We start from the raw sequence: 56247 nt of genomic DNA on the forward strand, positions 1-56247 counted from the left end.
ATGAAGACGGCTTACGCCACCATCAAAGGTATTGAGGTGATGCGTGCACTACGCAAAGGCCAGGCCTCAGCATTTTATTATGGTGATCCCCTGGGCGAAATGCGCCTGGTAAGCAGAGTTTTTGAAATGTAAGGCCTTTGAATAAGACAAAAGGCTGCCTCATCGCTAACTTTGCAACAGTGCCATCGAAAGGCTGTTATTGATAATCCAGCCCCAGGGATGAATCCCCGCACGTTCAAGATCGGACTGCAGGTTTGCCGCTTCCAGTACAGGTGTGGTTTCAGGCAGAGTGACCAGCAAGACTTTGGTACGTTCCGGGTCCTGAAGCTGCATCATCGGAGTGGTAAAATGACCTTTATCCTCCATCTTCCTGGCAATCTCACGGTGATAAGCCCCGGTCGCATCAAGCAGTAATAGCGTATGCCCGGTCGGTGCCGTATCCATGACCACAAACCGTTTGCCTGCTTCACGGATGACGCGTGAGAACGCCTGGAACACCGCAATCTCTTCTGTGCAAGGAGAACGTAAATCCTCTTCGAGCAGCCGCTTCCCGGCCTCATCCAGATCCCTGCCTTTCGTCTCAAGAACATGCTGACGATAGCGTTCAGTTTCATCGTGAGGGTTGATTCGGCCGACCTGCAGATTTTTAAGGCTGCCATTGAGCGTTGTACTGAGATGTGCAGCAGGATCTGAGGTGGTGAGATGCACATCAAAACCCTTATCCGCCAGACTGACGGCGATAGCCGCAGCCATTGTGGTTTTACCCACACCACCTTTGCCCATCAGCATAATCAAACCGTGTTCACTGCGGGCGATATCATCAACCAGGACAGACAACGACATATTCTCTGGCTTGTTCTGTGTGCTTTGTTCAGGAAGCGATGTTATCTCAGCGTGTTCGTTGAGCAGGCCTTTCAATGCGGACACACCAACCATGTTCAGCGGCTGAAGGTATAAGTTGTCTGTCGGCAAATCAGATAATCTGGCAGGAAGATTTGCCAGCGCCTCTTGCTCCCGTTGCCATATTGCAGCGGCCAGTGCATCACGTTCTGTTTCGCTCGCAGGCAGGACACCGTTAATGACTAAATACTGATTTTTAAGGCCAATAGCTGATAATTCGCCATGAGTACGAGCGACTTCCTGCAGTGTTGATTTTTGCAATCGCGCGACCAGCACAAGGCGAGTTCGTTCAGGATCGGATAATGCCTCAACCGCATGAGCATATTGCTCACGCTGCTTTTCCAGCCCCGCCATCGGCCCAAGACAGGAAGCACCATCTGGGTTACTTTCGATGAAGCTGCTCCAGGCTCCGGGAAGCTGAAGAAGGCGAATAGTGTGGCCCGTTGGGGCAGTATCAAAAATGATGTGATCGAAGCGGGTCAGCAGAGAAGCGTCGGTCAGTAAGCCAGTAAACTCGTCGAACGCAGCAATCTCTGTCGTACAAGCTCCTGAAAGCTGTTCACTGATGCTGTTAACAACGTCATCAGGCAAAAGACCTTTAATAGGGTCAACGATTCTGGCGCGGTATTGCTGGGCGGCATCCTGCGGGTCAATCTCCAGAGCCGAAAGACCAGACACAGCAGTCACGGGCTGGATAGTTTTCCCGATAGTCTGATCGAATACCTGACCAACGTTAGAAGCCGGATCGGTACTGACAAGCAGGACGCGCTTGCCCTGTTCTGCCAGGCGTATAGCTGTAGCGCAGGAAATTGAGGTTTTACCTACTCCTCCTTTGCCAGTGAAAAACAGGTAAGGCGGGATATTCTGTAAAAAATGCATATGTTCTCCTGACATACTCAACAACAGGAAGTGTTACCACCACAGCAGCTTGTCGGAGCCACGCCCACTTTCTCCAGCGGAATACCTAACCAGCGAGCCAGTTCAGCACGTTTGGGATAACGCCCTGCTATCACCGTTTCGCCATCCAGCAACAGCAGCGGAAGCCCTTCGGCTCCAGAAGCTTCAAGGAATGCTTTCGCTTTAGCGTTCTCAACGAAGCTCATCGGCTGTTGCGCCAGGTTGTAACGTTCGATCTGAACCCCACGCCCTTTCAGCCATTGCACATCAGCAGAAAAATCGACCAGAACCTGATCAACATCTGAACCACAAACGCCGGTACTGCAGCACATCGCCGGATCAAACACGGTTAACGTTTTCATCTTTGATACCTCACATTCGTAAAATCATATATGTTCAGGCAAATTTTTTAGATACAAACAGCCTTACCGCTTCCAGAGCAGTTGGCTGATGCCAGCTTACGGGCGATGGTCTGCACGTCGTCCTGTTGGCTTAACCAGGCCTGCTCAATCACCTGAGCGGCCCAGGAAGGAATATGTGGGGATAAGCGGTAGTGAACCCACTTGCCCTGTTTGCGATCCAGCAACAGTCCACATTCCCGAAGCATCGCCAGATGGCGGGAGATCTTGGGTTGTGACTGTTCCAGTGCCGTGCAGAGATCGCACACGCATAGCTCTCCCATCTCTCTGAGCAGCAGTACGATACCCAGACGGGTCTCATCAGATAGGATTTTGAAAAGTTGTAGGGATGAAATTTGTGTCATTATACTCTCCTGCTTTGAATGGCGAGTTTCGCGCTTCTGAGGCTAAAAGTCAAAAAACACATATGTTTTTTCGTATCTATATGGGAGGGCTATTTCATGTAAGGATAGAAAACATGCTCTGTGGAGTGGGGGACAAATAGTCGTTGTTGGCTTCACGGCTACATTGTAGTGAAGCATAAAAAAAACGCTCCCGGGCAGGAGCGTAAGCCAGTGAATTTGGCGTCAAATGAGGGTCTTACAAGTGGAGCTGCGGGTTAATTCTGGGTGATCTGACTGCGATGCTTTTCAGCCTGCTGCTGGTGAACAACGGAAGACTGACCATTATTCGCCTTCTCATGCACTACTGCGGCCTTCTCATGCTCGCTCATTTCAGAAAATGACTTTGCTGTTTCGTTGGTAGCCCCTGGTTTAGCATTCATCATTTTTTTATGCATTTCAGCCATGTCCTGGTGAGCGGCAGAATTACTGTTTTGCATCATTTCATGGGACATTGCTGCCTTATCGTGGTCATTCATATCCATCATTTTCATGCTCTCTCCCTCAACTGTGCTTTTAACAGTTGAAGACTGCATCTGATGGGCCGGTGCCTGGGCATTATTTACCTGGTCATGCATGTTCATTGTCTCTGAAGCCATGGCAGATGAAGCGACAGCCATCATGGCAATAAAGGATACAAGAATCTTTTTCATGGTTGGGTCTCCGGTGTTTTCATACCCGAACAATCAATGCTAAAGCATTTGATTACAGGGCTGGTTAATCATCACTCCAGGAACCGGGCGATTGGGTTATCACGCTGGTCCTGATTTATGACTGATTATAAAAAACCGCCTCTGTTTATCGCGTGACTGAATGATGACAATTTTGTCACCTTTCAGGTTTCTCCTGAATAACGGGATTAATCCATTAACAGGCGCACTTTGAACACAATTTCCCGCCCCTGCTGTTCTGCTGACAGCTCGCCGCCGTGAGCATGAATGATCGACCTTGTAATTGATAATCCCAGCCCCGCGCCTTCCGTGTTGTGGACCCTTGATGAGTCTGCGCGATAGAACCGGTCAAACAAACGTTCAAGATTAGCGGGAACCGGGCCAGACATCGTATTGGTAATCATCACGTTCACACAGTCACTGTCACGCTCAAGGCGTATCGCTGTACAGGTGTTATCGGGAGAATACTTGATAGCATTGGAGAGCAGGTTACTGAAAGCACGTCGCAGCATATCGCTGTCTCCGGCAACAACGCCCTCTCCTTCAACCGTGATTGTCTTTCCTGTTTCGTCTGCCAGGGGCTCGAATAACTCACGTAATTCATTCAGTTCGGCGGCCAGATCCACATCATGTTTCTCCAGCTGCAGCAGACCATGCTCTGAACGTGCCAGAAAAAGCATGTCACTGGTCATTCGTGACAACCTTTTCAGTTCTTCCAGGTTAGCGAATAAAATTTCGCGGTAATGCGAAACCTCCCTTTCCTTAGCCAGTGCAAACTGCGTCTGCATCATCAGATTACTGACCGGTGTGCGCAATTCATGCGCGATGTCAGACGAGAAATCTGACAGTTTCCGGAATGACCCCTCCAGGCGATCGAACATGTTATTGAACTCCTGCATGGTCTCAGAGATTTCCGGCGGAGCCAGATCGGGATTAAGACGCTGATCCAGGCTATGCACCGTCATGGAGGAAGCCAGGCTGGTCATTTCCCGTAACGGTTTCAGACCAATACGTGTGGTCAGCCAGCCCAGAAAAATTGAAATAAAGACCAGACCTATATTGAACCAGAACAGCCAGGTGCTGAGTTTGTCCATAAACAGGGTGTGATACCCTGTATCCGTGGCAACCGTAATGATGAAATGTTTGCTTTTACCCTGTTCCGGAGTCACTGCAACCCGACGTGAGATGCTGCGGTAAACAGTATTATTTTCTTCAGTCTGGATCATATAGTCGAGAATATCACCTGACTTATTTAACAGGATCTCAGGGACCGCAGAATTTTTAGCATACAGCTCCACGATTTTTTCATTTTCCATGTTTTTTATAGATATGAATAATCCACTGTGCCCTATCATCGCATCATTTATTTTTTCTGATAATGATTTAATATCAGTTTTATTTTGGAACGTTTCTGCTTTCAGAAACTCTTCAGTAAGCTGAAGTTTACCTGTCAGAAAATCCCGATCCTGATTATCGAAATAGCCATTAAGGGTGCTAATCAGTAAAAAACTTGATAACCACCATACAGTCAGCATAACTGCAGAAAAAATCAGACTCAGGCGCGTGGTCAGGGAAATTTTGAATCTCACTCTTCTCTGATCTCCAGAATATATCCGGCACCGCGCACGGTATGGATCAGTTTTGGCTCATAGTCATCGTCAATTTTGCTTCTGAGCCGTCTCACGGCAACATCTATCACATTCGTATCACTGTCAAAATTTATATTCCAGACCAGTGACGAGATAAGACTTCTGGGTAACACTTCTCCGGTGCGTTGCAGCAGCAGTTCAAGCAGAACGTATTCTTTGCCGGTGAGATGGATCTTTTTACCTGAGCGTGTCACTGTCCGCCGCACCATATCGACGGTCATGTCAGCTATGGTGCAAACCGTGGCAGTCTGTGAACGGGCCCGGCGCAATAAGGTTCTTACCCGTGCAACCAGCTCTGTAAAATCGAAGGGCTTGATAAGATAGTCATCTGCGCCAAGCTCCAGCCCTTTCACTTTGTCCCGTACGTTGTCCTTTGCGGTTAAAAACAGGACCGGTTCTTCGTGCCCGGACTCCCTCAGTGCGCTGATGATTTGCCACCCGTCGAGGAAAGGCAGCATCACGTCCAGTATTATCAAATCATACTGTCCTTTCGACGCGGCCCCGAGACCATCGCGGCCATTATCAAAGAGATCGGCCTGATAGCCCTCCTCAACCAGTCCCTGCTGCAGGTAACTACCTGTTTTATGTTCGTCTTCAACGATTAAAATACGCTGCATGGTTAACTCGATGATATGATGGTAAAAATATTACGGATCACTAGCTTGCCTGAGACGGAGCAAGCGTTCCTAGCCAAGATACAGCCCCCAGAATGGCGACCGCAACGAAGAATTCTGTCAGGATGCTGTTTCGCATCATGGCAACGCTGCGAACATAATTCCCTTCCCTGACCATAACTTCAAGGCGGGGGCCAAGGTGAAACCGGTTTGCTGCAGCCAGCAGAAGCATCAGAACAAACAGAGCCGTTTTAGCAAGCAATATGCCCCCCCAGGCACTGTTGAACAAGGGGGTTAAGTTACCTTCAGCAATATACAGATAGTTGACCAGCGCACTCAGGATCAGAGCCACAACAATCACCGTTCCTGCGGTTGCAAATTTTGCCAGAGAGTCAGATATCACACTGACGCTCTGTGCATTATGCGCGTTTCTGCGCATCAGCAGGATAGCAAATGCAACCAGAGCACCTGTCCAGGCACCTGCAGCGCCGAGATGAGTTAGATCGCCCAGTAAATGGAGGTAGTAATGCAGACCGTCATGCATGACGGCGTGTCCTCCCCAGGCAAGTGTAGCCAGCGCCACGCCCCCACTCATCGTCATTAGCAGGCAGGACAATACTCTCTTATTAGTGTAAAGGAACAAAGCACCGAGTGTGGTAAACAGGGCACAGAGCCTGACAATCCAGCTAATACCTACATCAGTTTCTTCTATAACCATCTCGATAATATGGATGGATAATTCTCTGAGATCAGTTACTCCGCTCATGGCATTAGATACCAGGAGCATATTAATGCCAGTAAGAATGATGCCTGCAACAACAGCAAAGGTTATAAACGACCTGAAATTAGTCAGGTTATACGCTTCATGTCTTACACCGCTTATTCCATATATCTGAAAAAATGGCAATCCAAATATTACCATCAAATCAAGATAAAGAAGAAAACGAATAACAATCATAATCAGTTCGTTCATGATATTACTTCACTGTGAAAGTGTAATTACCGGTAATCGGGTGCGTATCTGAAGAAACCGCGCGCCAGTCAACACGATAAGTGCCAGCGGGTAAAGGTTCTCGCGGAATAATGACCATCGATTTAGGGTCAGCGCCTGGTGCCACTTTTGCCGCGACTGGCATCGGAGAATGTGATGACATGCCTTTCATACCCGTCATCGTTAATTTTGCACCTGAGAATTTCACGGTCAGATTTTCCGTGAAATTTAGCTGAATCTTTTCCGGGGCCGCTACAGCTGAATCAGCCTGTGGAACCGAGCTTTTTAATTCCGGATGGGCCATAGCAGAAAAAGCGACGCCCAGAACCAGGCCACCTGTAAGAGTGGCTTTATGTAAAATCGACATATTATTTACCTGTTTAGTTGAGTGTTTTAAGTCAATGCATTAAAACCAGATTCTGGCTCCCGCCAGGAATACTACCTGATGGTCTTTCTCACCCTCTCTTTTCGCCATATCGGATGTTTTCCCGTAAAGCTGATTCCAGGAGACGCCTACATAGGGTGCAAACTCGCGGCGTATTTCATAGCGCAACCGGAGCCCCAGCTCTGTGTCAGCTAATCCCCTGCCGCGCCCCCGCGATTCATCATCCTGACTGTAGAAATTCACCTCATAGGATGGCTGGAGTATGAGCCGGTTAGTAAGTAAAACGTCGTATTCTCCTCCCAGACGCAGAGCGGCTTTTCCACCATTACTGACAAAACCCGTAATTTCAGACTCAAAATTATAGAGCGCAAGTCCCTGAAAACCGACAGCAGCCCAGGTCTGGGCTGACTCAGGTCTGAATTCCTGCCTGACACCCGCAACCAAATCCCACCATGGGCCAACCGCATGTCCCCAGAGTAACTGGGCTTCTGCCGTCTCTGTTTTTCCCCCGCTTCGTTCACCTTCGCTCTTTAGCCAAAGCCGGTCTGTGTCGCCTCCGATCCAGCTGTTAACGCTCCAGCTGAAATTGTTGCTGTTATCCGACCGTTGCCATTCAAGCTGATCCAGCAGAACCAGATAATTAATTGCACTGTCGTGAATTGCATGCCCCTGTAAATTGCCGAATGCAGCCTTTCGGTCGGCATTGGTAACTGGCGGAATTGGCGTTCTGCTCTCTGTCACAACGGGCTCCATGGACGTCATCTCAGTGAAGTTCTCATCCGCTGACATCTGCATAGCTGACATGTCGTGCCCGGCGTGGGGGTCTGCAGACACTGAGCCCGCTGCGATCGAAACCTGTGAGGTAAACAAACCGGCGAACAAAACCGGTATGGCCTTAAAATTTCTCTTCATTCGCATCATTCCTCCACCCGAACTTCACGAAACATTCCCATTTCCATGTGATAGAGCAAATGGCAGTGATATGCCCAGCGGCCAAGCGCATCTGCTGTCACTCTGTAACTGCGTTTGGTACCAGGAGGAACATCTATTGTATGTTTACGCACCATGAAATTACCGTTTTCATCTTCCAGATCGCTCCACATACCATGCAGGTGAATGGGGTGAGTCATCATGGTATCGTTGACCAGCGTGATTCTGAGTCGCTCACCGTATTTCAGCAGCACAGGTGCGGCATCGGAAAACTTAATGCCATTAAATGACCAGGCAAACTTTTCCATGTGCCCGGTTAAATGCAGTTCTATCGTTCGTCCGGGTTCACGTCCGTCAGGATCCTCAAAGCGGCTTTTCAAATCCGCGTACGTGAGAACCTTTCTTCCGTTATTTCGAAGACCAATACCCGGATCGTTTAATTTCGGAGAGACGCTCATCGCCTGCATATCAACCAGCGGGTTATCCGTTTCTGACGCAGGATGACTTTGCATTCCCGGCATTCCGGCCATCTGGGAATGATCCATACCGGCCATGTTGCTGTGGTCCACTGGCGCGGAGGATGTCCCGCTTTCCGGCAGGTCAGCGCCATCCATAGACATCATCTGTCCGCTGTTATCCATGCCTCCCATCTGGCTGTGATCCATTCCTGCCATATCATGTCCCATTCCTCCCATACCCATATCTTCCATGGTCAGAAGAGGACGAGGATCGAGAGCGGGAACGGCAGCACTTAACCCCTCTCTTGTGGCCAGAGTCCCGCGAGCGTAACCGGTTCTGTCCATGGATTGTGCGAAGATGGTATAGGCCTCACCCTGCGGCTCCACGATGACATCATAGGTTTCGGCAACTGCAATCCTGAATTCGTCAACGGTGACCGGATTGACATACTGACCATCTGCAGCCACAACCGACATTTTGAGCCCGGGAATGCGGATATCGAAATAGGTCATTGCCGAGCCGTTGATAAACCGTAAGCGTATTTTTTCACCCGGACGGAACAGTCCGGTCCAGTTTTTCAGCGGGGCCTGTCCGTTCATGAGATAGGTGTAGGTGTAACCGCTGACATCCGCGAGGTCAGTTGGATTCATTTTCATTTCAGCCCACATTTTCCGATCGGCAATGGTGGCTGACAGCCCCCTGGTATTCACATCACGGAAAAAAGAGCCAACGGTTGGTTTATTGAAATTGTAGTAATCCGACTGTTTTTTTAATTTTTTCAGCAGATGCTGAGGATTTTCATCGGTCCAGTCAGACAACATGATCACATGCTCACGATCGTAAGCAAAAGGTTCAGGCTCCTGGGCATCGATAATAATGGCACCGTATACCCCTTCCTGTTCCTGAAGACCGGAATGGCTGTGGTACCAGTAAGTCCCGTTCTGCTTAACCTTGAAGGTGTAGACGTAGGTGTCATCAGGCTCGATGCCCATAAAACTCAGTCCCGGTACACCATCCATATTGGCCGGAAGAATAATGCCGTGCCAGTGAATGGATGTCTGCTCATTGAGCCGGTTTTTGACCTTCAGGGTAATAGTTTCACCTTCTTTCCAGCGAAGGACGGGCCCCGGCAGGCCGCCATTGATGGTTTTGGCCTGGCGCTGACTGCCGGTGATATTGACGGTCGTTTCACCAATGGTCAGGTCAAACTGAGTACCCTCCAGGGATGCTGCAGGTGGCAGGCTCAGACTGGAACGTGCATTGAAGCTCCATACGCCAAGACTTCCGGCTACACCAGAGAGGGTCAACCCCTTCAGGAAAGTTCGTCGAGACGTTTTGAGTTGCATGGCGATCCCTTAATTAAAATATGGTTAATGGCAGAGATAGAGAACCGATTTGAATTAGATTCATTCTCCTGCAATGAAATGAAGCTAGCACACCTTACAAAACAAATTCATTACAATTGTGTAATGTAACTGGCTATATTACATTTATGTCATCTTTCCCACGTGTCTGTTATTTTTATATATGATTATGTGAGCCTCTTTTTATTTGTCAGGAAAGGTATTTTATTATGAAAACATTAATTGCTGTCACTGCGTTAACCTCTTTATTATCCGGGGCGGTTTTTGCCCAGTCCAGTAACATTGCGCACGACGCACATCGTTTCGTCAATAATGCCTCTGCAATTTCCCATGTGAACGCGGCTACGCATGAACAGAATACTGATGAAAAAAATAAAGATATAGCGACTCCGTTTTCTGAAATGAATGAACATGAAAGAGCTATTATTGCTCATTCATTTATGAATAATAGCGCTTCTTATCCACATCAAAAAATGATTGAGGAACATAAAAAAATGCTGAACGAAAGTGAAGCAAACACAAAAAACTTATCCTTTAGCGAACTGAATGCCGGTGAGAAAGCTGCACTTATACATGAGAGTGTCAATAATGCAGGTGCCGAAGCTCATCAAATACAGGCAAAAAAACTTCGAGAATTGTATGAAAGCGGCAAGCAGTAAGCGACTTCTGCTCCCCCCTGGGATGAGGTGACGATTTTACTGGCAGGTCACTATGCGGGGTTACGGCATAGTGACCTGCATAATTAACGCTACTCATCACTATCGGGCCTGTCATACAGTTCCCAGAGCTTCAGGAGCAAACGGGAAACAAGATATGTTACAAAAATGATGACCATCAACGGTGCTCCCGATTAACTGACAGATGACACGCCTCCAGAAAACCCCTAGCATACGCCGCAGTGTTCATGCTAACGGCGAATTCCAGTAAATGTATTCTACCGATGTCGTAAAAGAAAATGCCTACCTTTCAGCCACCCGCTCGGGCCTGGAATCGAACGAGATCGCTACCCTTCAGCGCTCTTTGCCTTCCCGGTTTAATCTTCGGCATTTGAAAAAAAATGAATCATTAAAACTCGTACTGCAAAAGAAAGCGGGAAAATCACGTGTCGTAGCCTATAAATTTACGTCCGGTTCATTTAATTACACGGCGTATCGTATATCAGACAAAAAGTTCTATAACCTTTCCGATACTTCCGGGAAAGGCAGTCTCGATTATCCGTTACCGACCACAGCAAGACTAAGTTCGCCTTTCAATCCTGCAAGACTTAACCCGGTATCGGGAAAAGTGAGTCCCCATAATGGCATTGATTATTCCATGCCCATGAACACGAAAATAGTTAGCGTCATCGACGGAAAAATCACCCGGGCCGAATACAACAGTACTATGGGATATTTTGTTGAAGTAACGGGAAAAGCCGGTGTTAAAACTCGCTATCTCCACCTCAATAAAATACTCGTTACTAAAGGGGCCAGGGTTACCCGGGGAGGCGCTATTGCGTTATCCGGTAACAGCGGACGTTCATCCGGTCCTCATCTACATTACGAGCTGGTCATCAATAACAATCCTGTTAACTCGCTGGCGTTCCGGGCAGCGGTACCCGCTGATAACAAACTCGAACAGCATGCCTTTGCGCATGCCAGAGACTACGAACGATACCTGGACTGATAACGGGACCGCGACGCGGCCCCGTCTGCCGGATTAATTTTTTTTATCGTTTTCACTTCCGTGATGTTGATGATCTCCATGCCCTCCGTGTCCGTGGAAAAGATGCATTAGCGGGCAGACCAGCAATAACAGATATGGCCAGTAACCTGCCACATGTGACCAGTGTTCGCGCAGGAGGGCAAATGCCGCGATCGCGGCGACTGCAATAAGAGCATAAGTTGTACTTTTCATTCCGGACTCCTTCTGTTCGTAACTGGCTCTTCATTCAGGGTTATTTCCCGAGCCTGACCCTTTTCAGACGCAACGCATTTACAATGACGCTGACGGAGGAAAGAGCCATGGCCGCCGCCGCAATAACTGGCGACAGCAGTATTCCATATACCGGGTAAAGCAGACCAGCAGCCACGGGCACGCCAAGTGCGTTGTAGATAAATGCAAAAAACAGATTCTGCCGGATATTTGTCATGGTGATTTCTGACAGATGACGTGCTCTGTTCAGTATCATCAAATCGCCTTTGAGAAGGGTAACGCCGGCACTTTCTATTGCCACATCTGTACCCGTTCCCATGGCTATACCCACGTCAGCCGCCGCCAACGCCGGGGCATCATTCACACCGTCTCCGGCCATCGCAACCACATGACCAGACTCTTTCAGTCGGGTTATCACTGCTTTTTTGCCATCAGGCAGAATCCCGGCTTCAACCTCATCTATTCCCAGTTTCCGTGCGACTGCTTCAGCAGTAAGCTGGTTATCCCCGGTGAGCATAACAATGCGGATCCCCGCCTGACGTAACGCTTTTAGCGCATCCGGCGTAGTTGCTTTCACGGGATCCGAGATAGCTATCAGGCCTGCAAGGTGCCCGTCTGTAGCCACATAGATAACGGTAGCGCCTTCCATCCGCAACGTATCTGCAACGGCCTTTTGATTATCAATAACGATCCTGTTTTCCTGCATAACCAGCTCATTACCGATAACAACCCGTTGACCTTCAACATCGCCTGAGACACCTTTACCCGACGGGGCATTGAAATTAGTGACTGCGGGTATCGCGATCCCCTTTTCCTGTGCTGCTTTAACTACTGCCATACCCAGCGGATGCTGCGAGCCTTTTTCCACTGCGGCCGTTACACGTAAAAGAGATGTTTCACCACCCGGACTGAGACTGATAATCCCTGTCACCGTCGGCGCACCTTCCGTGAGCGTGCCTGTTTTATCGACAACCAGCGTGTCCACTTTTTCAAGGCGCTCCAGCGCTTCGGCATTCTTGATTAACACCCCGGCCTGGGCTCCTTTGCCTACCCCCACCATTATCGACATCGGCGTGGCCAGCCCAAGCGCACAGGGACAGGCAATAATCAGGACCGATACAGCAGCAATCAGACCGTGCGCTACCTTGGGCTCGGGCCCCCAGACAGACCAGATCACGAAAGCAACAACCGCGATAAGTATCACCAGAGGAACAAACCAGCCTGAGACGCTGTCAGCCATTCTCTGGATGGGGGCACGCGAACGCTGTGCATCAGCGACCATCTGAACAATTCGTGAGAGCATCGTTTCATCACCGACTTTCTCTGCACGGATGATAAGACTACCTGTCTGATTAATGGTCCCGCCGATGACAGGGTCACCCTCCGTTTTGGTAACCGGCATTGACTCCCCGGTTACCATCGATTCATCAATGGCCGTTTTGCCTTTGATCACGATACCGTCGACCGGAACACTCTCTCCAGGCCTGATGCGGAGCTTATCGCCAGGCAGGACATCTTCAGCATTAATGTCCGTTTCATGACCATCATCATCCAGTCGTCTGGCGGTTTTGGGAGCAAGGTTCAGAAGTGCGGTAATGGCGCCCGACGTTTGTTCCCTTGCGCGTAATTCAAGGACCTGTCCCAGCAGAACAAGCACCGTGATAACAGCGGCGGCTTCAAAATAAACGGCCACCAGGCCATCCATGTTTCTGAACGATGCAGGAAACCAGGAAGGGAAGACGGTTGCAATGACGCTGTACACCCAGGCTACACCGGTCCCCATTGCAACGAGAGTAAACATATTCAGGGAGCGGTTACGCAACGACATTCCGGCCCGGGCGAAGAATGGCCAGCCACACCACAACACGACAGGAGAGGCCAGAAGTAACTGCAGCCACGTGTTGTACTGTGGCGGTACTGTATTCCTCAAAGCGGGAAACAGATGAGAACCCATTTCGAGTATCAGAACCGGAAACGCCAGCAACAACCCCAGCCAGAAGCGTCTTGTCATGTCGCGAAGTTCATCACTCGTCCCCGTGGATGCCGTAGCTACGAGCGGCTCCAGTGCCATTCCACAGACAGGACAGCTTCCGGGACCACTACGGCGTATCTCCGGATGCATCGGACATGTCCACACACCTTCAGAAATCTCTTTCTCCGCCTGGCGGTGAGACTGTTTTATCTTATCAGGGCTGACTTCATGGTGGTCGTGGTGATGGTGATGTTCACTGGCATCTTCGGTAAAATAATGATCGGGATGGGCTTTAAATTTGCTCTCACAGCTGGCGGAGCAGAAATAAAGCTGATGGTCCTGGTATCGAATGCTGCTGTGCGCCTTGTCAGGCAGGATGACCATCCCGCACACGGGATCTCTCACCTTATGCAATGCGTGACTCTCGTCCGGGGATGATGTCTGCTCAGAAGCAGTCTGGTTGTTATGTTCCACTGCATTGTCATTTTTCACAGTAACTCTCCTTATGCATATCTGAAGCATTTTCTGTCTTCAGGATATGTCATGGATGCGATTACCACGAATGCCGCCGGCATAAGAGTGCCTGCTGCCGGCGTCCCGTTATCAGCCGTTCCGCTGACTATTCGATTCGCTGGAAGACTTTTTTACTGCCCTCCGGTGAGAATGCGATAACATCGTAAGCCTCTTTTCGGGCCCCCATCTCCATTCCCGGACTTCCTGCTGGCATACCGGGGGTGGCGAGACCGTATATACCCGAACCAGACTGCATGGCCTTATGTATCGTTGCCGCAGGCACATGGCCTTCAATGATCAAATTACCTACAACCGCGGTATGACAACTTCGTAGTCCAGCAGGAACAGCATGCTTTTCTTTCAGGGCTGACAGCGCCTGATCATTCATGACGTGAGTTCGCACTTCGAACCCGTCTTTTTCCATCGCTTTGCCCCACAGGGAACAACAGCCACAGTTTTCAGATTTGTACATATCAATGACTTTTTCACTCGCCATTGCAGGCAGTGACAGGCCGAGAGCCAGGGCCATTAGAACCACTTTTTTCATACTCACCTCTGTATATTATCGATATAAACCCTGACGTCAGGGTGAATCAGTGCAGAAGGACGCCCACTGGGGGCGCCCTTTCAGGGTTATGACACGCTTTTTTTATGTCTGCGCAGCCAGATTAATTTGTAGGCGGCAGGAATAATGAACAGGGACAGCAGCGGAGCCGTGATCATCCCACCAATCATTGGCGCAGCAATACGGCTCATGACTTCTGAACCTGCGCCGGTTCCCCAGAGTATTGGCAGCAGACCCGCAATGATCACCGCCACGGTCATGGCTTTCGGCCGGACACGCAGTACGGCACCATGATAGAGGGCTTCATCAAGACCTTCCGGTGTGAACGTCTCTTTACGGGACAATTCCGGGTGCGCTTCAATGGCATGACGCAGATACATCAGCATGACCACGCCAAACTCTGCTGCCACCCCGGCCAGGGCGATAAACCCGGTTCCGGTCGCCACTGACATATGGAAGCCCTGCCAGTACAGGAACCATATTCCGCCAACCAGGGCGAACGGCAGGCTCATCAGGATCAGCAGGGCTTCGTCAACCCGGCGGAATGCCAGATACAACAGGATGAAAATGATCATCACCGTCATCGGCACCATCAGCTTCAGTTTCTTGTTGGCATGCTCAAGCAGTTCAAACTGTCCGGAGAATGCCACACTGGTTCCCGGTCTCAGTTTCACTTTCTCGCTGATGGCCGTCTTAATGTCGTTAACCACCGACACCATGTCCCTGCCGCGGGCATCAACATAAATCCAGCTGGCTGGCCGGGCATTTTCGGTTTTCAGCATGGTTGGTCCAGAAACGACGTTAATATCCGCGACATCGCCCAGCGTGATCTGCTGCTTCATCGGGGTCAGGATCGGCATCTGTTTCAGCGCCTGCGGACTGTTCCGGTAATCCTGCGGGTAGCGAATGTTAATAGGGTACCGGGCCACCCCTTCAACCGTCTCACCCACCATAGCACCTCCGATTGCTGAAGAGACGAACAGCTGGACATCACCTACCGTCATCCCGTAGCGGGAGGCTTTCTCCCGGTTGATATCGATATCGATGTAGCGCCCGCCCTCAAGTCGCTCAGCCAGGACAGACACCACGCCAGGCACGGTTTTGGCTACCGCCTCGATACTCTGCGCCGTCGCGTCGATATCGGACAGAACAGTCCCGGACACTTTGATACCTATCGGGCTTTTGATCCCGGTTGAGAGCATATCAATACGGTTACGGATAGGCGGCACCCAGAGGTTTGCCAGACCCGGTAAACGGACTGTCCTGTCGAGTTCATCAATAATCTTGTCAATTGTCATGCCGGGACGCCACTGATCCTCAGGTTTGAGCTGGATCGTGGTTTCCACCATTTCGAGCGGCGCGGAATCCGTTGCGGTCTCTGCTTTACCGGTCTTGCCAAATACAGAAGCCACTTCAGGAACGCTTTTGATTAACTTGTCTGTTGTCTGCAGGAGCGCTGCAGCTTCTGCCGGAGAGACGCCAGGCAAGGTCGACGGCATATACAGCAGATCGCCCTCGTTAATCTTCGGCAGAAATTCACCGCCCACCTGACTCAGTGGCCAGATAACCGTGAAAATGGACAAGGCCGCAACCAGCAGGGTTGTTTTTGGCCAGTGGAGGACCCGCAGCAGCAAAGGATGATACGCTTTGATCAGCACCCGGTTCAGGGGGTTACTTGTCTCGGCAGGAATTTTCCCCCGGATCCAGAATCCCATCAGAATAGGAATGACGATGATGGCCAGTGCGGCCGCTCCCGCCATGGAGTACGTTTTCGTGAATGCCAGCGGGCCAAACAGACGACCTTCCTGCCCTTCCAGGGTAAAGATAGGAATAAAGGACAGGGTGATGATCAGCAGGCTAATGAACAACGCGGGTCCCACTTCCACGGAGGCGTCGGTAATCACCTTCCAGCGGGTGGCGTTGTCAATCTGCTCACCCGGATGCTGATGATCCCACTCCTCAAGCCGTTTGTGCGCATTTTCAATCATCACAATGGCGGCATCCACCATCGCACCGACGGCAATCGCTATCCCTCCCAGCGACATGATATTGGCGTTCAGTCCCTGGAAGTGCATGACGATAAAGGCGATACACAGGCCAAGCGGCAGAGAGATAATCGCCACCAGGGCAGAACGTACGTGCCACAGGAACAGAGCACAGACGATGGCCACCACGATAAACTCTTCCAGAAGTTTGGAACTGAGGTTATCAATCGCCCGGTCGATTAACTGGCTGCGATCGTAGGTGGTCACGATTTCAACGCCTTCCGGCAGGCTGGCCTTCAGCGTCTCCAGTTTATCCCTCACTGCCGTGATAACGTCGCGCGCATTTTTACCCGACCGCAGGATCACCACGCCGCCAGCGACTTCTCCCTGGCCGTTCAGCTCGGCAATACCACGCCTCATTTCGGGCCCGGTCTGCACGCGGGCAACATCCCGCAGATAAACCGGCACGCCGTTCTCACCTGTTTTCAGGACGATGTTATTAAAATCATCAATGCTCTGAAGATAACCGCTGGCACGGACCATATACTCCGCTTCGGCCATTTCAACGGATGAGCCACCGGCCTCCTGGTTAGACGATTCAAGTGCCTGTTTCACTTCGGGCAGGCTGATACCGTACTGGGACAGTTTTACCGGATTGACCTGAATCTGGTACTGTTTCACCACGCCGCCAACCGAAGCGACCTCAGCCACGTTCGGGATGGTTTTCAGCTCAAATTTCAGGAACCAGTCCTGCAGAGAGCGCAGTTCTGAAAGGTCGTGTTTTCCGTTGCGATCGACAAGGGCATATTCAAAAATCCAGCCCACACCCGTGGCATCAGGACCGATTTCAGAACTCACACCGGCAGGCAGTTTTCCCTGAACCTGATTCAGATATTCCAGCACGCGGGAACGGGCCCAGTACAGATCGGTGCCGTCTTCAAAAATGACATACACATACGAATCCCCGAACTGTGAAAAACCACGCACGGTTTTTGCGCCAGGTACGGACAGCATGGTGGTGGTAAGTGGATAGGTGACCTGGTTTTCTACAATCTGCGGGGCCTGGCCGGGATAGCTGGTTTTGATAATGACCTGCACATCTGACAGGTCAGGCAAGGCATCGACCGGCGTGTTAATAATCGTCCATGTACCCCAGATGCTGAGAAACAGGGCCCCCATCATGACCAGGAAACGGTTGGCGACAGAGCGCCGGATAATCCATTCAATCATCGTCGTCTCCTCAGTGCCCTGAATGCATATTTACAGGCTGGTCAGACATTGCTGGCATACTGCTTTCTGTTTTTTCAGGGTGGCGCATACGTTCCAGCGCGCCCGTAATATTGGCTTCGGAGTCAATGAGGAACAGGCCACTGACCACCACGGTATCGCCTTCATTCAGGCCGGAACCGATGCCGGACTGTTGCTGTGATTCATGCAGAACGTGGATCTGTTTCGGCACAAACTTGCCTTCATCATCAACAGTAATCACGCGCTGTTCTTTGCCGGTATCGATAACGGCCTGGCTTGGTATCAGCAGCATCTCCTGGCTCTTGGTATTCAGTTTCAGATAGGCATTCATGCCCGGCTTGAGAAACTCATCCTTATTAGAAACCTGGAGACGGACCTGAAGCGTACGGGTTGTCTGATCCACGCTGGGAAGAATGTTCCATTTTTCGACATGGAATGTTTTATCCGGATAAGCCGGTACCGAAATTTCAAACTGCGACGTATCTTTCAGCAGATATGCGATAGATTCTGGCACTGCAGCGCTGATCCAGACCGGGTCCATTCCCTGAATCTGAGCCACCACCTTATCTTTCGAAATATTCATGCCGGTGCGCAGGTCAAATGCAGTAATGACACCATCAATAGGTGCTTTAATGGTAAAACGGGTCTGAATGCTCCGGGTAGAACGCAGTCTCTGAATATCCTCTTCCGGCATACCTGCCAGGCGAAGCCGTTCCAGAACGCCTTTAATTTGCGTGGAAGTACCACCGGTGCTGGATAACAGAAGGAATTCGCTCTGTGCTTCCACCCAGTCCGGAATGGTAATATCGATAAGTGGCGTCCCCTTCTTCACATGATCGCCAATCGTCATGGGGTAGACTTTTTCGACAAACCCGTCAGAACGCGCCTGCACAATAACAAACTGATACTCGTTATAGCTGACATTAGCCGGGATTGTCTGAGAATAATTCAGCATTCCTCGCGTGACTTTTTGCGTTTTTAATCCCAGATTCTGAACCTGGGTTGGGTCGATACGGATCCCGCCACTGCTTTTATCGCCACTGTCATCAGCATATTTTGGCACCAGGTCCATATCCATAAAGGGCGATTTTCCGGGTTTATCAAATTTGGTATCCGGTTTCATAGGGTCATACCAGAAAAGTACCTTTTTCTCCGGTGCCTTTTGTTCTGCTGGTACTGTTTTTTGTGATGAGTTTAAATACTGCCAGGCAGTAACCGATATCAGCCCCCCTGCTATGAGGCTGCTGATAATTATTGCAGCATATTTTATCTTTAAAGAAGCCATACAATTTCTCGCTGAAAAATCAAAAAACCTGGCATATGCGCACGATCATTCATTCACAGTAATCCCATAATGAATGTTCAGGCGCACTGGATGTATTCGCTCCGGACTGTTAATCAGGATTGCGTAACGTTAATGCTTTTGAGTAAGGAGATATTGCCCTGCTGAATAAACGAGAAATCGACATGGTTGCCGGTTTTCAGGGCATTGATAGCGTCGTCTGCATTAACAAAAGTGAAGCGCATGGTCATTGCAGGCCAGCCCACCGCCGGGATTGCTTCGTGCGAAATGGTGATTTTTTTACTATTCATATCAATGTCTTTAACGATACCGGTGCCCTTGATAACCTGCTGTACCGAAGCATCACTGGCAGCATTCATATCGCCATGCTGATGTGTTTCAGCATGAAGACCGGCAGAAAACATGACAGAGAAGGCACCAAATAAAACGGCTTTAAGTGAATTACGCATTTTAATTTCCTGATTAATTGAATAAATTTACTCTACCCAACCGCCACCCAGCGCGGTAAACAGATTAATTTCGTTAACCTGTCGGGAATAGGTAAGATCGAGAATGGTTTGCTGCGTCGCGAAGAGGGAACGTTCTGCATCCAGCACTTCGATGTAACTGACAGCACCACTTGCATACAATCCTCTGGCACGCTGTAGAGTTATCTGAAGTGAATCAAGATAACGCTGCTGTGACTCAAGTTGCTGGCTAAGGCTGTCGCGCAGCGCAAGCGTGTCGGAAACATCCTTAAAGGCTGACTGAATTTTTTGTTCGTAATTAACCACGGACTGTTGCTGGCGAATTTCAGCCAGCTTCAGATTGGCTTTGTTCCTGCCAGCATTAAATATAGGAATTTCAATTTTAGGAATAAAATTCCACATTCCACTTCCTGACGTAAAGAGGCTGGACAGCTCCGTACTGCTTGAGGAGAGACCACTGGTCAGGGTAATGGACGGGAAAAAAGCCGCTCGCGCTGCGCCAATATTGGCATCAGCCGCTTTCAACTGGTATTCCGCTTCCATAATATCCGGACGCTGCAGCAATATTTGTGACGACAGATTTGGTGGCAATTTTACTGGTGCGATCTCCCCACCTTTAATCCCTTTTTCTGACGGAACTGCGCGGTACGTTCCCAGCACCAGTTGCAGGGCATTGTTTGCCTGAGCCAGATCGCCTTCTCGTTTGGCTATTTCGGCGCGGGTACTTTCGATTTGCCCCCTGGCTTGTTCAAGCGCCAGAACGTTCGTACTCCCGGTCACCAGTTGTTGCTCAACGAATGCATAAGACTGTTCATAATTTTTCAGCGTTTCCCGCGCAATACGGAGTTGTTCGTACGCCAGTTGCTGGCTGAAATAGCTCTGTGAAACGTTGGAGACCAGCAGGATGTGTACGGCACGACGGGCTTCTTCGCTGGCAAAGTAGTTCTGGCGATCAGCCTCACTCATGTTCTTAAGTTTGCCAAAAAAATCGAGCTCATAGCTGAGCTCCAGACCCGCGTCGTACTCCTGTGTGGTCGGCTTGTCACCTTTCAGACCACCGTTGTATGTGATCCCGGATGAGGCATTCAGTTGGGGATAACGATCTGCATCCGTGACGTTGAACTGGGCCCGGGCCTCTTCAACCTTCAGGGCAGCCATTCTCAAATCACGGTTATTATTCAGGGCTTCACCGATCAGCCTGCTGACCTGGGGATCGACAAAAAAGTTTCGCCAGCCCGTATCCTGATAGCTGTTTACCGCAGGCGTCAGACTGTTTTTAGACAATGAAAACTGCTGGGGAACCGGAGCTGGCGGACGCTGATATTCAGGTGCCAGAGAAACACAACCAGCCAGGATGAATATGGTACTGATGCTGAGTAATTTTAATTTGAACATAACGCTTCTCGTACAGGCAGACCTGGTAAATGGTTCAAACGAAGTCCAGAGTATTGATAGGGGTACTTTACCTAACGCTCTCTGTTTGCCGGGTGACAGGATAATGACAATGTTGTCATTTTTGCTGTAATCCGTTGATAACGATCGTGGGCGCAATAGAATGACATTAGCAGCCAGCCGGGGAGCAAGATGAAAATATTGATCGTCGAAGACGAAATTAAAACAGGTGAATATCTCAGCAAAGGGTTTACAGAGGCAGGGTTCGTAGTGGATCACGCTGATAATGGTCTTACCGGATATCATCTCGCCATGACAGCCGAGTATGATTTAGTCATTCTGGATATCATGCTACCTGATGTGAACGGCTGGGATATCATCCGCATGCTGCGCACTGCCGGAAAGGGTATGCCGGTCTTACTGCTGACAGCCCTCGGCACGATCGAACACAGGGTCAAAGGACTGGAACTGGGTGCGGACGATTATCTGGTTAAACCCTTTGCGTTTGCCGAACTGCTCGCCCGGGTGAGAACCCTTCTGAGGCGGGGAAACACGATGATCACGGAAAGCCAGTTTAAGGTGGCTGACCTCTCGATTGATCTCGTATCCAGAAAAGTCAGTCGCGCCGGAAACCGCATTGTGCTCACCAGTAAAGAGTTCAGCCTGCTGGAATTCTTCATTCGCCATCAGGGAGAGGTTCTTCCCCGCTCCCTGATTGCCTCTCAGGTCTGGGACATGAATTTTGACAGCGACACTAATGCGATCGATGTCGCAGTAAAGCGACTCCGCGCTAAAATAGACAACGATTACGAGACAAAGCTGATCCAGACAGTCCGGGGCGTGGGCTACATGCTGGAGGTCCCGGATGCATAGCAAACCTTCCAGACGCCCTTTCTCACTCGCTCTGCGGCTGACCTTTTTTATCAGCCTGTCCACGATACTGGCTTTTATCGCCTTCACCTGGTTTATGCTGCATTCTGTTGAAAATCATTTTGCCGAGCAGGATGTCAGCGATCTTCAACAAATCAGCACCACACTGAACCGTATACTGCAGTCCCCGGTGGATCCGGATGATAAAAAAATAAGCAAAATAAAGGAATCAATTGCCAGCTACCGCAACGTTGCCCTTTTGCTCCTCAATCCCAGGGGTGAAGTGCTCTTTAGCTCAGCTCAGGGGGCGGCACTACGCCCGGCAGTGAATTCAGCAGATTTTAGCGAGCACAGCCGCGCACGGGATGTCTTTCTCTGGACGGTGGAGGATCCTGCGGGACCGATGGATACCGGGTCCGAAATGAAGATGGAAACATACAGGATTATCGCCTCCTCTGGTCAGGCGATATTTCAGGGCAAACAGCAGAACTATGTCATGCTGACTGGCCTATCCATTAATTTCCATCTCCATTACCTCGATGCGCTGAAAAAGAACCTGATTGCGATTGCCGTCGTGATAAGCCTGTTGATTGTTCTGATCATTCGAATCGCTGTCCGTCAGGGGCACCTGCCCCTTCGTAATGTCAGCAATGCCATTAAAAACATCACCTCCGAGAATCTTGATGCGCGACTGGAACCGACACGCGTTCCCATTGAGCTGGAGCAACTGGTTATCTCGTTCAATCATATGATTGGAAAGATTGAGGATGTCTTTACCCGCCAGGCCAATTTCTCTGCCGATATCGCGCATGAGATCAGAACGCCCATCACCAATTTGGTGACGCAGACTGAAATCGCACTGAGTCAGGATCGAACACAGAGGGAACTTGAGGATGTCCTCTATTCCAGTCTTGAAGAGTATAACCGGATGACCAAAATGGTCAGCGATATGCTGTTCCTGGCACAGGCAGATAATAATCAGCTGATACCTGACAGGGTCATGTTTGACCTCAGAGCGGAAGTCATGAAAGTCTTCGAGTTTTTCGAAGCCTGGGCCGAAGAACGCAATATCACGCTCAAATTTAACGGGATGCCCTGCCTGGTTGAGGGAGATCCACAAATGTTCAGAAGGGCGATCAATAATCTGTTATCCAATGCCCTGCGTTATACCCCGGAGGGACAGGCCATCACCGTCTCAATAAGAGAGCAGGAGAGCTTTTTTGACCTTGTGATTGAAAATCCGGGGAAACCAATCCCTGAAGAGCATTTATCAAGGCTGTTTGACCGTTTTTATCGGGTAGATCCGTCCAGACAACGAAAAGGAGAAGGCAGCGGCATCGGCCTTGCGATTGTGAAGTCCATCGTGGAAGCACATCACGGAAGAGTGCAGGTGGAATCGGACGTACGTTCAACTCGTTTTATCCTATCCGTGCCCAGACTGGAGAAAATGATTCCGGAAACCCAGTACTGAGAATAAAGATTTAAATGACAAAGATGTCATTAGCCTGTCATGCAGCAAACAGAAGCCATTCGATATAATTAGTGCAACTTATCAGGAAGGCATTATTACTTCATCCATACACGGCATCAGCACAAGCCAGGAGTTGTATTAAAGCCTCATCCTGGCGGAATAAGGTCTGTAGAGTTGTCAGTTGTACTACTGAGGACACAGATCGAAATTCACGGACATCACTAATTCAGAAATGGAGAGTTACCATGAAAAATATCGTCTTAGCATCAGTGTTAGGTTTGAGCTTAATTTCTACGGCCTGGGCCACTGAAACTGTAAATATCCATGAGCGTGTCAATAATGCTCAGGCTCCGGCCCATCAGATGCAGTCTTCTTCAACTCCAGCCGCCATCCAGGGGGCAGCTCCACGGATGGCCGGTATGGATCAGCATGAACAGGCTATTATTGTTCATGAAACCATGAACAATGGTTCAGCAGATGCACATAAAAAAATGGCGGAAAGTCATCAGAAGATGATGGGAACTGGGGTGATGCTGCCAACTTACTGATTTAGTGTATGATGGTGTTTTTGAGGTGCTCCAGTGGCTTCTGTTTCTATCAGCTGTCCCTCCTGTTCAGCTACTGACGGGGTGGTGCGTAACGGCAAAAGCACCGCCGGACATCAGCGCTATCTCTGCTCTCACTGCCGTAAAACATGGCAACTGCAGTTCACTTACACCGCTTCTCAACCCGGTACGCACCAGAAAATCATTGATATGGCCATGAATGGCGTTGGATGCCGGGCAACCGCCCGCATTATGGGCGTTGGCCTCAACACGATTTTACGTCACTTAAAAAACTCAGGCCGCAGTCGGTAACCTCGCGCATACAGCCGGGCAGTGACGTCATCGTCTGCGCGGAAATGGACGAACAGTGGGGCTATGTCGGGGCTAAATCGCGCCAGCGCTGGCTGTTTTACGCGTATGACAGGCTCCGGAAGACGGTTGTTGCGCACGTATTCGGTGAACGCACTATGGCGACGCTGGGGCGTCTTATGAGCCTGCTGTCACCCTTTGACGTGGTGATATGGATGACGGATGGCTGGCCGCTGTATGAATCCCGCCTGAAGGGAAAGCTGCACGTAATCAGCAAGCGATATACGCAGCGAATTGAGCGGCATAACCTGAATCTGAGGCAGCACCTGGCACGGCTGGGACGGAAGTCGCTGTCGTTCTCAAAATCGGTGGAGCTGCATGACAAAGTCATCGGGCATTATCTGAACATAAAACACTATCAATAAGTTAGAGTCATTACCCACCTCGCATTTACAGAGGGTTTACTGTAGTTCTCATGGAGGTATCTTAATCGGTGTCCTGCTATCTTAATAATGGCATAGGTTATAGAGCAATCCGGCTATTCTTCATGCTCTAAACCTATACTGATGCACGTGATTATTGGTAGTTAAAACTAATTTACGAGCAACTTTAAATTGTTAGAAGGCTATGTTCTGTATACCTTTATAACCATACAAAGAAATTATACATAACCCCGTCTTTAATATTATTAGCTTATCAGAATGAAATTCCACTCAATCCTATATTGCTGGAGTTTTTTTCCAAGCACCTATTTGCTCATAAATTTGACGCTCTATTTTTTCTACATCATTAACCAAGTCAGAATAGTCAGGTGGGTTGGTACCAATTGCCCCCTCCCATTGCCTCGTCAGCTGTGAAACTTTATTTTTGATTGTAGAGAGCTGATTTAGCTGCTTTTTGGCAAACAATACTTCTTCCGAATACAGGTTTTTTTTGGGCATTACAGTACCAGACAACGAATTTAACTTAAGTGCAGGCCGTCTTTTTAACATAAACAACTATCATTGCAACACATTTTCCGAGTTTTTCGTGGTAGGCCCTTCTTAGCAGAAGCATCTCTGATGTGTGGTCATCCACCAGCGGTCCTATGTTTCGATAACCAAAACTATGCATATTCGTCTACACGCATTGTGCAAAAATCAGTGACCAGCTATCCGCTTACGGAATCATCACGCCTGCGAGTTTTATGAAAGTGATGTGCGGATATTACGAAATGCAATCGGGTTGAAATGGATCGTAAAGGCAGTAGTGATACCCTCTTCAATAACCGATGCATCAGACCTGCCATCGCTGTTTGATGAGCAGCCCACCAGGCGCATCAGCGAAACACTGATGAAAGTGATGGACAGGTTTAACAAAGAACTGTTTCTGGTTATCGAAGGGATCAGCAGGATTCCATGATGAATCAGTCCAGGCTGTCTCCACGATATACTAGTCGCTGGAACGTGCTACTTTTCATAAAAACCTGACATCCATGTCGCTGTTAACCGATAATTTCCGGAAACAAAAGTAACTTTAGCCACCACGAGCCTTCTGGATTGCATATTTCAGGGTGGCCTCGTCAACAGCGCCCGGGATGAATGATGTCGTTGCAGCGTCGGGTTTTTGCATGTTCATGATAATGAACCCTGGCGTTCCGTTGATCCCGAGAGCTTCACCCAACTGCATGTTTCCGGAGATGACATTCTCATAGCGGCCTTTCGGTGATGCTGCCAACTTACTGATTTAGTGTATGATGGTGTTTTTGAGGTGCTCCAGTGGCTTCTGTTTCTATCAGCTGTCCCTCCTGTTCAGCTACTGACGGGGTGGTGCGTAACGGCAAAAGCACCGCCGGACATCAGCGCTATCTCTGCTCTCACTGCCGTAAAACATGGCAACTGCAGTTCACTTACACCGCTTCTCAACCCGGTACGCACCAGAAAATCATTGATATGGCCATGAATGGCGTTGGATGCCGGGCAACTGCCCGCATTATGGGCGTTGGCCTCAACACGATTTTACGTCACTTAAAAAACTCAGGCCGCAGTCGGTAACCTCGCGCATACAGCCGGGCAGTGACGTCATCGTCTGCGCGGAAATGGACGAACAGTGGGGCTATGTCGGGGCTAAATCGCGCCAGCGCTGGCTGTTTTACGCGTATGACAGTCTCCGGAAGACGGTTGTTGCGCACGTATTCGGTGAACGCACTATGGCGACGCTGGGGCGTCTTATGAGCCTGCTGTCACCCTTTGACGTGGTGATATGGATGACGGATGGCTGGCCGCTGTATGAATCCCGCCTGAAGGGAAAGCTGCACGTAATCAGCAAGCGATATACGCAGCGAATTGAGCGGCATAACCTGAATCTGAGGCAGCACCTGGCACGGCTGGGACGGAAGTCGCTGTCGTTCTCAAAATCGGTGGAGCTGCATGACAAAGTCATCGGGCATTATCTGAACATAAAACACTATCAATAAGTTGGAGTCATTACCGCCGACGGCCCTATCCGCTGGAGACCATGCTGCGTATTCACTGCATGCAGCATTGGTACAACCTGAGCGACGGTGCCATGGAAGATGCCCTGTACGAAATCGCCTCCATGCGCCTGTTTGCCCGATTATCCCTGGATAGCGCCCTGCCGGATCGCACCACCATCATGAATTTCCGCCACCTGCTCGAGCAGCATCAACTGGCCCGTCAATTGTTCAAGACCATCAATCGCTGGCTGGCCGAAGCAGGCGTCATGATGACCCAAGGCACTTTGGTGGATGCCACCATCATTGAGGCACCCAGCTCTACCAAGAACAAAGAGCAGCAACGCGATCCGGAGATGCATCAGACCAAGAAAGGCAATCAGTGGCACTTTGGCATGAAGGCCCACATTGGTGTCGATGCCAAGAGTGGCCTGACCCACAGCCTAGTCACCACCGCGGCCAACGAGCATGACCTCAATCAGCTGGGTAATCTGCTTCATGGAGAGGAGCAATTTGTCTCAGCCGATGCCGGCTACCAAGGAGCGCCACAGCGCGAGGAGCTGGCCGAGGTGGATGTGGACTGGCTGATCGCCGAGCGTCCCGGCAAGGTAAAAACCTTGAAGCAGCATCCGCGCAAGAACAAAACGGCCATCAACATCGAATACATGAAAGCCAGCATCCGTGCCAGGGTGGAGCACCCGTTTCGCATCATCAAGCGGCAGTTCGGCTTCGTGAAAGCCAGATACAAGGGGCTGCTGAAAAACGATAACCAACTGGCGATGTTATTCACCCTGGCCAACCTGTTTCGGGTGGACCAAATGATACGTCAGTGGGAGAGATCTCAGTAAAAACCGGAAATAACGCCAGAAATGGTGGAAAAAATAGCCTAAATAGGCTGATTCGATGTGTTTGCGGGAAAAAAATCGGCCCAGATCCGCGAAATTTTAATCAGCGAGTCAGCTTGGGAAGAAATGACCTGCTTATTCGCACCTTCCCGAAGGGAAGAATGAATAGCCGGTAAGTATCATATTAACCGCATTGTAGATCTCACCTAAATCTTTTCGTTTGCTGACAAACCCATTTGCGCCTGCGCGAATGGCGCGTCCGGCATAAAAAGCCTCTGATTTAGAAGACAAAAAAAGCACCTTTATGTCTTTGTTGATGTTCCTGATTCTCTTCAGTAGTGAGAACCCATCTGTTCCTGTCATTTCGATGTCGAGAATCACCAGATCGATGGGATGGTTACGTATGCAGTCAAGCACTTCGTGACTATCGCCAGACTTGAGTTTAACGACGATGTTTTTATTTTTCTGTAGCAGGACTTCTATCGACATTCTGACAATAGGGTGTTCGTCCATAATGATAACGGATGCCGGTTTCATTTTTTATGCCTCAGATTGTTAAAAGCGTTATGCTGAGTTTTGTTAAAACTCTCGAAAAGCCGGAAGGATAATTGTGCAGATCCTTATACGGTGGTATTTCCCTGGAGAGAGCGAAAGCATCCTTGTTAACGTAGTGATGGAATCAATGCCGCAGTGCGGTTATCTCATTTTACTGATGATCGCAAAATGAATTTTCTTATTCATGTCTGTAACTCTCCTTATTATACCGTTTAAGCTTTCTCCGAAAAGCCTGTAAATCAATTTCTGCTTATTTGTGAATATTATCTGCTGGATCTTAAGGCCTGGTATTTTAATTTTAGCGGAAATGCCCTGGTATCCCATTTACTGCAAACATTCGTCTTTATGTAATAACAAAAAATAAAAGATATCACTATATGTTGATCAAATGTTAACTAAAAGGGTGTGGAAATAACCTGTCTCTTCGCCGTTTACACAGCAAGAATTCGCCCGATTCTGGCATGATACCTTCATTTGAAAGCCTGTGAGCATCACCTTAAAAAATCTGTCCTGACACAGCAGGATATGCTGTATTGAGGGCTTCTGGTTCCCTGCACGTGCAATCAAATTGCTTGTTTTTACATCGTTATCTTCTTTTTAACGTTATTGCTTAAACCTTATCACACGGATGAAAGCACTGCCTGTGTCGGTTTTATCAGCATTTCACTTCATTGAAGTGGATAAATTAGGAATAGTTTTAAATTCGACTTAATTGTTAATTTTTAACATAAAAATAACAAATCTTGTAAGTGATTTCTTAAAGGTGTTTAGGAATTAATGGGTTAGTAAGGGCGTTAAAACGTGATGTCTGAAAGGTTATTGAGAAGATGCAGCAGCTCCTGACGATGATTTAGCCCAAGCTTCGTCAGGATACAACTAAGGCGATAAATGATGCGGTTATAAGGGCGGTTGTGCAGGTGTGCAATATGCCGTAACGAGTTACCGCGCGACAGATCCTGTAAAACAGGCCACTCATCGCGAGAGAACCACTCTTTTCTGTTGCGCGGCAGAAATGAGGTTTCCAGCAGGTATTGCTGCATAGCCGGTGGAGAAAGCTGGCGCTCCAGCACATGAAAGGGGCCAGCAGCTTTACAAAAAAGTCGGGCGTCATAATCATCAGCCCGAATTAACAGATGGGGCGCGAGGAATGGCGGGTACAGGCTGTGTCTTCTTAGCCGATCCAGCAGGTCAATAAGCGTTGAAGCCCGGCTGTCGATATCCACGACAAGCCGCGCTGAAGGCCAGTGGTTAAGAGCTCTGAGGGCCGCTTCCAGCGTGTCATAGTCACAGCAGTTGCTAAGGGGAAACTGCCCGTTGAGGAACCCCGAACGAAGAAAATTATCCTGTGTGACCAGAATGATAAAGGGGGCGTCGGTTTTGCGAGTCTGGTTGATAGACTGGCTCAAAAATTCGAGGCGATCGAAGAAGGGGGGAGCAAATGCCGAGTGCGTAAATCCCAGTGCATCACTTCCTGTACGACGCCGCCTGTAACGGCGCACTGTCATTCGTATAGCTTCCCTCCCGGCGATGACCGCTTACTCTTCTGGCCATGTCCAGGATGGCCAGTAATATCCCTGACCTAATCCCGCGCCTGCCTGTAGGGCACAGGCATGATCCCTGTCTGTCTCAATGCCTTCGATAAGGACATTTTCGGCAATTTTCGAACAGAGAGAGACCAGTTGCGATAGCGCCGGAGTGGCTCGTAAACGCCAGAACGCGATCTTATCGATTTTTACCCCGGTTAACGGCAGGTGACAGGATAAAAATGATTTCACCAATGCTTCATTTACGTCATCCAGCCAGATGCGGTGACCCTGCATCGTCAGCTCCTGCAGGCGACAGGTGACGCGTGCGCGAAGCGCCTCAGACAGCAAGAAAAAGCCCGCCGGGTCGACAATCTCAATGTTCAGCGGCGGGCTTTGCAACTGTAGTAAACGCTGAAACGTTGCCGGCGTGGTTAATACCGTTATCGGCAGATTGATAAAAAGGTTGTTACCGGGTAAGGCGTTTTTTAGCGTGGCGAGTTGCGCTTCGAGCAGCATCATTGCCTGGTCAGCGGATTGATCGCGAAAATAATGTTCACTGTGCTGATGTGATGACAATATGCTGAGCACCTCGTTACCCACGGTGCGCGAAGAGGAGAGGGCGACGACGGGTTCAAGTTTAATGCCGATAATGTCCTGAGAAATGCGTTGTAATCGGGGGGGCGTATACGTCAGGTTTTGCGTTGTCACTCCATTATCCTGTTGTTGATCAGCCTCCAGGCGGCCGGGATACCTCATACCAGTGTGCCGGGGCGACGCGCAGGAAAACAGCAGGCGTTACTTAAATGCGGCTAAGTCTTTTCGCAGCGGTAAAACGGGAGGGATATACCCATAAATGTTGAAAAAACAGCCGTATTTACAACCGGCTAGTCGTTATTGGAAGAGAAGACGGTAAAGGCATTGACTCAGCTGTCATTGACCGTATAATTCCACGCGTTTCACCACCACGAAGTTCACTCTTCTCCGTGCGCCCTTAGCTCAGTTGGATAGAGCAACGGCCTTCTAAGCCGTAGGTCGTAGGTTCGAATCCTACAGGGCGTGCCATTCAATACCTTCGCTCATCGTCACGTCATCCTTTCAGCCTTCCCGGTTATCTGTCTGTTGCTTAAATAATCTGAAATAACCCTGGCGTCAGCTAATCAGTCGTCTTTTTCAGATTTAAGGTTTTCCTAATCTTCTGTTGAGTGATGATTTATTATCAGTTTTTTATCATTCTAAACTCTGCGATAAAGAAATTTTACACTTTTACGCTTAAACTGGATTGATACTAATTATCATTAGCGTTTTTGTGTGCTTTAATCCTTACCCGCAAAGCCATTCGTTGTTATTTACTTTGGTCTATTAAGGATATTTTTATGAATTCTCGCGTATTGTCATGCTTCTCGCTTGCACTGTTGTCTTCATCAATTTTCCTTTCCACACAGTCAGTTGCGGCTGATAACAACGAAGGCATCGTTGTTTACAACGCGCAGCATGAAAATCTGGTGAAGTCATGGGTTGATGGCTTTACGAAAGAAACCGGGATTAAAGTCACACTGCGTAATGGCGATGACAGCGAGCTGGGCAATCAGCTGGTTCAGGAAGGCAGCGCTTCACCTGCGGACGTGTTTCTGACGGAAAACTCTCCGTCGATGGTGTTGGTTGATAATGCAAAACTGTTTGCACCCTTAGAGGCTGACACCTTAAAGCAGGTACCAGCGGAGTTTCGACCAGCGCATGGCCGCTGGATCGGTATTGCCGCGCGTAGCACGGTATTTGTTTATAACCCGGCAAAGCTGAGCGAGCAGCAGTTGCCGAAATCGCTGATGGATCTGGCAAAACCTGAGTGGAAAGGACGCTGGGCGGCATCTCCGTCAGGCGCTGATTTCCAGGCAATCGTCAGTGCGATGCTGGCGCTGAAAGGTGAGCAAGCCACGCTGGAATGGCTCAAAGCGATGAAAGCCAATTTTGTTGCCTACAAAGGTAACAGCACCGTGATGAAAGCCGTTAACGCCGGTCAGATTGATGGCGGGGTGATTTATCACTACTACCGTTTTGTTGATCAATCCAAAACGGGTGAAAACAGCAAAAACACCAAACTCTACTACTTCAAACACCAGGATCCTGGCGCGTTTGTCAGCCTCTCTGGCGGCGGTGTACTGGCTTCCAGCAAACATAAAGAACAGGCTCAGGCGTTTATTAAGTGGATCACCGGTAAAGAAGGCCAGGAACAGTTGCGTACCAACAATGCCTTTGAATATGCCGTGGGTGTGAATGCCGCTTCTAACCCGAAACTGGTTCCGCTGAATGCGCTCGATGCGCCAAAAGTTGAACCTTCAACGCTCAACAGTAAAAAAGTTATCGAGCTGATGACACAAGCCGGTCTGCTGTGATCCTGAGAGTAAAGTGAACGTCTTATGTCTGGTCTGAGTCTCGACATCGGTAAAAACGGGGTGCGGGAGCCTGTCCGCAGGCGTCCTGCGCTGCCGATGGTAGCGTTAGCTATATTGTTTTCATTAATGGCGCTTTTGCCTTTGGGTTTTATCATTGCCATTGGCATTGAGACGGGCTGGGAAAGCATTAAGGTTCTGGTATTCCGTCCACGTGTTGCTGAGTTGCTCAGCAACACGTTGTGGCTAACGGCGCTCGCGGTTCCATTGTGCATTGTGCTTGGCGTGGCAATCGCCTGGCTGACAGAACGCACGACGCTTGCTGGCCGGGGAATATGGTCTGCGCTGGCGGTCGCACCGCTGGCGATCCCCGCATTTGTGCAAAGCTATGCCTGGGTGAGCGTTGTTCCCTCCATGCACGGCCTTTCTGCGGGCGTGTTTCTCTCCGTTTTAGCTTACTACCCGTTTATCTATATGCCGGTTGCGGCGGTGCTGCGCCGTCTCGACCCCACGCTTGAAGATGTGGCTGCTTCGCTCGGTACACCGCCGTGGCGGGTCTTTTTCCGCGTGGTGTTACCGCAGCTCAAACTCGCTATCTGCGGCGGTGCGCTGCTGGTGGCGCTGCATCTGCTGGCGGAGTATGGCCTGTATGTGATGATCCGCTTTGACACCTTTACAACGGCGATTTATGACCAGTTTCAGTCAACGTTCAGCGGCCCTGCGGCTAACATGCTGGCGGGGGTGCTGGCATTGTGCTGTCTGGCCATTTTAGTGCTGGAAGGGGTCACGCGCGGTAAAGCACGTTACGCGCGTATTGGTGCCGGTGCCGCCCGTGAACAAAAACGCTGGCCATTGAAACCTGCTGCGGCTGCGCTGGGTCAGATGTTGTTCCTTTTACTGGTCGTCCTGGCTCTGGGTGTCCCGTTAGGTGTGCTCTGCCGCTGGATATGGCTTGGCGGTGTACAAAACTGGATGAATGCTGACCTCTGGCATTCGTTGCGTCAGACGCTGATGCTGGGCGTGGGCGGTGCGTTGCTGACCACCACGTGCGTGATCCCCATTGCCTGGCTCGGTATTCGCTACCCGCGCCGCATCTTCCGGATGCTGGAAGGGTGCATCTACATCACCAGCTCGCTGCCAGGTATTGTGACCGCCCTTGCGCTGGTCACGGTTACCATCCATTACGCCCGGCCTATCTACCAGACGGAAATTACGCTGTTCCTCGCCTATCTGCTGATGTTTATGCCTCGCGCGCTGATTAACCTGCGGGCCGGGATGGCTCAGGCTCCGGTAGAGCTGGAAAACGTGGCGCGCAGTCTTGGCAGCACGCCAGCGAAGGCGCTGTGGAGTGTCACTATGCGGCTGGCTGCACCGGGTGCGGCGGCGGGGGCGGCACTGGTCTTCCTCGGCGTCAGCAACGAATTGACCGCCACGCTGCTGCTGTCACCGCTCGGGACACGTACGCTTTCCACCGGTTTCTGGGCGCTGACCAGCGAGATCGATTATGTTGCTGCTGCGCCTTACGCCATGCTGATGATTCTTATCTCACTGCCGCTGACCGCGATCCTTTACATGCAGTCTAAAAAAATTGCAGGGCTATGACATGCTTGAATTAACGTCCATTTCTAAATCGTTTTCCGATGTGCGGGTGCTCGACAGTTTAAACCTGAGCGTTGCGCCGGGAAGCAGGACAGCGATTGTCGGGCCGTCAGGGTCGGGTAAAACCACACTGCTGCGTATTCTGGCCGGGTTTGAAACGCCGGATGCCGGGCGCATTGTGATGCAGGGCCGCACGCTGTTCGATGAAGACAATTTTATCCCCGCTCACCAGCGCGGTATCGGTTTTGTTCCCCAGGAAGGGGCGCTGTTTCCACACCTTAATGTGGCAGACAATATCGCCTGGGGTTTAGACGGTACCCGCCACGAGAAACGGGCGCGCGTAGAAGCGTTGATGGAGATGGTCTCGCTGGACAGGAAGCTTGCGACACACTGGCCGCATGAGATTTCCGGTGGACAGCAACAGCGTGTGGCACTTGCCCGTGCGCTGGCACAGCGTCCTTCATTGATGCTGCTCGACGAACCGTTCTCTGCTCTGGATACCGGCCTGCGCGCGATGACGCGCAAGGCAACCGCCGATCTGCTGGCGGAAGCGGGTGTGGCCTCTATTCTGGTGACCCACGATCAAAACGAAGCGTTGTCATTTGCCACCCAGGTTGCCGTGATGCGATCCGGGCGTTTCACGCAGGTTGGCACGCCGTTTGAGGTCTACACCCAGCCGGTGGATGAAGAGACTGCGCTGTTTCTTGGCGATGCGTTGATCTTGCCTGCCCAGCTTGCCGCCGGGCGTGCAGTATGTGCGTTGGGTGAGATACGTACGGACAACGCATATGCGGCAGGCGAGGGTAAGGTGATGCTACGTCCTGAACAGATGCGGGTCACGGCGTGTTCACCACATGAAAGTCCGCTCTCGATTATCGATGTGGATTTCACCGGGCATTTGTCCGTCCTCACGCTTGCGTTAGCCGGGCAAAAGGAACCGCTGGTTCTGAAAACCGTCAGCCAGCCAGGCTGGAATCCGGGGGCGGCAGTGCGTATTGATATCACCGGTAACGCCCGCGTATTTTAAGATTTACCGTATCTGACTTAATACCCCCCCCGGCCAACGGGGGGGTAATACACTCATTATCGCCACCGCATGCAACGTCGTTCCCCGCTGCTTTTCTTGCTACCACCAGCATGAAGTGTTAAAACGTGCCCCTTCTAAAAAAGAGACAGGGGTAGGACGTGAAAGACGCGTCATCCGCTTCAGGCAGCGGTAGTTCTGAAGCCTCGTCGGAGCACAATCCGACGCTGCAACGTGGTTTGCAAAATCGACATATTCAGTTAATCGCCCTGGGCGGCGCTATCGGTACCGGGCTGTTTCTGGGTATCGGCCCCGCCATTCAGATGGCTGGCCCGGCGGTGCTGCTGGGTTACGGCATCGCCGGGGTCATTGCCTTTCTGATCATGCGCCAGCTCGGCGAGATGGTCGTCGAAGAGCCGGTGTCAGGCTCGTTCGCTCACTTTGCTTATAAATACTGGGGCCCGTTTGCCGGCTTCCTCTCCGGCTGGAACTACTGGGTGATGTTTGTACTGGTCGGGATGGCAGAGCTGACTGCGGCAGGCATCTATATGCAGTACTGGCTCCCGGACGTACCGACCTGGGTCTGGGCAGCGGCCTTCTTTATTATCATCAACGCCATTAACCTCGTGAACGTGCGCCTGTATGGCGAAACCGAGTTCTGGTTTGCGCTCATCAAGGTGCTGGCAATCATCGGTATGATTGGCTTTGGCCTCTGGCTGCTGTTCTCCGGTCATGGTGGCGAGCGTGCGACCATCGATAACCTGTGGCAGCACGGCGGCTTCCTGGCAACGGGCTGGAAGGGGCTGATCCTGTCGCTGGCGGTGATTATGTTCTCCTTCGGCGGGCTGGAGCTGATTGGTATCACCGCTGCTGAAGCGCGCGATCCGCATAAAAGCATCCCGAAAGCGGTCAACCAGGTGGTGTACCGGATCCTGCTGTTCTACATCGGTTCGCTGGTGGTTTTGCTGGCGCTCTACCCGTGGGTGGAAGTGAAATCCGACAGCAGTCCGTTCGTGATGATTTTCCACGATCTGAACAGCAACGTCGTGGCCTCCGCGCTGAATTTCGTGATCCTGGTGGCATCGCTGTCGGTCTACAACAGCGGCGTATATTCTAACAGCCGCATGTTGTTTGGGCTCTCCGTGCAGGGTAATGCGCCGAAGTTTCTGACCCGCGTCAGCCATCGCGGCGTGCCGGTGAACTCGCTGCTGCTTTCCGGAGCCATCACGTCGCTGGTGGTGTTGATCAACTACCTGCTGCCGAAAGAGGCCTTTGGTCTGCTGATGGCGCTGGTTGTTGCCACACTGCTGCTGAACTGGATCATGATCTGCCTCGCGCACCTGCGCTTTCGCGCGGCGATGCGCCGCAAAGGGCGGGAGACACAGTTTAAAGCGCTGCTGTACCCGGCGGGGAACTACATCTGCATCGCCTTCCTGGCAATGATCCTTGTGCTGATGTGTACCATCGACGACATGCGCCTGTCAGCGCTGCTGCTACCGGTGTGGGTGATCTTCCTGTTTGCGGCATTTAAACTTTCCCGTAAGAAGTAGGGCCCTTTTCGCCCGGTGGCGAAGAGCGTGCCGGGCTTATTTCGTGGCCTGGCAGGTCTTCACCACCGGCAGGCACAGGTGGTGACGCATACACAGCGTCACCAGTGCTAGCCCTGCCATCATGGTGGCTTCTACCGCCAGAAAAACATTTATCGCCTGGGTATAATCACCGTGATGGTTTTGCAGCGCATGCAGCAAAATCGCCCCGAAAATAGCCGGGCCAAGCCCCAGCGCAGCCTGCTGTAGCGTGCTTAAAATCGCGCTCGCGGCTCCCGCGTCATCAGGCTGAATATCGCGCATACCCATGCGATAGAAGCTGTTCACAATTAATGCCTGGCCGTAGCCGACCAGCCCGGTCGCCGGAGCCAGCGTCAGGGCAGTGTTGTTCATCCCCCAGAAATGGAACGTCACAATCAGTGCCAGCAGCCCGGTTATCTGGATCGCCAGCCCGGTCAGCAGAATGGTACTGGTGCTGTAGCGGGCAATCAGGCGCGGGGCAAACCACGCAGAAATAAAGTAGGTCACACCGAGCGCGATAAAACTGTTCCCGGACTGCCAGGGGGCCATGCCCAGACCGGTTTGCATGGTCAGCGCCATACAGAACATAAACCCGGACCAGACGCTGAAAAAGAGCACCGCAATCAGCACCCCAAAGCGAATACTGCGAAGCTGCATCAGGCGTGGTGGGATCAACGGATGAGCGTTCTCCCGTTCTTTCTGGCGCGCATTCATCACCATAAAAAAGGTGAGCGGGATGATGGCGAGCAATGCGGCTTTCAGCGGCCATGACCAGTGCCACTGTGGGCCAAGCGCCATCGGGAACAGCAGGCAGCAGAGAATCGTCGCCAGCAGCACAGTGCCCGTCCAGTCAATGCGCGATGGCGTTTCACGACGGGTTTCTGGCACGTAACGACGGCTCAGCGCCAGCACCACCAGACAAATTGGCACGTTAATAAAAAACGCGTTACGCCAGCCCAGCCCGGCGATATCCGCGGATACCAGCCAGCCGCCGCCCATCTGCCCGACGATAAAGGCGATGCCGCCTATGCCGCCAAACAGGCTAATGGCTTTGGCATGGGCGGTGCCTTTTAGCGTGACGTGCAGCGTGGCGAGGATCTGCGGCATGATCAGCGCCGCGCCTGCACCCTGAACAATACGCGCGGCAAGCAGCTGTTCAATGTTGCCCGCCATCCCGCACAGCAGCGAGGCGAGGCCGAAGCCCGCCACGCCCCACATAAACAGACGACGGCGGCCCAGGTTATCGCCCAGCTTGCTGCCGGGTGCCAGACAGACGGCAAAAGCCACGCCGTAGAGGGCGACGATCAGCTCCAGCCCGGTGGCGGTGGCGTGTAACGAATGGGTTATTGAATCCAGCGCTACGTTCGTAATTGACGTATCGATAAGCGGCAGCATCTGGCCGGTTAACAGCAATATCAGGCCTGCGCGACCCGGTGAAACAACTGACGTATTCATGGTGACTCCATTGCGTCATTCAGCAGATGGTCGTAGCATCGGTGATCTCATAAACGGGTACCAGTTCTTACTTATACTGGTACTGGTACTACCATGCAGGGGGATTTATGGCGCTGATGTCTGAACCCGTCATCTCACTTCAGGATGACACCCGAAAACAGCTGGGGGCATTTTTACGCGCACGGCGTGAAAGCCTCGATCCCCAGCGTCTCGGCTTGCCACGGAGTGGCCGTCGCCGCACACCGGGGCTGCGTCGTGAAGAGGTGGCCTTTCTGGCAGATGTGGGCGTCACCTGGTACACCTGGCTGGAGCAGGGCAGGGATGTGAATCCATCTACAGCGGTGATGGCCGCAATAGCCAAAGCGCTGCAGTGTACCCCGACTGAAACCCGACACCTGTTTGTACTGGCTGGCCTGCCGCCGGGTGAAGCGCCGCAGGCGGCCTGCTGTGAGAGCATCAGCGAAGGCACGCGCCGGTTGCTTGATACGCTGATGCCAAAGCCTGCCAGCATTCAGAAACCGAATTTTGATATTGTGGCGTGGAACGACAGTTTCGGTCATCTGATGGGCGTCGACTTTAACGCCATCCCGCCAGAAGATCGCAACTGCATTTATCTTTTTCTGACGCATCCGGCGTGGCGTGCCCGTCTGGGCAAACGTGATGACGTACTGCCGATTTTTGTCTCCTATTTCCGCGCGGCGATGGCCGAACACCGGGGCGATCCACTCTGGGAAGCCAAACTGGCACGTTTCTTTGCGGTGTCTGAGGAGTTTAAAACCCTGTGGCACCAGCGCAACGATGTTCGCGGTGTGGAAAATCAGCTGAAGCTGTTCACGCATCCTGAGCTGGGAAATTTTACTCTGCAGCAAATGTACTGGTACTCTGCTCCGCGCAACGGGTCGCGGCTGCTGGTGTATTTGCCAGTGGATGAGGCGGGGGAAAGGGCGATGACGTGGCTGGCAGAACAGGCTGTTATACTCAATTAACATCTGACTTTTCAGGGAGTGAATATGAACGTTACCCGCAAACAGGAACGTCTCCTTCACCGTGCGCTTAGCGAGTGGGAGCAGGAAGGGGCATTAACCCCCGAGGAACGCCAGCGTCTGGCCGGTACGCTGCAGCGCGTGACCCTGGACTGGCAACGCCTCAGCCGTTATGCCTTCTGGACGGCGCTGGCCTGCGTCATCATTGCTATTGGCAGTCTGTTTTCCGACAGCGAACTGATGGCGCGTATCATTGAATTCTTTGCTTTCTCCTCCCTCGCCCGTATCGGGCTGCCCGCGCTGGTGGCGGTATTATTCTACCTGTGGGGGTTCAGCCGTCAGCGGCGAGAAACGCAGTGGCACTACAGCACTGAAGCGATCCTGTTCCTCGGCGTATTCTTTACGGCGATTGCTCTCTGGCAGCTCGGTGAACGGCTCGATAACGGCAGCGGCCACATTGCCCCGCTGTTCCTGGCGGGCTGCGCCGTTTATGGTCTGGTGGGCTTTTTTGGGCGTTCCGGGTTAGTGTGGCTGTTCTTTTTACTCTCGCTCGGTAACTGGTTTGGGGCACAGACGGGGTATATGTCCGGCTGGGGCGCTTACTGGCTGGGGATGAATTACCCGGTGCGGTTTATCTTCTTCGGGGGCGCGCTGCTGGCGCTGTGCTGGGTGCTGCGCGCAATGTTACAGGCGCGACATCTCTATACCACCAGTAAAGCGATGGGCCTGACGTATCTCTTTGTTGCCCTGTGGATCATGTCGATTTTTGGTAATTACGATATCGATAACTGGTACAGCATCACTCAGGCATCGCTTCTGCCGTGGGCGCTGCTGTTCGCCGTGGCGGCGGCAATTTGTATCTACATCAGCCTGAAAACCGACGACGGCATGTTGCGTGGCTTTGGTCTGACGTTCCTCGCCATTAACCTCTACACCCGCTACTTCGAATACTTCTGGGATGGGATGAACAAGGTCGTGTTTTTCCTGATTCTGGCGGCGTCGCTGGCGGTGATAGGCCGTTATGCGGAGAAAATCTGGCACGCCGGAAGTACGGCCAGATAAGTTTTTTGCGAAGGGCTTTCAGGGAATCAACAGGTATTCGGTTTAGCCTGGATAAAACAGGTAAGGTGAATCACGAAAGGCAAAATTAGCCTTTAATGCAAATTGCCTTACATGCTAATATCATCAGGGATGAAAAAACCGTGTTCAGACTCATCGTTCATCAGGCAGTCAGAGAAGAGATCCTCTCTTTGCCTGCAGGGGTACAAGCGAAGTTGATTCGCCAGCTTGATAAATTACGCAATAACCCAACCGTACTACGGGCTCCCGACAGCAAACCATTGTCATATGGCTTGTTTGAAATACGCACCGTCGGGCTAATCCATAGCCGCGGGATATACGTTTATCAGCGGGATAAGACGATTTATCTCTTGCGCGTATTTATCAAAAAAACGCAGAAAACACCTTCTGTGGAGATCCGTCTGGCACTGAAACGACAACAGGAGATGTTGGATGAGCAAGAAGATCATTGACTGGGATGAGTTGAGAGCAGAGTTGTTAAGTGACTCTGATGTAAAGGCTGCTTTTGACGCAGAAGAACGTAAGGAGCGCTTACGCGAGATGCTGGCGCAATGGCGAAATCATGCCGGTCTTACGCGTGCGCAGGTGGCGGAGCGAATGGGCGTCAGTGCGCCAACCGTATCCCGAATGGAAGCCAATATTACGCGGGCAAGTCTCGACACGTTAACGCGTTATGCGCTGGTGTGTGGAGTCAAACATCCGCAAATCATACTGTATTGAAATCTGGCACGCCGGAACCCGGCGTACCAGCAGTGATTAGCACTCCGTCACGACGGTGCTCAGCGGCAGGCGAGATTTCGGCAGGGATGCGTTGAAATCTTCCACGCTATGGTGCCCAACCGGTACCACCACCAGGCTGGTGTAGCCTTTCTCTTTCAGGCCAAATTCTTCGTCGAGGATCGCGGCGTCAAAGCCTTCAATCGGCACGGCATCCAGGCCCATTGCGCCCACGCCCAACAGGAAGTTACCGACATTCAGGTAAACCTGTTTTGCCATCCACTGGTCGTCATCTTTCAGATCAACACGGTGAATGTCGGCGAAGTAGTGGCGACCTTTGTTGTTAGCGGCTTTTGCTTCCGGGTTCGCAAAACGGCCGTCGGCATCTTCCTGATCGACCACGCGCTCCAGCCAGGCATCGTCCATTGCGGTTTTCGCGCAGAAGACCACGACGTGAGAAGCATCCAGCATTTTACGTTCGTTGAACACGTAAGTACCGGCCGCAGATTTTGCCACACGCGCTTTACCTTCCCCGGTGCTGGCTACAATAAAGTGCCACGGCTGAGAGTTGGTGCTGGATGGGCTGTACTGCAGCAGGGTTTTGATTTTTTCCGCTTCTTCGGCGGTCAGTTTTTTGCTTGCGTCGAACGCCTTGGTGGAATGGCGCTTCAGGGCGACAGAAATAATATCCATTACAACTCCTGGTGGTTACATTCGCCCCACAGGGGCGTGAAAGGAGAGCAGATTACAGGGCGAAACGGAAAAAGATAAGTGCGATTCGAGCGCTTATACTGTTCGTCTCAGACGAACAATCAGGCTGGACGGATCCACTTCTGATCTTTTTTCGGCAGTTTATCGACAATCAGGTTCCACGAGTCAGCCACCAGATCGGCCACCAGTTCTGGCGTAATGTCTTCTCCGCCATAGAGTGAGATCCAGTGCTTTTTATTCAGATGATAGCCAGGCTCAACCCCGCGGTAGATTTGCTGATTTAACAGGGATTTTTCCGGTTCGGACTTCAGGCTGATATGAGGCCGCCCGTGGGCGACCGCGACAATCATGAAAATCTTACCGCCGACTTTAAACACATCAAATTCCGGGCCAAACGGCCAGCACTGTTCGGTAAAGGGCATTTCCAGTGCCACGCGTTTTGCGTGTTCCTGCAGTGATTTACTGTCCATTAACGTCCTCAATGGCAAGTGCGCGCCACATGGCTTCAAAACCGAGGGATTTAAAATCCCCTGCGCGAGACGGATCGCGGGTGGCGAATTCCATCGTGCTTTCGGCCAGCGATAAGAACAGCGCATCGCCAAACGTTTTAAATTCATCCGACATAAACACCGGGCGCACCGAACGGCGGCACAGCTCATGGAGTTCCGGGAACATCTCTTTCACCGCCAGTTCCGTTTCGGCGCTCAACTTTTCACTGACGCCAATCTGGCGGATAGCCGCATGAGCAACGGGGTTACGAATACCCCAGTCCACATAGCTGTTCCAGATATTGCGGGTATGTTCTTTAGGCAGCGTGATGGTGCGATCGAGGTTCTCCAGCATGGTCTGGCAGAGATCCTGCTTCAGGTGCAAATAGAGGGCATTCAGCAGATCGTCTTTCGTAGCAAAGTAACGGAACAGTGTGCCTTCAGCAACGCCCGCGTTACGGGCAATTAACGCCGTTGAGGCGGCAATCCCTGACTGTGCAAATGCAGCGGTTGCTGCTTCCAGTAAGGCCTGTTTTTTATCTTCACTCTTCGGACGTGCCACTAAATTTTTCCTCCTGTCAATTGTAAAAGCCATGATTGAAACACGTGCTCTGCCACGCTGCAACGCGGAATGTCAAAGATCGAAAACGTCTTGACGACTTTATCAGCATATCTATAATGAGTGCTTACTCACTCATAATCAAGCTCAACCCGCGCAAACCATCGGAAGGGGCGCGTATTCGGGTCAGGATATGAAAAGTCTCTCTCTATCTGCGTGGTGTTTGTCATGATTATTGCTTCAGCTGCGAGTTTACCTTTTGTCCTGAACGCCGGATTTGGCCAGCCACCGCAGGGTGAGCAGCTCCCGGAAGTGGAGGCTTCTCCACAGTACCGAGACGGACGATTCCACAATACGCTCCCTACGCCGGGTTATAACGGCGACAAAAATATGCTGGTGGCGATGTGGGAGTTCCTGACCAAAAAAACCGAAAACGCCCGTCCTGCTCAGCCATTGCCGCTGGTGAAAACCGATCTCGCGGGTTTGCCTCTGGAGCAAGACACTCTGGTGTGGCTTGGTCACTCCTCCTGGTATATGCAACTGGCGGGAAAACGTATCCTGATCGATCCGGTGCTCGGTGATTACGCCGCGCCGTTCTCATTCCTCAATAAAGCCTTCGCGGGTGAGTATCCGTGGAATGCGGGCAGTATGCCGGAGGTCGATCTGCTGATTATCTCGCACGATCACTACGACCATCTGGATCACGCCACCATCAGGGCGTTACTGCCAAAGGTGAAGCAGGTGGTCACCCCGCTGGGTGTGGGTTCTCATCTGCGCTACTGGGGTATGAAGGCAGAGATTATTGATGAGCGTGACTGGAACCAGTCCGTGCATATCAGTGATGAACTGACGGTGCATGTGCTACCGGCGCGTCACTTCTCTGGACGTGGCATTAAGCGTGACCAGACGCTGTGGGGCAGCTTTATGTTCGTCACGCCAGAGCAGAAGGTTTACTACAGCGGGGATTCCGGTTACGGCCCGCACTTCAGGGCTATCGGTGAACAGTTTGGCGAGGTGGATTTAGCCATCATGGAAAACGGCCAGTACGACCAGGACTGGAAGCACATCCACATGCTGCCGGATGAAACCGCGCAGGCCTCGGCGGATCTCAATGCTAAAGCCGTGGTACCGGGACATAACGGGCGCTTTGTGCTGGCGAAACACACCTGGAACGACCCGTTGATCCAGCTGGCAAAAGCCAGTGCGGACAAAAATTATCGGCTGCTGACACCGGAACTGGGCGAGCCTGTCCGGGTGAGTGATACCACCCAGCAATTTCGCGTGTGGTGGGAATAATGATTAATTGTGGAGCAGAGGGGAGCGCAGTATGACTATTTCCGCTCAGGTCATCGACACTATCGTCGAGTGGATCGACGACAACTTGCACCAGCCGCTGCGCATTGAAGAGATTGCCCGTCATGCGGGTTACTCGAAATGGCACCTGCAACGGTTGTTTATGCAGTACAAAGGGGAGAGTCTGGGGCGTTACATTCGCGAACGTAAGCTGCTACTGGCGGCGCGCGACCTGCGTGAATCGGACGAACGCGTGTATGACATCTGCCTGCGCTACGGGTTTGATTCGCAGCAGACGTTCACGCGGATCTTTACCCGTACCTTTAACCAGCCGCCTGGAGCCTATCGCAAAGAGAGCCACAGTCGGGCGTATTAGGGCTGAGATGACGAGAATGCCGGGCTGCCACCCGGCTTTTTTGTGCCGGTTACGCCGCCAGTGAAAACCAGCGACGCCAGATGAAACGCAGGACGAAGAATTCAATAGTGCCGAGCAGCAAGAACCACAGGCAGAACAAAATGGTGTAGAGCTGGTTCAGATCGACCAGATGGAAGGTTGCAACCATCTTTTTTGCCAGCACCAGCCCGAGAGAGGGCGCAGGTAACAACAGGCAGGAAAGCAGGGCCATCAGCAGTATGCCCCCTGCGGTTAACAGCGATTCTAACGGGTGTTTCATCTTAATGTTAATCGTCAGTTAAAAACGTTATTGTCGGGCATCGTGTAACGTAAAGCAAAGCAATATATATCAGCCGAAAGGGAGGGGGGGGGTTATAGACTCGTCGCCCACAGCTCGCAATGTTGTTGTACCAGCGAGGTCAGTGAACCGCTGTCGTTGACAAAATCCCGCATTCGTTGTGCTTCGCTCTTATCCTGTTTCAACATAAGAGCAATTTCCTGAATTGCGCTTGTCGCACCCAGTTTTCCCACTGAGGGGGCAACCCGCTCCAGCAGCCACGCAATATCGTCCGCCACGGTTTTATGCTCTCCGGTATGCACGTCTGTGAGAATACCGTCTAACCCATAGCGACACGCCTGAAAACGGTTAAACCGGTACAGATAGAAAATCTCGCTCCTGGTGTTTGTATGGTCGCGTGGTAGTAGCCAGTGCGATGTCGCCTGAATCAGCCCGGCGATATTAATCGCGTGGGTGAGCGTCAGTGGCGTGTCCATTACCCGTACCTCCACGGTACCAGAAGCGGCAGTAGCCAATCTCATATTACGTTTATCTATAACGTTGCAATCATGGCTGGCTAATAATTTAGTCCCTGATGCCGATAACTTTATTTCTTAATCAATATATGAAGGAACATGTATGTGCTGCGTACGCCCTTTAATGTACCCTCTTTTTTTTCTGTCTATCTTACCGTTTTCTTTCGTGCAAGCTGCTGATAAGCCTGCATTGATAGGTGGTGACACTAACCCCTTGTCTATAACCAGAATCCACGATCGTGTGAATTACATGGTGTCGTTAAAATTCAATAACGGGAAAATGGCTCAGCAATGGCGTTCCGTTGATTGTAAACAGAGCAAGGCACAGCTTCTGTACGAGGATTTACTAAGTGAAGAGGGATATACCAAAGCCCGCTTTTACGGCAACAGCTACCTCCGTTATGCGCCTGCACAGGATGATAAGCAGATGACGGCAGAGGATATCCGTATGGTTTGCCAGCTACCAATAAAAGACGCTCGATGGGAAAGATTATCAGCCACGGATACAGTCGGTATTACCGACCTTGTCGATGTTAACAGCATCCAGCGCGTTGGCGACATTTTATCGGTACGTATGGGATATGATTTTGCAGATACCACCTGGGAACCGCCTTATGACGCACCGATGGAATTAAAGATTGAGCACTACTTATATAACTGTAAAACGCATCAGGGAGATGCTGTCGCCTTAATGAACTTCGACAGTGAGGGACGCGTTACGGACTCACTCATTACTGCAGATATTGTTCGCCGCAAGAGTGACTTCAAAATTAACACGGAAAAAGCACAACGCTTTGAGCAGCTCTGCCAGTTACCAGCAGGAAAAACGTTCACGGCCGAAGGACATTTTATTCCTGCTGCTAACAAGCCAGCATCAACGTTGATGGGGCCCTCAATGCCCGATCTGAACAATAATAATCCACAGTGGCTTAATAAATATCCCCTTTCTGCTGCAGTTGAGCACCAGGCGCAGTCATTGATCAAACCCTGGGCGCTTCCGCACTTTAAACAGGTTCGTTATACCGAAGTAAGCACGCTCGGTAAGATCAAAGTACAGTTGGATGCACAACCGGATGGTTATGTACGCAAACTGGAAGATTATGGTATCTGGACGGTGCAACGTTTAACTTTGGCTAATCAGCTGCAGCTGAAATTCACCATGTCCATCAGTAGTGGTACCGTATTACTCAACAAATTGCAGACGGATATGCATTTCCCGTTAGTGACTGGCCAACGATATCAGGCGGAATGGGATAATATTGATGCTGATAAGAAAGTCACTGCTTCAGCGTTACGCTGTAATGTAACGGGAGAAGGGGATGCACAGAGCATTGCACCTGCGTTTAGTGGGAAATATCTATTAGTTGAGTGTCATGGAACTCATGAAGGGCAGCAGGATAGCCGTGATAAATTAGCCTGGCTGCAAGATCTCAACATCTTCGTCCCGGTCGCTCAGCAATTGGGGAATAAACCTGAAAGTCCGGTGAAACTTGAAAATGTTAGTGTGATACGTTAATAACAAAAAAGGCTCGCCGCCTTAGCTGGTGGGCCTTTTTTAACCTTCTTGCTGACTTTTTCAATCCCCATCCCCTCTGTCAGCTTACAGGCAAATGTGAACGACTCTTTGTTGATTAACGCACTGTAATTTTAGTAATGCCTACATCAGCAGTGAGAACAATTGCGCTCTCCACATCCACACCTCAGCAGCATTTCGGCTTCTTTCACCCGCTTTAGTGCGCTGCGATATAGGGCTCTTTTACAAACTCCGCCAGCAGCCAAACCATATCATGCAGCAACCCGGTCAGTTCCTTCGCCACGCTGGTGGGCAATGTTCCGCCCATCACGGCCTGTGTTAATGCCACCGCATAGTCCACCTGCAACGTTGTTTCCTGCCAGCAGTCCGGGACGCAAGAAGCCATCTTTTCCCCCGCAATCAGCTGTTCAACCAGATAAGGCGGGAGCTCTGTATCGCAACGTCCACGCAGTTGCTTAAGTGTCGCCAGTAAACGCGTGCAGAGCGTGGAAAATGTTACCGCGTCGTCTGTTTCAACCAACACGCTCACATAGGCGGCACAGGCGTCGGCCAGTTCGAAGAGATCCGCAGTATCTGAAAGCTGCAGGTTGATAAGATGGTGAATAACGCTTTCTTCAGAAAGTGAGTAAGAAAAGCCAGGGATAGTAGCCATAAGACATCCTCTTTATGCAAAATTAATTAACCGCCCAGAGAGTTCCTACGCTCGAAGGGGGTAGTGCTGACGGAGGTAGGAATGCCGTGCATAAAGAAAACAGCCAGCTTCTCAGCTGCTCCGCCAGCGCTACCGTATTCTAACGAGAGGAGCGCTGCCGCGACAAAAATTGTCACTTTGTGTACTTCGGGTTCCTACGCCCGATTGCGGATGTGCCGCAACGCAGGCACTTTACGACTGTGAGGAGGGGAAGAAAAGCAATAACCCTGATGTACATAAGGTAAATTTCAGGTTTGCGAGGCTGCTTCCAGAAAGACCTTACCGGGTGGCGGTGATGCCTTACCTGGCCGACAAAACCCCTGTCATCATGCCTGCATCGCCAAAAAACGTTTCACCGTGCGGGAACGTTCAAAACGCCGCCAGCAAAGCGCGATATCGGTATAGAGTTCCGGGGTTGTTAGCGCATGATAAGTAACATCTGGTGGAGAAATGGCCGCCATCGACTGCGGCACCAGCGCAAACCCGCCACCTGCGGCTACCATGCTGAGGGAAGATGAAAGCTGGGAAGACTGTAGCGTGTGTTGCATATCAATCCCCGCGCGCTCGCAGCAGCCGTAAACGCGGTCATAAAGCCCCGGCGCAACGTCCTGGGGGAACAAAATTACCGGCGTAGTATTAAGCTGTGCCAGCGTCAGAGAAGGCTGGCCTGCCAGCGGATGCATGCGGTGTAAAGCCACAACCATCGGTTCCCTGTCGAGTATTTTCAGCTCGAACGCCTTGCTGCTCTCGCACGGCAAGCGGACAAACGCCAGATCCAGCTCTCCCTCGCCCAGCCGGGTCATCAGGGTCGCCATATTGGCTTCCACCTGATGCACCGTGACCGCCGGATTTTGCAGCTGAAACTGACGGATCAGCGCAAAGATATGCGGATGAAATGCATCTGAGCTGGTGATACCAATCGACAGACTGCCAATCAGGCCTCTGGCAATTCCACGGGCTTTTTCCAGCGCGGCATCGCTCATCGCCAGAATTTTGCAGGCATCCTCGTAGAATGCTTCTCCGGCCTCGGTCAGCTCCACACCCCGCGTCAGACGCCGGAACAGGGGCGTCCCCACCTCTTCCTCCAGGCGTTTAATCTGCTGACTGAGCGGCGGCTGAGAAATACCCAGCGATTTAGCCGCTTTGGTGAAGTGTCGCTCGTGTGCCACCGCGACGAAATACCGCAGATAACGAAGTTCCATATCAAAAACGTCTCAAAACAGCATGGTTTCTATATTGGAACTCTCAGCTGAATCGGGTCAACATTTATTTAACCTTTCTTAAAAAAGTTGAAGAGGAAGAGCATGACGACGCATTCATCTGCATGCGACTGTGAGGAGAGTTTGTGTGAAACCCTGCGAGGGTTCTCGGCTCAGCATCCTGACAGCGTGATTTATCAGACATCGCTAATGAGCGCCCTGTTAAGCGGCGTATATGAAGGGGAAACCACCATCGCCAGCCTGTTAACCCGTGGCGATTTCGGTCTGGGTACCTTCAACGAGCTGGACGGCGAAATGATCGCCTTCAGCAGCCAGGTTTACCAGCTGCGCGCCGATGGCAGCGCCCGCGCCGCAAAGCCGGAGCAAAAAACGCCGTTCGCGGTGATGACCTGGTTCCAGCCGCAGTATCGCAAAACGTTCGATACGCCGGTCAGCCGCCAGCAGATCCACGACGCGATCGACCAGCAGATCCCCTCCGATAACCTGTTTTGCGCTCTGCGGATCGACGGCAACTTCCGCCACGCTCACACCCGCACGGTACCGCGCCAGACGCCGCCGTACCGCGCGATGACCGACGTGCTCGACGACCAGCCGGTATTCCGTTTTAACCAGCGCCAGGGCGTGCTGGTTGGGTTCCGCACGCCGCAGCATATGCAGGGGATTAACGTAGCGGGCTATCACGAACATTTCATTACCGATGACCGCCAGGGGGGAGGCCATCTGCTGGATTATCAGCTGGAGAGCGGCGTGCTCACCTTTGGTGAAATTCATAAGCTGATGATCGATCTCCCCGCCGACAGCGCATTTTTGCAGGCCAACCTTCACCCCAGCAACCTTGATGCGGCGATCCGTTCCGTCGAAAACTAACAGGAGAATAACCGTGAACAGTGACAAACATTCACGCCAGTGGGCGCATGGTGCCGATTTGATTGTCGGCCAGCTGGAAGCTCAGGGCGTGAAGCAGGTGTTTGGTATTCCTGGCGCGAAAATCGATAAAGTGTTTGATTCTCTTCTGGATTCGCCCATTCAGCTGATCCCCGTGCGTCACGAAGCGAACGCAGCATTTATGGCGGCAGCGGTAGGGCGGCTGACCGGTAAAGCCGGGGTGGCGCTGGTTACCTCCGGGCCGGGTTGCTCGAACCTTATTACCGGCATTGCCACGGCCAACAGCGAAGGCGATCCGGTTGTTGCGCTGGGCGGAGCAGTGAAGCGGGCAGACAAAGCGAAACAGGTACACCAGAGCATGGATACCGTCGGTATGTTCAGCCCGGTAACCAAATATGCCGTTGAGGTCAGCTCTTCGGATGCCATTGCCGAGGTGGTATCAAACGCGTTTCGCGCCGCCGAGCAGGGCAGGCCGGGCAGTGCCTTCGTCAGCCTGCCGCAGGATATTGTCGACCAGCCTGCCACGGGCGCTATTTTACCGGCGGGCACCTCCGCGCTGATGGGCCCCGCACCTGACGCCGCCATTAACGACGTCGCGCGGCTTATCGAAAAGGCCAAAAACCCGGTGATCTTACTGGGGCTGATGGCGAGCCAGCCCGCCAACAGCACGGCGCTGCATCAGTTGCTGGAGAAAAGCCGCATCCCGGTGACCAGTACCTATCAGGCCGCCGGCGCGGTGAACCAGCAGCACTTTACCCGCTTCGCCGGGCGCGTCGGCCTCTTTAATAATCAGGCGGGCGACCGGCTTTTACATCTGGCCGACCTGATTATCTGCATCGGCTACAGCCCCGTTGAGTACGAGCCAGCCATGTGGAACCGGGGTGATGCCACGCTGGTGCATATCGACGTGCTTCCCGCCTACGAAGAGCGCAACTACGTGCCTGATGTCGAACTGGTTGGTGATATCGCGGCAACGCTCAATGCCCTGGCGGGGCGTATGAGCCGGTCGCTTGAACTTAGCCCACAGGCCACCGAAATTCTTATCGATCGCCAGCATCAGCGGGATCTGCTCGACAGACGCGGCGCATCGCTCGGCCAGTTTGCCCTGCACCCGCTGCGCATCGTGCGGGCCATGCAGGACATCGTCAACAGTGACGTCACGCTCACCGTGGACATGGGGAGCTTCCACATCTGGATTGCCCGCTACCTGTACAGCTTCCGGGCGCGTCAGGTGATGATCTCCAACGGTCAGCAGACGATGGGCGTTGCCCTGCCGTGGGCAATTGGGGCCTGGCTGGTCAACCCGGGCCGCAAGGTGGTTTCCGTTTCCGGTGACGGGGGATTCCTGCAGTCGAGTATGGAGCTGGAAACCGCTGTCCGCCTCAACGCCAACGTGCTGCACATCATCTGGGTGGATAACGCCTACAACATGGTGGCGATCCAGGAAGAGAAAAAATACCAGCGCCTTTCCGGCGTGGAGTTCGGCCCGGTCGACTTCAGGGCCTACGCTGACGCCTTTGGCGCGAAAGGCTTTGCCGTGGAGAGCGCGGCGGCGCTGGAGCCGACGTTGCGTGCCGCAATGGATGTCGATGGGCCTGCCGTGGTGGCGATCCCCGTCGACTATAGCGATAACCCGCTGCTGATGGGCCAGCTCCATCTCAGCCAGATTTTGTGAATCAACATAAGGATAAAGACATGCAAAAAGTTGCCCTCGTTACTGGCTCAGGCCAGGGGATTGGTAAAGCGATTGCGCTGCGCCTGGTCAAAGATGGTTTTGCCGTGGCAATTGCGGATTACAACGAACAGACGGCAAAAACGGTGGCCGATGAAATTGCGAGCAGCGGCGGGAAGGCCATTGCCGTGAAGGTGGATGTCTCAAACCGTGAGCAGGTGTTTGCCGCGGTCGAAAAAACGCGTAAGGCACTGGGCGGATTTGACGTTATCGTCAATAACGCGGGGGTTGCCCCATCCACGCCGATTGAGTCGATCACGCCAGAGATAGTAGACAAGGTCTACAACATCAACGTCAAAGGGGTGATCTGGGGGATTCAGGCGGCTATAGATGCTTTCCGTAAGGAAGGGCATGGCGGCAAAATCATCAACGCCTGCTCGCAGGCGGGCCACACCGGTAACCCGGAGCTGGCGGTATACAGTTCAAGCAAGTTCGCCGTACGCGGCCTGACCCAGACCGCCGCGCGCGATCTGGCTCCGCTGGGGATCACCGTGAATGCCTATTGCCCGGGTATTGTAAAAACGCCGATGTGGGCGGAAATCGACAGACAGGTTTCCGAGGCCGCCGGTAAACCGCTCGGCTATGGTACAGAAACGTTCGCGAAACGCATCACGCTGGGCAGATTGTCCGAACCGGAAGACGTCGCAGCCTGTGTTTCTTACCTGGCGAGCCCGGATTCCGACTACATGACCGGTCAGTCACTGCTGATTGACGGCGGCATGGTGTTCAACTAAATAAAAAAATAAGCTCTGACATGAATTTCCCCTGCACATGTGCAGGGGTTTTTTTTGTCTGCGCAGACATTGTGCATTACACTGCGCGCTGCAAAAATTGAGTTAACGATCGACAGACAGGCGGTAGCAACGATGAACGGTACAATCACAACGTGGTTTAAAGATAAAGGCTTTGGATTTATCAAAGATGAAAACGGCGACAACCGCTATTTTCACGTGATTAAGGTCGCGAATCCTGATCTGATCAAGAAAGATGCAGCGGTGACCTTCGAGCCCACCACGAACAACAAAGGCCTTTCCGCCTATGCGGTGAAGGTGATCCCGGAAAGTAAACACCTCTATATTGCGGGCGAGCGCGTGAAGCTCACCTCGATCAAATCCTTCGTGGTGTTTAGCGAAGAAGAACCCGTGGATACCGGTATCGACAAAGAGAACGCGGTGCTGTCGGTAGGGCTTCTGATGAACAACATCAAGCCGAAGTCGGAGAAGAAGCCGGGCGAAATGCGCGCGGTGAAGAAGCTGGCGATCACCACGTTCCAGAACACAACGCTGATCTTCACCGAAGATGAGATAGACATCGACGCCACGGTGAAACTGCTGAAATAAATCTGCCTGTGCAGAAACGAAAAGCCGGGTGGTGGCTACGCCTGACCCGGCCTACGCCTCTCCCTTTCCCGCACTATAAAACCTGAGCGTCGCACCGCCGGACACGGTCACTCTTTTCGTCTGCTTTTTAACCTGCTATAACAAAACCCTTACCTTTCAGGGAGTCTCTGCCGTGCCGGAAATCAATCAACATGGTCAAACCGTTAACGATATCGTGCCCGACTGGAAAGGGGCGCGCACTCTGACCCGTACGCCGCTGACGGGCCAGTACTGTCGGCTGGAGCCGCTGGATGCCAGCCTCCATGCCGCCGATCTGTTTGATGCCTACGCACTGGGTGATGACAGCGACTGGACGTGGCTTTCCAGCACGCAGCCTGTGAGCGTGGAGGAGACGGCACGCTGGGTGCTCGATAAAGTGATGGACGACGAGCTGGTGCCTTATGCCGTCATCGACTTACGCACCGCGCGCGCTGTGGGGCTGGTGAGTTATCTGACCATTGAGCAGATGCTGGGCTCGGTGGAAATCGGCCACGTGACCTGGTCGCGGAAAATGAAGGGCTCCAGGCTTGGTACTGAAGCGGTGTGGCTGTTGCTGAACAATGCCTTTGAGCACGGGTATCGGCGGCTGGAATGGAAGTGCGATTCGATGAATGTCGCCTCACGGAACGCGGCCGAGCGGCTGGGGTTTGTCTGGGAAGGGCGACTACGTCAGAAGCTGGTGCGTAAAGGACGCAACCGCGACAGCGATATGCTTTCTATTATTGATGGTGAATGGCCGGAGCGTGACGCGGTGCTGCGTGCCTGGCTGGCAGCGGAGAATTTTGACGGAGAAGGGCGGCAGGTTAAACGGTTAGAGGCGTTTCGGGGATAGTTGTTCACACTCCGTGTGATAAACCGGACAGCCTCGTACTTTTCTCACTGGCCAGCGTAAAAACGCTCCCGTTAACTCTCTTCCAGGCGAGGGTAAAATGCTTACCCTCGTTAAACTCCCCCACTGTACGTGACAGCGCCAGGGTCAGGCTCTTGTCATCCAGCGCAATCACTTGCGCACAATCGAACCCCATATACACACCCGCGTGGGGGAACAGCGCTTTAAACACACTTTCTTTCGCACTGAACGTGAGCGTCAGCGCCAGTCCGAAAGGGTAACCGGACTGCAACAGGCATGTCTCTTCCTGGGCATTAATCACCCCATCCTTAATCTCCTTCGCTTCACGCTCGGGCAGGATCGCTTCGCAATCAATCCCTGTCAGCAGATGTTGATCGCGGACGGCAATCGCCATTGCCTGGACACCGCTGTGGGTAATGCTGCCTGAAATCCCTTCCGGCCAGAGTGGTTCACCACCGGAACCGATGCCCGGGAGTGTGTGCTCGTTGAGGGCGTGCAGCGCGTGTGCAGCGGCAATGCGTCCGGCCAGATGATCGGTTTTACGTTTACGTCCGGCGTGGGTCAAATGCGCGTGGTGAGGGAGCCAGAGGAGATCGGCGTCGGTGAAGGTAGTGGGATCAAATTCGACGTGGTGGACGGTTTGTCCGGCAAGAAGAAAAGTGGAATAAGTTGTGTGCATTTTCCCTCGCTCAGACCCTCTCCCCAAAGGAGAGAGGGAATGGTTACCTTAAAAACGCGTATTCACGCTCATATACCAGGTTCGACCCGGTTCATTATACGTGTATGCACCAGCACCGTACATATAGGCACCGGTGGCGGCGTTACCCGTGGTCTGGGCATTACCCGCACGCCACTGACGTTTGTCGAAGACGTTATCCACGCCGCCGGTCAGGCTGACGTTTTTGGTCATGTCCCAGGTCGCACTTAGGCCAACGATGCTGTACGGACTGATCTCGTCTTTCTCGGAGCCGGTCACAGGCTGGCCTTTATAGTTGTATTTCTTCGGCTGCTGCTTGCCGTACCAGGTGAAGGTCGACTGCAGCGAGACATCCTGGTGAACCTGCCAGCTCAGGGTGGAGTTCAGCGTGTACTCCGGGATGATCGACAGACGGTCGCCGGTCTCCTTGTTCTTACTTTGCAGCATCCAGGTGATGTTGTTCGTCCAGTTAACCGTGTCACTGACCGGCACGTTCAGCGTACCTTCCAGACCTTCTACCACCGCCTTCGGCACGTTTTCCCACTGATAGATATCGGTCTGAACTTTACCGGAAGAGGTGTGGCCAATCGGCGTATAGCCCGCTTCAATTTTGTCGCGGTAGTCGTTACGGAACCAGGTCACGCCCGCCAGCCAGCCGTCGCGTTTCCACTCCAGACCAATCTCTTTGTTGATACTGGTTTCGGCTTTCAGATCATCGTTACCCATCATGTAACAACCCACGCCGTCACTGCTTGCGTAGCAACCCTGGCCTTTGCTGTACAGCAGGTAGTTCGGGTTAGTCTGGTACAGGCTCGGTGCTTTGTAGGCGCGGGCGATACCCATCTTCAGGGTGAAGTCATTCCCCAGGCCTTGTGACAGGTTCAGCGACGGGCTCCAGTTGTTACCCACAATGGTGTGGTGATCGAAGCGCAGCGCCGGGGTCAGCATGGTGCTGTCGGTCAGCTCCATGTTGTTTTCGGCAAACAGGGAGAAGATCTCCGCCGAGGTATATGGGCTGCGATCGTTGCTCATGCCCGGGATGGTCCCGCCCTGCAGGGTTTGCGTGAAGGAGGTGGCGTCTTTCATACGCTGCTGGTTCCACTCAGTACCCAGCGTCAGGTTCTGGTTGACCAGGAAATCAATCGGCAGGTTGATTTCGCTGTGCAGCATCACGTCAGCCAGGTCGGTATCGGTGAATTTATCGCTGTTGAACAACCCTTCCAGGCCGCCCGCCAGGCCTTCGCCAAGACGCGAGTTGCGGGTGTGCTCGTACTGTGCCCAGTTGCTGGTGGTGATGCCGTTATCCCAGCCACCGTTCCAGGTCACTGCAAAATTCTGGCGATAGATTCGGTTAGTCTCTTTGCCGTAGTTTTTCTTCACCAGCGCGTTGTCGTTGTTGGTGTTCTGGGTGTCACCCGCGTAGAGGTTGTTCTGGCGGCTGTAGCCCGCTTCAAACTCCAGGGATTGCATTGGCGCAAAGTCCCAGCGCACCACGCCGTTGATGTCTTTGTTTTCCACCCCTTCACGACCGGCTGGCAGCGTGTTGGTGTAGATACCGGTGCGGTCGGACTGGTGGCCCTGGTTGATGTCCCAGGCATCGGCCTGCGTTTTGTCCAGGTTACCGTACATGCGGAAGCTGAAATCGCCGCCCAGCGGGCCGCTCAGACTGAAGTTGGTACGTTTGGTGGAACCTTCGTCCTTGTGCTCTGGCGCATTCAGGTAGGTGTTCCAGGAACCGTGCCACTGGTCGTCGAATTTTTTGGTGATGATGTTTACCACCCCCCCAGCCGCACCGTTGCCGTAGCGTGCCGCGGCCGGGCCACGGATCACTTCGATGCGTTCGACCATCTCCGGCGGTACCCAGCCAGTATCACCGCGGGTATCGCGCTCACCGCGCCAGCCCAGACGAATGGAGTTACGGCTGGTGACGGGTTTGCCATCAATCAGGATCAGGGTGTTTTCCGGGCCCATACCGCGGATATCAATCTGACGGTTGTTGCCGCGCTGGCCGCTGGTGGAGTTACCGGTCAGGTTAACGCCCGGCATGGTGCGGATGATTTCGGCCACGTCGCGGGCGGGGGGATTTTTACGGATTTCATCGGCCGTGATGGTCGACACACCCGGTGCCTGCAGGTTTTGCTCTGCGGCGGTGATCACCATCGTATCTTCGTGCTGCGCGGTGGTGGTGGCGGTTTTGTCGTCCGCCAGCGCGGGCAGCGCGACGCCGTAAATCCCTAAGTTGACCAGCAAGGCCAGAGAGTGAATCTTCTTATTCATTGTACGTCCTGCTTTTCGCGCCGCTTCCTCCTGGCTCCATTCCCGAAGGGGAGAGGAGGCGGCATGTTGTCACCCGCATTTTGTGTAAGCCGCCCTGTCCCCGGGCGCACACAACGCTGGCATGGTTATTTTATGAACGCGCTTCCCACAGCGCGGGCACTACGCTATTGCAAATGCAAATAGTTATCAATAATATTATCAATATATTTTGTCTTGTAACAAAAAAGACTCTCTAAACATGAGGTTATAAGGGTGACGGCGTTAACAACGGGAAGTGAAGCCTGGTGGCAGTCGAAAAACGGCCCCGAATGGGTGCGAGA

Annotated in this window: 55 protein-coding genes, 1 tRNA gene and 5 pseudogenes (1 of these 61 only partly in view); 29 read left to right on the plus strand and 32 right to left on the minus strand. The window is 52.0% G+C overall.

Features of this window, described 5'->3' with window-relative positions; all coding sequences use genetic code 11:
- Window positions 1-132 (plus strand): annotated as a pseudogene (locus tag ACHHZ6_RS11795) (IS6 family transposase); the annotation flags it as partial.
- A gap of 48 nt (window positions 133-180) precedes the next feature.
- Here ACHHZ6_RS11795 and arsA read toward each other — a convergent pair.
- The 10 genes and pseudogenes from arsA to pcoA form a co-directional block, all read right to left on the minus strand.
- Window positions 181-1779 (minus strand): annotated as a pseudogene (arsA, locus tag ACHHZ6_RS11800) (arsenite efflux transporter ATPase subunit ArsA); the annotation flags it as partial.
- A gap of 17 nt (window positions 1780-1796) precedes the next feature.
- Window positions 1797-2159: an arsenite efflux transporter metallochaperone ArsD gene (gene arsD / locus ACHHZ6_RS11805; protein WP_395122257.1), complete on the minus strand. Its 363-nt coding sequence runs from the start codon at window positions 2157-2159 to the stop codon at window positions 1797-1799.
- A gap of 47 nt (window positions 2160-2206) precedes the next feature.
- Complete coding sequence (arsR, locus tag ACHHZ6_RS11810; protein WP_008786784.1) at window positions 2207-2560, minus strand: As(III)-sensing metalloregulatory transcriptional repressor ArsR; 354 nt, start codon at window positions 2558-2560, stop codon at window positions 2207-2209.
- Window positions 2561-2814: 254 nt separating this feature from the next.
- Entirely contained in the window at window positions 2815-3249 is a 435-nt protein-coding gene (locus ACHHZ6_RS11815) for a hypothetical protein (protein WP_008786783.1), read from the minus strand.
- Window positions 3250-3455: 206 nt separating this feature from the next.
- The gene (gene pcoS / locus ACHHZ6_RS11820; protein ID WP_008786782.1) at window positions 3456-4856 is read right to left on the minus strand and encodes a copper resistance membrane spanning protein PcoS; all 1401 of its coding nucleotides are present in this window, start codon (window positions 4854-4856) and stop codon (window positions 3456-3458) included.
- Window positions 4853-5533 carry a copper response regulator transcription factor PcoR gene (gene pcoR / locus ACHHZ6_RS11825; protein ID WP_008786781.1) on the minus strand — a complete coding sequence of 227 codons (681 nt, stop codon included), beginning with the start codon at window positions 5531-5533 and terminating at the stop codon, window positions 4853-4855. The genes pcoS and pcoR overlap by 4 nt, the downstream gene beginning before the upstream one ends.
- A 40-nt stretch (window positions 5534-5573) precedes the next feature.
- Window positions 5574-6452 (minus strand): copper resistance inner membrane protein PcoD, encoded by an 879-nt coding sequence (gene pcoD / locus ACHHZ6_RS11830; RefSeq protein WP_230586310.1) that lies wholly within the window; start codon window positions 6450-6452, stop codon window positions 5574-5576.
- A gap of 55 nt (window positions 6453-6507) precedes the next feature.
- Window positions 6508-6888 (minus strand): copper resistance system metallochaperone PcoC, encoded by a 381-nt coding sequence (gene pcoC, locus ACHHZ6_RS11835; RefSeq protein WP_032951225.1) that lies wholly within the window; start codon window positions 6886-6888, stop codon window positions 6508-6510.
- 39 nt (window positions 6889-6927) lie between these two features.
- Window positions 6928-7818: a copper resistance outer membrane transporter PcoB gene (pcoB, locus tag ACHHZ6_RS11840; protein WP_074147394.1), complete on the minus strand. Its 891-nt coding sequence runs from the start codon at window positions 7816-7818 to the stop codon at window positions 6928-6930.
- Window positions 7819-7823: 5 nt separating this feature from the next.
- The gene (gene pcoA, locus ACHHZ6_RS11845) at window positions 7824-9641 is read right to left on the minus strand and encodes a multicopper oxidase PcoA (RefSeq protein WP_008786777.1); all 1818 of its coding nucleotides are present in this window, start codon (window positions 9639-9641) and stop codon (window positions 7824-7826) included.
- A 227-nt stretch (window positions 9642-9868) separates the two neighbouring features.
- Between pcoA and ACHHZ6_RS11850 the strand changes: the two genes are divergently transcribed.
- On the plus strand, window positions 9869-10318 hold the full coding sequence (locus ACHHZ6_RS11850) for a hypothetical protein (RefSeq protein WP_008786776.1): 450 nt from the start codon (window positions 9869-9871) through the stop codon (window positions 10316-10318).
- 268 nt (window positions 10319-10586) lie between these two features.
- On the plus strand, window positions 10587-11324 hold the full coding sequence (locus ACHHZ6_RS11855; protein ID WP_032951218.1) for a peptidoglycan DD-metalloendopeptidase family protein: 738 nt from the start codon (window positions 10587-10589) through the stop codon (window positions 11322-11324).
- A gap of 33 nt (window positions 11325-11357) precedes the next feature.
- Here the strand turns inward: ACHHZ6_RS11855 and ACHHZ6_RS11860 are convergent, their stop codons facing one another.
- The 7 genes from ACHHZ6_RS11860 to silC form a co-directional block, all read right to left on the minus strand.
- The gene (locus ACHHZ6_RS11860; protein WP_000843494.1) at window positions 11358-11555 is read right to left on the minus strand and encodes a DUF2933 domain-containing protein; all 198 of its coding nucleotides are present in this window, start codon (window positions 11553-11555) and stop codon (window positions 11358-11360) included.
- Between the two features lie 40 nt (window positions 11556-11595).
- Window positions 11596-14067 carry an Ag(+)-translocating P-type ATPase SilP gene (gene silP, locus ACHHZ6_RS11865; RefSeq protein WP_143188264.1) on the minus strand — a complete coding sequence of 824 codons (2472 nt, stop codon included), beginning with the start codon at window positions 14065-14067 and terminating at the stop codon, window positions 11596-11598.
- 97 nt (window positions 14068-14164) lie between these two features.
- A complete protein-coding gene (locus tag ACHHZ6_RS11870) occupies window positions 14165-14605 on the minus strand; it encodes a DUF411 domain-containing protein (RefSeq protein WP_002436620.1) in 441 nt (146 codons plus the stop codon).
- An 86-nt stretch (window positions 14606-14691) separates the two neighbouring features.
- Entirely contained in the window at window positions 14692-17838 is a 3147-nt protein-coding gene (gene silA, locus ACHHZ6_RS11875; protein WP_000574021.1) for a Cu(+)/Ag(+) efflux RND transporter permease subunit SilA, read from the minus strand.
- A 10-nt stretch (window positions 17839-17848) separates the two neighbouring features.
- Complete coding sequence (gene silB / locus ACHHZ6_RS11880; RefSeq protein WP_024562062.1) at window positions 17849-19141, minus strand: Cu(+)/Ag(+) efflux RND transporter periplasmic adaptor subunit SilB; 1293 nt, start codon at window positions 19139-19141, stop codon at window positions 17849-17851.
- 113 nt (window positions 19142-19254) lie between these two features.
- Window positions 19255-19608, minus strand: coding sequence for a Cu(+)/Ag(+) efflux RND transporter periplasmic metallochaperone SilF (locus tag ACHHZ6_RS11885; RefSeq protein WP_001246152.1), 354 nt, complete (start codon window positions 19606-19608; stop codon window positions 19255-19257).
- 27 nt (window positions 19609-19635) lie between these two features.
- On the minus strand, window positions 19636-21021 hold the full coding sequence (gene silC / locus ACHHZ6_RS11890) for a Cu(+)/Ag(+) efflux RND transporter outer membrane channel SilC (RefSeq protein WP_001507116.1): 1386 nt from the start codon (window positions 21019-21021) through the stop codon (window positions 19636-19638).
- A 189-nt stretch (window positions 21022-21210) separates the two neighbouring features.
- Here silC and silR point away from each other — a divergent pair, with 189 nt between their 5' ends.
- From silR to ACHHZ6_RS11910, 4 genes and pseudogenes are all read left to right on the plus strand, one after another.
- Complete coding sequence (gene silR / locus ACHHZ6_RS11895; protein ID WP_032951211.1) at window positions 21211-21891, plus strand: copper/silver response regulator transcription factor SilR; 681 nt, start codon at window positions 21211-21213, stop codon at window positions 21889-21891.
- Window positions 21884-23359 carry a copper/silver sensor histidine kinase SilS gene (gene silS / locus ACHHZ6_RS11900; RefSeq protein WP_007374412.1) on the plus strand — a complete coding sequence of 492 codons (1476 nt, stop codon included), beginning with the start codon at window positions 21884-21886 and terminating at the stop codon, window positions 23357-23359. Before silR ends, silS begins: the two co-directional genes overlap by 8 nt.
- A gap of 245 nt (window positions 23360-23604) precedes the next feature.
- A pseudogene (locus tag ACHHZ6_RS11905) lies at window positions 23605-23901 on the plus strand (copper-binding protein); the annotation flags it as partial.
- Between the two features lie 39 nt (window positions 23902-23940).
- A protein-coding gene (locus ACHHZ6_RS11910; RefSeq protein WP_103215986.1) for an IS1-like element IS1A family transposase occupies window positions 23941-24638 on the plus strand; the annotation gives its coding sequence in 2 pieces (ribosomal slippage) (window positions 23941-24190 and window positions 24190-24638; 699 coding nt in all).
- A gap of 294 nt (window positions 24639-24932) precedes the next feature.
- Here ACHHZ6_RS11910 and ACHHZ6_RS11915 read toward each other — a convergent pair.
- Window positions 24933-25154: a hypothetical protein gene (locus ACHHZ6_RS11915; protein WP_001124949.1), complete on the minus strand. Its 222-nt coding sequence runs from the start codon at window positions 25152-25154 to the stop codon at window positions 24933-24935.
- 459 nt (window positions 25155-25613) lie between these two features.
- Here ACHHZ6_RS11915 and ACHHZ6_RS11920 point away from each other — a divergent pair, with 459 nt between their 5' ends.
- Window positions 25614-25682, plus strand: coding sequence for a DUF4113 domain-containing protein (locus ACHHZ6_RS11920; RefSeq protein WP_228636870.1), 69 nt, complete (start codon window positions 25614-25616; stop codon window positions 25680-25682).
- A gap of 46 nt (window positions 25683-25728) precedes the next feature.
- Here the strand turns inward: ACHHZ6_RS11920 and ACHHZ6_RS11925 are convergent, their stop codons facing one another.
- Window positions 25729-25929 (minus strand): DsbA family protein, encoded by a 201-nt coding sequence (locus ACHHZ6_RS11925; RefSeq protein WP_395122258.1) that lies wholly within the window; start codon window positions 25927-25929, stop codon window positions 25729-25731.
- 41 nt (window positions 25930-25970) lie between these two features.
- Between ACHHZ6_RS11925 and ACHHZ6_RS11930 the strand changes: the two genes are divergently transcribed.
- The 3 genes and pseudogenes from ACHHZ6_RS11930 to ACHHZ6_RS11940 all read left to right on the plus strand — a co-directional run bounded on the left by ACHHZ6_RS11930 (window position 25971) and on the right by ACHHZ6_RS11940 (window position 27686).
- Window positions 25971-26668, plus strand: a protein-coding gene (locus tag ACHHZ6_RS11930; RefSeq protein ID WP_094096600.1) for an IS1-like element IS1A family transposase whose coding sequence is annotated in 2 segments (ribosomal slippage) — window positions 25971-26220 and window positions 26220-26668 — 699 coding nt in all. Because the reading frame shifts where the segments join, the coding sequence is not laid out codon by codon here.
- 17 nt (window positions 26669-26685) lie between these two features.
- A pseudogene (locus ACHHZ6_RS11935) lies at window positions 26686-27513 on the plus strand (IS5-like element ISKpn26 family transposase); the annotation flags it as partial.
- Complete coding sequence (locus ACHHZ6_RS11940) at window positions 27495-27686, plus strand: hypothetical protein (protein WP_395122259.1); 192 nt, start codon at window positions 27495-27497, stop codon at window positions 27684-27686. The pseudogene ACHHZ6_RS11935 and the gene ACHHZ6_RS11940, both read left to right, overlap by 19 nt.
- Here the strand turns inward: ACHHZ6_RS11940 and ACHHZ6_RS11945 are convergent.
- The 3 genes and pseudogenes from ACHHZ6_RS11945 to ACHHZ6_RS11955 form a co-directional block, all read right to left on the minus strand.
- Window positions 27661-28047: pseudogene (locus tag ACHHZ6_RS11945) on the minus strand (response regulator); the annotation flags it as partial. The gene ACHHZ6_RS11940 and the pseudogene ACHHZ6_RS11945 sit on opposite strands and share 26 nt — an antisense overlap.
- Window positions 28048-28859: 812 nt before the next feature.
- Complete coding sequence (locus ACHHZ6_RS11950; RefSeq protein WP_395122290.1) at window positions 28860-29576, minus strand: DNA-binding response regulator; 717 nt, start codon at window positions 29574-29576, stop codon at window positions 28860-28862.
- 24 nt (window positions 29577-29600) lie between these two features.
- A complete protein-coding gene (locus ACHHZ6_RS11955; RefSeq protein ID WP_249421814.1) occupies window positions 29601-30299 on the minus strand; it encodes an EAL domain-containing protein in 699 nt (232 codons plus the stop codon).
- Window positions 30300-30576: 277 nt separating this feature from the next.
- Here ACHHZ6_RS11955 and ACHHZ6_RS11960 point away from each other — a divergent pair.
- The 5 genes from ACHHZ6_RS11960 to pheP all read left to right on the plus strand — a co-directional run bounded on the left by ACHHZ6_RS11960 (window position 30577) and on the right by pheP (window position 36151).
- Window positions 30577-30653 (plus strand) — tRNA-Arg (locus ACHHZ6_RS11960).
- Window positions 30654-30964: 311 nt separating this feature from the next.
- Complete coding sequence (locus ACHHZ6_RS11965; RefSeq protein WP_182274025.1) at window positions 30965-31981, plus strand: iron ABC transporter substrate-binding protein; 1017 nt, start codon at window positions 30965-30967, stop codon at window positions 31979-31981.
- A gap of 24 nt (window positions 31982-32005) precedes the next feature.
- Window positions 32006-33580: an iron ABC transporter permease gene (locus tag ACHHZ6_RS11970; RefSeq protein WP_182274026.1), complete on the plus strand. Its 1575-nt coding sequence runs from the start codon at window positions 32006-32008 to the stop codon at window positions 33578-33580.
- Window position 33581: 1 nt separating this feature from the next.
- Window positions 33582-34604 (plus strand): ABC transporter ATP-binding protein, encoded by a 1023-nt coding sequence (locus ACHHZ6_RS11975; protein ID WP_182274027.1) that lies wholly within the window; start codon window positions 33582-33584, stop codon window positions 34602-34604.
- Between the two features lie 158 nt (window positions 34605-34762).
- Complete coding sequence (gene pheP, locus ACHHZ6_RS11980; protein ID WP_182274028.1) at window positions 34763-36151, plus strand: phenylalanine transporter; 1389 nt, start codon at window positions 34763-34765, stop codon at window positions 36149-36151.
- A 36-nt stretch (window positions 36152-36187) separates the two neighbouring features.
- Here pheP and ACHHZ6_RS11985 read toward each other — a convergent pair whose 3' ends face one another.
- Entirely contained in the window at window positions 36188-37624 is a 1437-nt protein-coding gene (locus ACHHZ6_RS11985; protein ID WP_395122260.1) for an MFS transporter, read from the minus strand.
- A gap of 107 nt (window positions 37625-37731) precedes the next feature.
- Between ACHHZ6_RS11985 and ACHHZ6_RS11990 the strand changes: the two genes are divergently transcribed.
- The 4 genes from ACHHZ6_RS11990 (at window position 37732) to ACHHZ6_RS12005 (ending at window position 40407) form a co-directional block, all read left to right on the plus strand.
- Window positions 37732-38610 carry a helix-turn-helix transcriptional regulator gene (locus tag ACHHZ6_RS11990; RefSeq protein WP_196390952.1) on the plus strand — a complete coding sequence of 293 codons (879 nt, stop codon included), beginning with the start codon at window positions 37732-37734 and terminating at the stop codon, window positions 38608-38610.
- A gap of 24 nt (window positions 38611-38634) precedes the next feature.
- Window positions 38635-39669 (plus strand): DUF2157 domain-containing protein, encoded by a 1035-nt coding sequence (locus tag ACHHZ6_RS11995; RefSeq protein WP_182919546.1) that lies wholly within the window; start codon window positions 38635-38637, stop codon window positions 39667-39669.
- Window positions 39670-39809: 140 nt separating this feature from the next.
- A complete protein-coding gene (locus ACHHZ6_RS12000) occupies window positions 39810-40139 on the plus strand; it encodes a type II toxin-antitoxin system RelE/ParE family toxin (RefSeq protein ID WP_182274634.1) in 330 nt (109 codons plus the stop codon).
- The gene (locus ACHHZ6_RS12005; protein WP_182274032.1) at window positions 40120-40407 is read left to right on the plus strand and encodes a helix-turn-helix domain-containing protein; all 288 of its coding nucleotides are present in this window, start codon (window positions 40120-40122) and stop codon (window positions 40405-40407) included. Before ACHHZ6_RS12000 ends, ACHHZ6_RS12005 begins: the two co-directional genes overlap by 20 nt.
- Window positions 40408-40443: 36 nt before the next feature.
- Here ACHHZ6_RS12005 and nfsB read toward each other — a convergent pair whose 3' ends face one another.
- The 3 genes from nfsB to ACHHZ6_RS12020 form a co-directional block, all read right to left on the minus strand.
- Window positions 40444-41097 carry an oxygen-insensitive NAD(P)H nitroreductase gene (gene nfsB, locus ACHHZ6_RS12010; protein ID WP_182919548.1) on the minus strand — a complete coding sequence of 218 codons (654 nt, stop codon included), beginning with the start codon at window positions 41095-41097 and terminating at the stop codon, window positions 40444-40446.
- A 119-nt stretch (window positions 41098-41216) separates the two neighbouring features.
- Complete coding sequence (locus ACHHZ6_RS12015; RefSeq protein ID WP_182274034.1) at window positions 41217-41585, minus strand: MmcQ/YjbR family DNA-binding protein; 369 nt, start codon at window positions 41583-41585, stop codon at window positions 41217-41219.
- A complete protein-coding gene (locus ACHHZ6_RS12020; protein ID WP_182274035.1) occupies window positions 41575-42165 on the minus strand; it encodes a TetR/AcrR family transcriptional regulator in 591 nt (196 codons plus the stop codon). The genes ACHHZ6_RS12015 and ACHHZ6_RS12020 overlap by 11 nt, the downstream gene beginning before the upstream one ends.
- A gap of 225 nt (window positions 42166-42390) precedes the next feature.
- Here ACHHZ6_RS12020 and ACHHZ6_RS12025 point away from each other — a divergent pair, with 225 nt between their 5' ends.
- Both ACHHZ6_RS12025 and ACHHZ6_RS12030 read left to right on the plus strand, forming a co-directional pair.
- Window positions 42391-43458: an MBL fold metallo-hydrolase gene (locus ACHHZ6_RS12025; RefSeq protein WP_182919552.1), complete on the plus strand. Its 1068-nt coding sequence runs from the start codon at window positions 42391-42393 to the stop codon at window positions 43456-43458.
- 31 nt (window positions 43459-43489) lie between these two features.
- Window positions 43490-43831, plus strand: a complete 342-nt coding sequence (locus ACHHZ6_RS12030) for a RamA family antibiotic efflux transcriptional regulator (RefSeq protein WP_395122261.1) — start codon at window positions 43490-43492, stop codon at window positions 43829-43831.
- 49 nt (window positions 43832-43880) lie between these two features.
- Here ACHHZ6_RS12030 and ACHHZ6_RS12035 read toward each other — a convergent pair whose 3' ends face one another.
- Both ACHHZ6_RS12035 and ACHHZ6_RS12040 read right to left on the minus strand, forming a co-directional pair.
- Window positions 43881-44129: a DUF1158 domain-containing protein gene (locus ACHHZ6_RS12035; protein WP_182274038.1), complete on the minus strand. Its 249-nt coding sequence runs from the start codon at window positions 44127-44129 to the stop codon at window positions 43881-43883.
- A gap of 92 nt (window positions 44130-44221) precedes the next feature.
- Window positions 44222-44668, minus strand: coding sequence for a glutamate-cysteine ligase family protein (locus ACHHZ6_RS12040; RefSeq protein ID WP_182919554.1), 447 nt, complete (start codon window positions 44666-44668; stop codon window positions 44222-44224).
- Window positions 44669-44765: 97 nt separating this feature from the next.
- Between ACHHZ6_RS12040 and ACHHZ6_RS12045 the strand changes: the two genes are divergently transcribed.
- Entirely contained in the window at window positions 44766-46178 is a 1413-nt protein-coding gene (locus ACHHZ6_RS12045; protein WP_395122262.1) for a hypothetical protein, read from the plus strand.
- 214 nt (window positions 46179-46392) lie between these two features.
- Here ACHHZ6_RS12045 and ACHHZ6_RS12050 read toward each other — a convergent pair whose 3' ends face one another.
- Window positions 46393-46848: a hypothetical protein gene (locus ACHHZ6_RS12050; protein WP_182274048.1), complete on the minus strand. Its 456-nt coding sequence runs from the start codon at window positions 46846-46848 to the stop codon at window positions 46393-46395.
- A 365-nt stretch (window positions 46849-47213) separates the two neighbouring features.
- Complete coding sequence (locus tag ACHHZ6_RS12055; RefSeq protein ID WP_196390958.1) at window positions 47214-48089, minus strand: LysR family transcriptional regulator; 876 nt, start codon at window positions 48087-48089, stop codon at window positions 47214-47216.
- 102 nt (window positions 48090-48191) lie between these two features.
- Here ACHHZ6_RS12055 and budA point away from each other — a divergent pair, with 102 nt between their 5' ends.
- The 5 genes from budA (at window position 48192) to ACHHZ6_RS12080 (ending at window position 52935) form a co-directional block, all read left to right on the plus strand.
- The gene (gene budA / locus ACHHZ6_RS12060; RefSeq protein ID WP_182274050.1) at window positions 48192-48974 is read left to right on the plus strand and encodes an acetolactate decarboxylase; all 783 of its coding nucleotides are present in this window, start codon (window positions 48192-48194) and stop codon (window positions 48972-48974) included.
- Complete coding sequence (gene alsS, locus ACHHZ6_RS12065; RefSeq protein WP_395122263.1) at window positions 48946-50667, plus strand: acetolactate synthase AlsS; 1722 nt, start codon at window positions 48946-48948, stop codon at window positions 50665-50667. Before budA ends, alsS begins: the two co-directional genes overlap by 29 nt.
- A 20-nt stretch (window positions 50668-50687) precedes the next feature.
- A complete protein-coding gene (locus tag ACHHZ6_RS12070) occupies window positions 50688-51458 on the plus strand; it encodes a (S)-acetoin forming diacetyl reductase (protein ID WP_196390959.1) in 771 nt (256 codons plus the stop codon).
- Between the two features lie 132 nt (window positions 51459-51590).
- On the plus strand, window positions 51591-52064 hold the full coding sequence (locus ACHHZ6_RS12075) for a cold-shock protein (RefSeq protein WP_182920006.1): 474 nt from the start codon (window positions 51591-51593) through the stop codon (window positions 52062-52064).
- A 172-nt stretch (window positions 52065-52236) separates the two neighbouring features.
- The gene (locus ACHHZ6_RS12080) at window positions 52237-52935 is read left to right on the plus strand and encodes a GNAT family N-acetyltransferase (protein ID WP_182274053.1); all 699 of its coding nucleotides are present in this window, start codon (window positions 52237-52239) and stop codon (window positions 52933-52935) included.
- A 4-nt stretch (window positions 52936-52939) separates the two neighbouring features.
- On the opposite strand, the gene entD is transcribed toward ACHHZ6_RS12080, so the two are convergent.
- Together entD and ACHHZ6_RS12090 are read right to left on the minus strand one after the other, a co-directional pair.
- A complete protein-coding gene (gene entD / locus ACHHZ6_RS12085; RefSeq protein WP_395122264.1) occupies window positions 52940-53632 on the minus strand; it encodes an enterobactin synthase subunit EntD in 693 nt (230 codons plus the stop codon).
- A gap of 48 nt (window positions 53633-53680) precedes the next feature.
- Window positions 53681-55927 carry a TonB-dependent siderophore receptor gene (locus ACHHZ6_RS12090; protein ID WP_395122265.1) on the minus strand — a complete coding sequence of 749 codons (2247 nt, stop codon included), beginning with the start codon at window positions 55925-55927 and terminating at the stop codon, window positions 53681-53683.
- Between the two features lie 252 nt (window positions 55928-56179).
- Between ACHHZ6_RS12090 and fes the strand changes: the two genes are divergently transcribed.
- Window positions 56180-56247 carry the 5' end (the start) of an enterochelin esterase gene (gene fes / locus ACHHZ6_RS12095; protein ID WP_182919559.1) on the plus strand. Its footprint extends 1135 nt past the window's final position, so only the first 68 of its 1203 coding nucleotides appear in the window; its start codon is at window positions 56180-56182; its stop codon lies beyond the right edge, outside the window.

Source organism: Enterobacter cloacae complex sp. 2024EL-00214, from assembly GCF_043945575.1.
Lineage (GTDB): Bacteria > Pseudomonadota > Gammaproteobacteria > Enterobacterales > Enterobacteriaceae > Enterobacter > Enterobacter cloacae_P.

Bases quoted from the DNA above. Each gene is read 5' to 3' on its own strand.
- arsD (WP_395122257.1), bottom strand. From the start codon at position 2,159: ATGAAAACGTTAACCGTGTTTGATCCGGCGATGTGCTGCAGTACCGGC.
- arsR (WP_008786784.1), bottom strand. From the start codon at position 2,560: ATGACACAAATTTCATCCCTACAACTTTTCAAAATCCTATCTGATGAG.
- ACHHZ6_RS11815 (WP_008786783.1), bottom strand. From the start codon at position 3,249: ATGAAAAAGATTCTTGTATCCTTTATTGCCATGATGGCTGTCGCTTCA.
- pcoR (WP_008786781.1), bottom strand. From the start codon at position 5,533: ATGCAGCGTATTTTAATCGTTGAAGACGAACATAAAACAGGTAGTTAC.
- pcoD (WP_230586310.1), bottom strand. From the start codon at position 6,452: ATGGTAATATTTGGATTGCCATTTTTTCAGATATATGGAATAAGCGGT.
- pcoC (WP_032951225.1), bottom strand. From the start codon at position 6,888: ATGTCGATTTTACATAAAGCCACTCTTACAGGTGGCCTGGTTCTGGGC.
- pcoB (WP_074147394.1), bottom strand. From the start codon at position 7,818: ATGAAGAGAAATTTTAAGGCCATACCGGTTTTGTTCGCCGGTTTGTTT.
- pcoA (WP_008786777.1), bottom strand. From the start codon at position 9,641: ATGCAACTCAAAACGTCTCGACGAACTTTCCTGAAGGGGTTGACCCTC.
- ACHHZ6_RS11850 (WP_008786776.1), top strand. From the start codon at position 9,869: ATGAAAACATTAATTGCTGTCACTGCGTTAACCTCTTTATTATCCGGG.
- ACHHZ6_RS11855 (WP_032951218.1), top strand. From the start codon at position 10,587: ATGTATTCTACCGATGTCGTAAAAGAAAATGCCTACCTTTCAGCCACC.
- ACHHZ6_RS11860 (WP_000843494.1), bottom strand. From the start codon at position 11,555: ATGAAAAGTACAACTTATGCTCTTATTGCAGTCGCCGCGATCGCGGCA.
- silP (WP_143188264.1), bottom strand. From the start codon at position 14,067: ATGCTTCAGATATGCATAAGGAGAGTTACTGTGAAAAATGACAATGCA.
- ACHHZ6_RS11870 (WP_002436620.1), bottom strand. From the start codon at position 14,605: ATGAAAAAAGTGGTTCTAATGGCCCTGGCTCTCGGCCTGTCACTGCCT.
- silA (WP_000574021.1), bottom strand. From the start codon at position 17,838: ATGATTGAATGGATTATCCGGCGCTCTGTCGCCAACCGTTTCCTGGTC.
- silB (WP_024562062.1), bottom strand. From the start codon at position 19,141: ATGGCTTCTTTAAAGATAAAATATGCTGCAATAATTATCAGCAGCCTC.
- ACHHZ6_RS11885 (WP_001246152.1), bottom strand. From the start codon at position 19,608: ATGCGTAATTCACTTAAAGCCGTTTTATTTGGTGCCTTCTCTGTCATG.
- silC (WP_001507116.1), bottom strand. From the start codon at position 21,021: ATGTTCAAATTAAAATTACTCAGCATCAGTACCATATTCATCCTGGCT.
- silR (WP_032951211.1), top strand. From the start codon at position 21,211: ATGAAAATATTGATCGTCGAAGACGAAATTAAAACAGGTGAATATCTC.
- silS (WP_007374412.1), top strand. From the start codon at position 21,884: ATGCATAGCAAACCTTCCAGACGCCCTTTCTCACTCGCTCTGCGGCTG.
- ACHHZ6_RS11915 (WP_001124949.1), bottom strand. From the start codon at position 25,154: ATGCCCAAAAAAAACCTGTATTCGGAAGAAGTATTGTTTGCCAAAAAG.
- ACHHZ6_RS11965 (WP_182274025.1), top strand. From the start codon at position 30,965: ATGAATTCTCGCGTATTGTCATGCTTCTCGCTTGCACTGTTGTCTTCA.
- ACHHZ6_RS11970 (WP_182274026.1), top strand. From the start codon at position 32,006: ATGTCTGGTCTGAGTCTCGACATCGGTAAAAACGGGGTGCGGGAGCCT.
- ACHHZ6_RS11975 (WP_182274027.1), top strand. From the start codon at position 33,582: ATGCTTGAATTAACGTCCATTTCTAAATCGTTTTCCGATGTGCGGGTG.
- ACHHZ6_RS11985 (WP_395122260.1), bottom strand. From the start codon at position 37,624: ATGAATACGTCAGTTGTTTCACCGGGTCGCGCAGGCCTGATATTGCTG.
- ACHHZ6_RS11990 (WP_196390952.1), top strand. From the start codon at position 37,732: ATGGCGCTGATGTCTGAACCCGTCATCTCACTTCAGGATGACACCCGA.
- ACHHZ6_RS11995 (WP_182919546.1), top strand. From the start codon at position 38,635: ATGAACGTTACCCGCAAACAGGAACGTCTCCTTCACCGTGCGCTTAGC.
- ACHHZ6_RS12005 (WP_182274032.1), top strand. From the start codon at position 40,120: ATGAGCAAGAAGATCATTGACTGGGATGAGTTGAGAGCAGAGTTGTTA.
- nfsB (WP_182919548.1), bottom strand. From the start codon at position 41,097: ATGGATATTATTTCTGTCGCCCTGAAGCGCCATTCCACCAAGGCGTTC.
- ACHHZ6_RS12015 (WP_182274034.1), bottom strand. From the start codon at position 41,585: ATGGACAGTAAATCACTGCAGGAACACGCAAAACGCGTGGCACTGGAA.
- ACHHZ6_RS12025 (WP_182919552.1), top strand. From the start codon at position 42,391: ATGATTATTGCTTCAGCTGCGAGTTTACCTTTTGTCCTGAACGCCGGA.
- ACHHZ6_RS12030 (WP_395122261.1), top strand. From the start codon at position 43,490: ATGACTATTTCCGCTCAGGTCATCGACACTATCGTCGAGTGGATCGAC.
- ACHHZ6_RS12035 (WP_182274038.1), bottom strand. From the start codon at position 44,129: ATGAAACACCCGTTAGAATCGCTGTTAACCGCAGGGGGCATACTGCTG.
- ACHHZ6_RS12040 (WP_182919554.1), bottom strand. From the start codon at position 44,668: ATGAGATTGGCTACTGCCGCTTCTGGTACCGTGGAGGTACGGGTAATG.
- ACHHZ6_RS12045 (WP_395122262.1), top strand. From the start codon at position 44,766: ATGTGCTGCGTACGCCCTTTAATGTACCCTCTTTTTTTTCTGTCTATC.
- ACHHZ6_RS12050 (WP_182274048.1), bottom strand. From the start codon at position 46,848: ATGGCTACTATCCCTGGCTTTTCTTACTCACTTTCTGAAGAAAGCGTT.
- ACHHZ6_RS12055 (WP_196390958.1), bottom strand. From the start codon at position 48,089: ATGGAACTTCGTTATCTGCGGTATTTCGTCGCGGTGGCACACGAGCGA.
- budA (WP_182274050.1), top strand. From the start codon at position 48,192: ATGACGACGCATTCATCTGCATGCGACTGTGAGGAGAGTTTGTGTGAA.
- alsS (WP_395122263.1), top strand. From the start codon at position 48,946: ATGCGGCGATCCGTTCCGTCGAAAACTAACAGGAGAATAACCGTGAAC.
- ACHHZ6_RS12070 (WP_196390959.1), top strand. From the start codon at position 50,688: ATGCAAAAAGTTGCCCTCGTTACTGGCTCAGGCCAGGGGATTGGTAAA.
- ACHHZ6_RS12075 (WP_182920006.1), top strand. From the start codon at position 51,591: ATGAACGGTACAATCACAACGTGGTTTAAAGATAAAGGCTTTGGATTT.
- entD (WP_395122264.1), bottom strand. From the start codon at position 53,632: ATGCACACAACTTATTCCACTTTTCTTCTTGCCGGACAAACCGTCCAC.
- ACHHZ6_RS12090 (WP_395122265.1), bottom strand. From the start codon at position 55,927: ATGAATAAGAAGATTCACTCTCTGGCCTTGCTGGTCAACTTAGGGATT.